This is a genomic window from Acinetobacter sp. ANC_7655, assembly GCF_056784015.1.
Window position 1 is genome coordinate 1 of sequence record NZ_JBWYJB010000007.1, and the last position, 57671, is coordinate 57671.

Below are 57671 nucleotides of genomic sequence, written 5' to 3' on the forward strand. Positions count from 1 at the left end.
ACAGACAAAGACGCATTGGATGCACGCTTAGATGATCTAGTCGACATCATCTTACCAACAGTAAATGATGAAAACGAAGATGGCGTAGCAGATGAGTACGAACAAGTATTGGCAGATGCCGAAGCAGCAGTAGAGGCAGCAGAAGCAGCATACGCTGCGGCAGAACAAGCGCTGATCGATGCAAATGCCAATGGCCTCATCACGCCAACAGAACTTACTGCATTGACTCAAGCACGTGATGATGCACTTGCTGCGAAAACAGAAGCACAAACAAAAGTGACAGCGTTACCTGAGGCAGTACAAGCAGAAAAAGATGTGCTACAAGGTCGTTTAAATGACCTGGTTGATATCACTTTACCAACAGTAAATGATCAAAATGAAAATGATATTTCTGATGATATTGATACTTTACTAGCGGGGGTCGAAGCTTTAATAGAAAGTGCTGAAGAAGCTTATACAACGGCTGAAGAGGATTTAGCTGACGCCTTGCAAGACGGTACTGTAACACAGGCAGAGGCTGATAAATTGCAAGAGTCCCTAGAAGCTGCTCAGGCAGCAAAAACTCTTGCACAACAAGCATTAGACAATATTGATCAAACTTCAGACGCGATTGAAGCTGCAAAAGCTCTATTGCAAGAAAGAATAGATGATCTCGTAGATATTGAGGTACCTGAGCCATTTGCAACAGCGAATAATGATGTGCAATTGGTATTGGATATCACACCGACTGTAGATGTTAATGAAACACCAACAGAGCTTAACTCAACAGGATTTACAGTGGGTTCTGTTGGCTTAGGTCCAGTGTTAAATGCAAGTGTGCTTGAAAGCGTATTTAGCTCCTCAGTTTCCCTTTCAGTCGAAGAAGGCACCGAAAGAGATATTAGTTTCTATGCTGATGCTGGTGGTCTTACAGCAGGGACGATGAACTTATTTATGTATAAGTTAAATGAGTCAACTGGTGAATATGAATTAAAAGAAAAAATTGATAATTGGTATCTCGTTGTATTAGGTGGTGTGTCAGAAACGATAAGTCGTTCTTTAGATGAAGGAGAGTGGCTCATTGTATTAGGTAACGGCCAAGGGTTGTCAGCTGCTACGGGGTATACATTAAGATTTGAATCAGATGCTGTACGTGATTTTAATAATCCAGAAGCTGTGACAGGAACAATAAATGGTAATGTGATTACGGATCAGGATTATCAAAATGGTACAGATGTCGTCCCAGAGGGTAGTAAAATCAGCGGAGTTATTCATGGTGAAGATACCATTAATCAATTTACAGATGGTATTGCAACAATTAAAGGGGAGTATGGCACTTTAACTATCTCTGAAAATGGACAATATACATATACAGTAGATCCATTATTTAGAGATTACGGTGAAGTTGATCGTTTTGTATATGAGGTAACGGCACCAAATGGTGAAAAACGCACAGCTGAATTGAATATTGAATTAGTGCGTGTTGCCACAGATGAAAATGCCATCATTGATAATACAGTATTACTTGATGTTACTCCTGATTTAACTGAAACCACAGGCGAAGAATTAGGTATTTCAAATGCAGTCGCATTGAATTTACTTGATCTAGGTATTGCTGGTGATGTGTTGTCTGCAAGTGTAATTGGTACGGAAGGTGTCATGGACTTCACTGTTGAAGACGGTACTTTCCAAGAAATGACCTTTACCGGTTCCGCGGGCGGGGTAACGATACTTTCAACATTTAGTTTGGTTATCTATCGTTTAGATGAGAATACTCAACAGTTGGTTCAAGTACACGAAATTCCAAATTTTGTTCAAGTGCTCATTGGCGGTGGTGTTTCAACCCCGGTAACATTGAGTTTTGGTGAGGGTACTTACGTTGGTATTATCAAGCAAACTAGTGGTGTAAACGTAATTGGAGGAGCTTCAGCTCAAGTTACAGATGTCAATATTTACGATTATGCAAACCCAGAAACGATAACTGGATCAGTTCAAGGTGATGTGACTCAGATTACGACAGATAAATTAATATTGGTAAATAACACTGATGTGGTTGAAGGTGAAGCTTTAGTTGTACAGGGTCAATATGGCTCACTCAATATTAATACTGACGGTACTTATACCTACAATGTTACAGTTCCACAAAGCACAGTGGGTTGGACTCCACCATATGGTGAGATTGATCGTTTTGAGGTTGTAGTGGAACGAGCAGATGGTACAACTTACATTGAAGTTCTCAATATTAAGATTGATACCAATACAGTAGCTAACGATGCAGAAGTTGTAGAAGTTCAAGCTGCAAACTATTCAACGCTCAATGAATCTGTAGAGTCTGGAATTATTGGATCTGCAAGTCGTACACTAGAATTTAAAGTTGAAGAAGGATCTTATATTAGTAGCTTAGATCTCCAAGGGAATATCACTCGTACTTTAACTAATGATAATCCTTCAATGAGTGTTGTGATTAATAAGGTGACTACTCAGCTTGTCAACGGCGTTGAACAACAAGTGCTTGAACAAGTTTATACCGGAAATGTTAGTATTACATGGCCAGCTGGAACAATATTGAATCCTTCGACATCAACGACTTATGCCTCAGAAATTATTTTAGATGATGGCAAAGTGCTCGATGCAGGTGATTATGTTATTTCAATTAACACAACGAGTGGTACATTTAATTCAGTGAATGTATCTAGTGCATCAATTACTGGAATAATGGTCAATAATATTACTCCAACTGATACACCATTGCTTGAGGGTGATTTATTTGAAAATGATACAGCTATCGACCAAATTGATATTCTGAAAATTGGATCTAAAGAGCTTTATGTAAATGATCCAGCTAAAGGTGGTCAAGAATTCACAGTTCAAGGTAAGCATGGTGTCCTTACTGTGTTCAAAGATGGCACCTATGAGTATCAACCATCAGGTTTAAGTGGAGGTCTTGAAACATTCACCTATACAACAGTTTCTAAAGCGGGAACATCACAATCTGCAACACTTGAAATTAATGTTTCGATGACGCTAACTGGAAGTGAGGAGGCAGATACCGTACAAGCATCTGCTTCAATCGATACTTTTACTCTTGGTGAAGGCGCAGATACAGTCCTTTATGATGTGCTCAATCAAGCTCAACATAACGAAAGTCCAGATATTTGGACTGACTTTAATCAAGCTGAAGGTGATCGAGTTGATATTTCTGCTTTATTAAAAGATCAGAATGTTACATCGTCTAACATTGGTGAATTTGTAACGATCAAACAAGATGGTGCAAATACGGTGATTAGTGTTGATACTGATGGGGCTAAAACGAAATATAACCCAACTGAGCTCATTGTTCTGCAAAATACAGATAGCAGTCTTTATGCGATCGATGATCTGTTAAAATATAATCAAATTTAATTAAACAAATGAAAAGAGGTCTTTCGAGACCTCTTTTTATTTTTAAAAAATGTGAAATCAAAAGTAATTGGTATGAAAAAAATAAAATACTAACAATTTGAATAAATTAATTTTTGAAGAACAAAAAATTGTATTTGTTATTTCGTCATTTGAAAAATATTCTAATAAAAAAATTCATTATGGAGACGCGATTGCAACAAAAAAATCATATCTAAGCACCATTTTATAGAGCTTTATGTGTTAGTCATCAGGGGTAGACTTAATCATAAAAAATGTTGTTTAGGGTTTATTGATAATAAAAAAATGGTAATGATTCAAAAAATTAAATTCCTACTCCAAAGAGATTTTCATCTCTATATTTAGACCTGTTTTTGAACGTTATTAAATAGAATATAGAAACAAACACTCGCTCCGTTAAAAAAAGTTAACCTTGCTCATTTTTATTTGTGTTTTCAGGTGGCTAGTATGGGGGGGAGTAGTAATGTCTAATTTTATAACTCGATATGTGTTGCAGAATTAGGTTATAGAGATCATTTTGCCTGAGTTTGAAGAATAATCCGCTCATTACTCATTATTCACATTGGATTTAAAGGAGTGCTTGCATAATTCGATATTCTTAAATTGGTTGAAAACTCAGTGCTTTAACTTTGATTGATTTTGATGCTTAAATAAACATGTGAATATGAAAATTTTAATCTGAAAATTTAACACTGCTATTTGTTTTTATTCTTGAACCATACTAAACCTGCTTGAGTATAAAAAATAAAAGAGCCATATAAGGCTCTTTTATTTTTAGATACAATAGCTTGATCGTCACGCGACACATAAGTTGTCATTTCTCTTTTAATAAATTCAAAAGCTTCGTAATATTTGCGACACATAATGACAATTTTAGCGACACAACCTATGTCATTTTTTGGGATATAGCGACACAACCTGTGTCATTTTACGAAAATAGTTCTTAGACTAAGAAAACTATAACAATTACTTTAATCTATTCATATATCAGGCATTAAGTTAACTACAAAGCTTCCTATAAATATTTTTTATTTCTCGATCATCTATAAAATATGAATTCGAGCATTAAGGAGATACATCTCGTGCATTATTCTCATGGTCAGCTTAGTTATCCAGTCTATGCTTATGCACAGTCGTATGCTCATGGTTATGTAGAAGGGACTCATCAACATGACAGAATCCAGTTACTACATACTCTTTCTGGAGTCATTCATGTTCGAACGTCAGAAGGAATATGGGTCATCCCTCCATCTAAAGGTATTTGGATACCTGAAAACAAAAAACATTCAATCAAGATATTTGGTAATGTGGAAGCCCGAGGAATATTTGTTGATCCCTTTGCCCGTGCTGATTTCAATACGCAATGTAGTGTTGTTGCTATTCCAAAACTTCTGTCAGAACTTATTAATCAGGCTGTACAGATAAAAGAAGAAATCTTACCTCATACTAGAAACGAACGGCTTTTGGAACTCATATTAGATGAGTTACGCTTTTTAGAAGAAATTCCATTTCAGTTGCCAGAAGCAAAGTCAGAGATACTCAAAGAAATTTGTGAAAATATCAAAGCAGATCTCTCTGGAACCAACCATTTAGAGATGGTTGCCGAACAGCATGCTTTTAGCTCTAAAACACTTTCAAGACTTTTCCAGAAAGAACTCAATATGAATTTTAGTGTATGGCTGAAGCAAGCAAAATTGCTGCAAGCCTTGACTGATTTGGAAATGAGAAAGCCAATACTCAATATCGCTTTAGATTTAGGCTATGAGAGTCCTAGTGCTTTCTCCTATATGTTTAAAAGACAAATGGGAATGACGCCTACAGAATATATAAAGAAAAAATCAGATTAGATTTTGTCTTTTTCTAGATGGTATTTGTCTTTAAATCGAAAGAAAGACAAAAAATGATGATTCATGATGATGTGATTAAAGTCATAGGAGCACATCATGTTAACTCATCCTCAAAATAAATATCGTCCATTCGATTTTTCCGATTTTACTGATAGAACATGGCCAAGTAAAAAAATTACTCACCCTCCTGTTTGGTGTTCAACCGATTTAAGAGACGGTAATCAGGCATTGGCCAATCCTATGGATCACGATAGGAAACTTAAATTTTTCCAAATGCTTGTTGAATGTGGATTCAAGCAAATTGAGGTTGCGTTCCCTGCGGCATCAGAAACTGATTTTAATTTTGTTCGTTACCTCATCGAACATGATCAGATTCCAAATGATGTTTGTATCCAGGTTATGACTCAAGCCCGACCAGACCTAATTGAAAGAACCTTTGAGTCTCTGATGGGAGCAAAGCAAGCGATTGTTCATGTTTACAATGCCACGGCAGAAGTATTCCGCAGAATTGTCTTTCAAAAGTCTAAACAGGAAATTATTGAACTAGCCGTTGCTTCAACACAACAGGTGAAATCTCTATGTAAGCAATATCCAGCAACTAAATGGACTTATGAATATTCTCCGGAGACTTTTTGCTTTACCGAAATTGAGTTTGCGCTAGAAATTTGTGAAGCCGTAGCTGAAGTTTGGGCTCCAAGTCCTAAAAATCCAATGATTATTAATTTGCCCACTACCGTTGAAGTCAGTACACCTAATATTTTCGCCGATCAGATTGAATTTTTTTGTAAAAATTTTACTAAACGAGAACAGGTTTGTATCAGTGTGCACCCTCATAATGATAGGGGAACAGGCGTTGCAACTGCTGAATTAGCATTACTTGCAGGTGCAGACCGTGTTGAGGGCTGTCTATTTGGTAATGGTGAACGTACAGGGAACGTTGATCTTGTGAATATTGCTTTGAATATGTACACACAAGGCATTTATCCTGAACTTGATTTTTCTGACATCAAGAAAGTGGCAGAGATCGTGAAAGAATGTAATGAACTTCCGATTCACCCAAGGCATCCTTATGTAGGTGAATTAGTATTTACAGCTTTTTCAGGTAGTCATCAGGATGCAATTAAAAAGGGTTTTAAAGCGAGAAATGTTCAAGATCATTCATTTTGGGAAGTTCCATATCTGCCTATAGATCCAGCTGATTTAGGGTGCAGTTATGAGGCTGTAATTCGTGTAAATAGTCAATCTGGTAAAAGTGGTGCCGCTTGGATATTGCAGCAAAATCATGGCATAGATTTACCACTAAAGTTACAAAAAGATTTTAGCCAAATCGTGCAAAAGATGACGGATAACAATAAGAAAGAGTTATCTCATGCTGAAATTTGGACAGTATTTAGAACGGAATATGGTATAAACGCTAATGAAGATAATTTTGAACTTGTAAGTTATCAATCGGATAAAAAAGATGATGTTTATGAAGTCAAACTATCTATTGAGTTACATGGTGAGATTATCAATCTAGTAGGTTGTGGAAATGGATTATTATCTGCCTCAGTCAATGCTTTAAATAAGAAATGGCCTTGTAAAATAACGATTGCTGAGTATTCAGAACATACTTTAGGGAAGCAGAGTAGTAGCCGGTCTATTAGTTATATTCGTTGTATAGACTACAGTGGAAATACGTATTGGGGAATTGCAATTGATACTGATATTGCTTCCGCATCTATCCAAGCACTATTGAATGCATTTTCTAGGTCGTATAAGTTGAATTATTTAGAAAAATTACAATTAATATGACTACAGTGATTAGGCAGGTGACTATATAGTGTTATTTTTTAAAACAGAGATTTATATTTCTAATCGGTATGTGGTACTAAGGAAAAAAAACATTCACAATAAAATTTTTGAATGATTAAGTTATTGGAAGGAAGTAAGATGATTTAGCATTTTGCTTCCGACCATCCAAAGTCAAAATTGCTTCATGAACTATACTCATCTTACCTAAGAAGAAAGATATCAGATTTATATATTATTACGTGAAGGTTTTTTTAAACATTATATCGCTTGGAGACTCAATCGGTCACCTTCAACTATTTCTAGAGAAATTAAACGTAATCGAGCGAGAAATGGTTACTTCCCTACACATGCTAATACACTCGCTCGAAGACGCCATTGTTCCAATTCTAAAATAATCCCTTGTGAAATATAGGCACAAGTTATCTCTTATCTTCTATGGAGTCCTGAACAGATCGCTTCTCGTGTTTCAGTCAGTTTGCATTCAATTTATCGCTTCATTCGGCAGGATAGAAATAAGGGTGGCACACTCTTTCACAACCTACGTTTCAGAAATCAAAGGAAACGAAAGTACGGCTTTCATGAAACCCGTAGATGCATTCATAATAGACCTATTGAGATTGAGCATCGGACTCGCTTTGGTGATCTGGAAATAAACACGATTGTAGGTAAGAACTATCAGCAATCCTTGGTCTCGATTGTAGATCGCAAGACAGGTTATCTATGGCTCAAAAAGTGTAGCTCACGAAAGGCAGAAGAAGTTTGCCAAACAACTATCTGTCTATTTGAGCCGATCAAAGATCATCTCAAAACAATCAACGCAAATAATGGTAAGGAGTTCAGCCTGCATGAGTATACTGCTCAAGAATTAGACATAGACTGGTGTTTTGCTGATCTTTATAATGCTTGGCAACGAGGCACAAATGAAAATACCAATGGTCTAATCAGGCAATACATTAAAAAAGGGAGTGATTTAAATATCTATACGGATGAATACATCTCAGAAATCACTCAACGTTTGAATCATCGGCTAAGAAAAGACTCGGCTTTAAAAGTCCGAGTCAAGTATCATGGCAACAACATGGTGTTGCCCTTCAAATGTTAATCTAAGAATCTTAAAACTTAACCCTGCTATTTATTTTTTTTATTCTTGAACATACTAAACCTGCTTGAGTATAAAGAATAAAAGAGCCATATAAGGCTCTTTTATTTTTAGATACAATAGCGTGATGCATTACCAGCTTAACGCACCACCAGTTTGATAGTCTGTTACGCGAGTTTCGAAGAAATTCTTCTCTTTACGTAAGTCCATCATTTCTGACATCCACTGGAATGGATTGTTCACACCAGCAAATTGCTCAGGTAAACCTAATTGAGCTAAACGACGGTTTGCGATGAACTTCAAGTATTCTTCCATCATTGCAGCATTCATACCCAATACACCGCGTGGCATTGTGTCACGTGCATATTCGATTTCAAGCATCGTACCTTCAAGAATCATTTGAATGATTTCTTCTTGGAACTCAGCAGTCCACAAATGTGGGTTCTCAATCTTGATTTGGTTAATCATATCGATACCAAAGTTCAAGTGCATTGACTCATCACGTAAGATGTACTGGAATTGCTCAGCAACACCATTCATCTTGTTACGACGACCCATTGACAAGATTTGAGAGAAACCACAGTAGAAGAAAATACCTTCAAGAACACAGTAGAATGCGATCAAGTTGCGAAGCAAGATTTGATCTGTTTCAGGTGTGCCTGTTTTGAATGTTGGATCACTTAATTCTTGAGTGTACTTCAAGCCCCATGCAGCTTTACGCGCAACTGATGGAACTTCGCGGTACATGTTGAAGACTTCGCCTTCATCCATACCTAAAGATTCGATGCAGTATTGGTAAGCATGCGTGTGAATCGCTTCTTCAAATGATTGACGCAAGATGTACTGACGGCATTCAGGGTTAGTAATGTGTCGGTAAATCGCAAGAACCAAATTATTTGCAACCAACGAATCGGCAGTAGAGAAAAAGCCTAAAGAACGCATCACGATGGTACGCTCATCTTCAGTTAAGCCATCTTCTGACTTCCAAAGTGCGATATCGTGGTTCATGTTAACTTCTTGTGGCATCCAGTGGTTTGCACAACCATCTAGATATTTTTGCCAAGCCCATTCGTATTTGAATGGTACAAGTTGGTTCAAGTCAGCGCGACAGTTGATCATTGCTTTATCATCAACTTGAACACGTTGAGCGCCCATTTCTAACTCTTCAAGACCTGGAGCAACGTCCAAATGTTCTAAGGCGTTAGATGCTCTTGCCAACGGATCGGCTGAATTTGTTGTTCCGTTTGAACTGGTTCGAGCGGGTTGTGCAGCTGCCACACGCGTCGGTTCGTTGCGTGCATCAGATACCACTTGTGGATTAGGCGCTTTTTGCGGTTCGATGGGCGCAGACTGCTGTGCTTGTGCAGTTTGTTTCGGTTCATCATCTTCGAAATCGTCCCAACTGAGGATAGACATATCAATTCTCTCTACGTTGCTTATATCTTTTTATTCAGACATCTCAACGTGAGACATCCTACTATACGCTTATATTGTGTAAGCAAAATTAAGTTTTGCCGATGAATGTACTCAATTTGTTCGTTTGAGTAGATTGAATTTCCGCACTACTTATTTTGCTTACGCTTCTGTTGTTTGCGAATGGCTAAAAATGCATAGACCATCGGCGTGTAAAAGAAAATAAAGGCAAAGACCAATACCGCAAGTCCTAACATATAGTTATGGGTCATATGGGGCATGGTGGTTTCCTTGATTTAAGTGAGAGGCGATAACGCCTCTCGATTTTTACCATAAGTTTAATTGAGCTTGGTTTGGAAAACTCCGACAATGAGCGCGAACATATTCAAGTCGATTAAATCGAACTCGAGTGTAATCGCATACACTGACAGGTTTATCCAATGAGCACATAACTCTCATTAGCATCTCCTTTTTGTAAAAGATGCTTTCAGAGGAGTGACTCATACCCTAAACTTTGCTAAAGTATTCAGCGTTAAGTCTCGACAATTTAACAACTGACTACTTTTAGCTATTCAGGGAATTATTTTCTCTGAAAGCTTGGGTTTCAAATGGCTTGTTTATAGTTTCTATAGACAGGCCATTTTTATTTCCGTCTATAAAACTCATATTTAATTTCCTCCTGTTTTGTTCATCAAGTTTAAGAAATCCCCCTAAATCCCCCTTTTGCAAAGGGGGACTTGCATCCCGCCATTTGCTTCGAGGAATCCCCCTCCTTTATTAACGGTGAGAAGAAAAGCTTCACAAGGGGGAGGATTTAAAACCTGTCAGATTATTGACAAGCCTCGCAATCAGGATTGTCAATTGAACATGCCATTGGCACTGGCGCTGCTTGTTCGAAGCCTTCTTCTGACGCTGCTGCTTCAGGTTTAGCTTCTTGAGCAACCGCTGCCACTGGCGCTGCAACTGTCGCAGGTTTAACTGCGTTTAATGCACCTGTGTTAATCGTAGATTTCTCAGCAGATGTCGCACCTAATGCACGAAGGTAATAAGTCGTCTTAAGACCACGTAACCATGCCATCTTATACGTGATGTCCAATTTCTTACCGTTTGCACCAGAGATGTAAAGGTTAAGGGATTGTGCTTGGTCGATCCATTTTTGACGACGTGATGCAGCATCAACAATCCAACGTGCTTCAACTTCAAATGCTGTCGCGAAAATTGCTTTTAACTCTTCAGGAATACGCGCAATTTTTTGTACTGAACCTTCGAAATGTTTCAGGTCATTGACCATCACAGAATCCCAAAGACCACGTTCTTTTAATGCACGAACGAGGTAAGGGTTGATGACAGTGAACTCGCCAGACAAGTTCGATTTCACATATAAGTTTTGGAATGTTGGCTCAATAGATTGAGATACACCACAAATATTTGAAATGGTTGCAGTCGGTGCAATTGCCATCACGTTCGAGTTACGCATACCATCTTTTTGAACCTTGGCACGTAACGTGTCCCAATCCAAACGTTGTGTGCGATCGACTTCAAACATACGTTCTGGGCGAGATTTCGCAACGAGCTCAAGAGAGTCAATTGGTAAAATACCTTGATCCCACAATGAACCTTTAAATGTTTCATACGTACCACGTTCAACCGCCAAATCGCTTGAAGTTTGAATCGCGTAGTAAGAAATCACTTCCATAGACTCATCTGCAAACTCAACCGCAGCATCAGAACCGTAAGCAATTTTCATTTCGTATAGTGCATCTTGGAAGCCCATGATACCCATACCCACTGGACGGTGTTTCAAGTTTGAATTACGCGCTTGTGGAACTGCATAGTAGTTAATGTCGATAACGTTATCGAGCATACGAACTGCAGTTTTAATCGTGCGAGCAAGTTTCTCACGGTCTAGTTGACCACCTTGAACGTGTTGAACAAGGTTGATTGAACCCAAGTTACATACCGCAATTTCATCCTTGCTTGTGTTCAACGTAATTTCAGTACATAAGTTAGAAGAGTGCACCACACCTACGTGTTGTTGCGGTGAACGTAAGTTACATACGTCTTTGAATGTGATCCACGGGTGACCTGTTTCAAATAACATTGATAACATTTTGCGCCATAAGTCTTTCGCACGGACTTTCTTATGCAGCATGTCTGTTTCTTTCGCAATGCTTTCGTAGTAAGCATAACGTTCTGCGAATTCAGCACCCGTTAAATCGTGAAGATCTGGTGTTTCAGACGGGGTGAAGAGTGTCCATTCAGCATCTTCAAATACACGTTGCATGAACAAATCTGGAACCCAGTTTGCAGTGTTCATATCGTGTGTACGACGGCGGTCATCACCCGTGTTTTTACGAAGCTCTAGGAATTCTTCGATATCCAAGTGCCAAGTTTCAAGATATGCACATACCGCACCTTTACGCTTACCACCTTGGTTAACTGCAACTGCTGTATCGTTCGCTACTTTAAGGAATGGAACAACACCTTGCGATTTACCGTTAGTACCTTTGATGTATGAGTTCAAGGCACGAACTGGTGTCCAGTCATTACCTAAACCGCCTGCCCATTTAGACAACATTGCGTTATCACGCATAGCGCCATAAATATCGAACAAGTCGTCATCAATCGTTGTTAAATAACAGCTTGATAACTGAGGACGTAATGTACCTGAGTTAAATAGAGTCGGCGTAGATGCCATGTAATCGAAGCTAGAAAGTAAGTTATAGAATTCGATTGCACGATCTTCACGGTTGTCTTCATTGAGCGACAAGCCCATAGAAACACGCATGAAGAATAATTGTGGTAATTCGAAACGTACGCCATCAGAGTGGATAAAGTAACGATCAAATAATGTTTGAAGACCTAAATATGTAAATTGATTAGAGCGTTCTGGTTTAATCGCAGCCGCTAATTTTACAAGATCAAAATTTAATAATTCTGGAGAAAGAAGCTCTAGCTCAACACCTTTTTTCAAGAAGGTTTCAAGCGCATCATTTTCAAGCGTGTCTTTAGATAGACCAAGAAACTCAAGACCGGTTGCGACTAAGTTGTCACGCAATAAACGTGCAGTGACATACGTATAGTTTGGTTCTTGTTCAATACGTGTACGTGTCGCCATCATCATCGTTGTAGAGATGTCTGATGCTTTAACACCGTTGTATAGGTTTTTTACAGTTTCATCGATGATCGCTTGAACATCAATGCCTTCTAAGCCTTCGCTAGCTTTTTCAATCTTCGCTTGTAAACGACTCAAATCTAATGGTTGGAGCTGACCATTTTGACCTGTGATCTGAAGAGTAGGGTGATGATGAGCACCTAACTCTTTACGCGCTTCAGCACGTTGTTCACGATAGATCACGTATGCACGCGCTACTTTTTGTTCACCTGTGCGCATTAAAGCTAATTCAACTTGATCTTGAATTTCTTCAATATGAATCGTGCCACCAGAAGGTAAACGACGCTTAAATGTATTCATCACCATCTCAGTCAGCTGAGTAATACGATCATGAATTCTGCTCGAATCTGCACTTGGTTGACCTTCAACAGCCAAAAATGCTTTACCAATTGCTACAGAGATTTTATCTGCATCAAAAGTGGCAACATCACCAGTGCGTTTAATCACTTGAAGTTGACCAGGGGTTGTATTAGCGCTCATTTCAGCGTCGCTCCATTCTCATCATTTTTATGCTTATGGACCATTTGAATCGGATACAAACTCAAAAAATGAGCTATCGCGATATTTGAGGGTAAACACAAGACTTAGTGGTTTAATGTAAATTATGACACAAGATACGGTAAATTTCAGGGTAGATCAATATTGACATTTTGATAATTTTTTTTCTGAGTTTAACACTCAAATTTCCCTATACTTTTTCCATGTTCCGCCATTTTTGTTATGTAGTCAGCGTCACAGGGTGCTAAGCATAACAGAGACTTTTTAGAGTGCTTATAGATAAGTTTGTGGATAACTCCGAAAGTGCAAATTGCTTCTCGAAAATAATTTTTTTGAAATATTTTGTTTAAAATATCATCAAATTGATTTGTGTTTGAAAGTTTAAAGTTGATTGAAAATATTGATCGACTTGGCAAAACTATCTATTTATCAATAGTTAATAAAAAGATAACAAAAGACTACGCTCGTGTATCAGTTTCGTGAACAGGCTCTTGTTTACAATGTAAACGTGTGTATATTGCAAAACATATCGATGTAAATCTGTGAATTTTAATCAGCAGATATCGTAACAATATAGGGGCATTCTATGAGCCAAGAAGAAAAGTTACCAAAGATTTTGATCGTTGAAGATGACGAGCGTCTTGCGCGTTTAACGCAAGAGTATTTAATTCGTAATGGATTAGAAGTTGGGGTAGAACCAGACGGTAATCGTGCAATCCGTCGTATTATCGCAGAGCAACCAGATATGGTGGTGCTGGATGTTATGCTTCCTGGTGCTGATGGTCTCACCGTATGTCGTGAGGTTCGGCCACATTATCATCAACCAATTTTAATGTTGACTGCACGTACTGAAGACATGGATCAAGTATTAGGTCTTGAAATGGGTGCAGATGATTATGTTGCGAAACCAGTTCAGCCACGTGTTCTATTAGCGCGTATTCGTGCTTTGCTTCGTCGTACAGACAAAACACCAGAGGATGAAGTTGCTCAACGTATCGAATTTGATGATTTAGTGATTGATAATGGTGGTCGTTCTGTAACCTTAAACGGTGAGCTTGTAGATTTCACAAGTGCAGAATATGACTTATTATGGTTGTTGGCATCTAATGCTGGTCGTATCCTTTCACGTGAAGACATTTTTGAGCGTCTACGCGGTATTGAATATGATGGTCAAGACCGCTCAATTGATGTTCGTATTTCTCGTATCCGTCCAAAAATTGGTGATGATCCTGAAAATCCTAAACGTATTAAAACAGTGCGTAGTAAAGGATATTTATTCGTTAAAGAAACCAACGGGATGTAATCACATCCCCGCGGTAATGCCCTCACTCCTCAGAAGGTCATACCTTAGTGTCTAAACACAGTATATTCCTGCGTATCTACGCAGGTCTCGTCATTTTGGTGGTGCTGGTTGCCATATTTGGTTATTTGCTTGTGCAAATCATCAACTATCAACGCGCGCAGGAATACCGTGAGTCATTGACTGATGGGATTTCGTACGTCATTAGCGAGGGTGTTTCAAGACAACAAACCATGCAACAAAGAATGGATTGGATATCAGATGCATCTGATTTGCTCGAACTTCCAATCTATTATCTAGAATCTGATAAAGTCGAACTTTCACGCACCGAAAAATATCGTTTAGAAAAGCGCAAAGCAGTGGTGCGGTATGATGCCAAAGAAAGTATTGCTTATGTTATTATTGGTTTAATAGATGACCCTGAGCATTTACTTTATGTAAAAGTGGATAATATCGGTGAGCGTCAAATGAAGGCCTTACCAATCTTTGTATGGGAATACTTGGTTTATTATCCAGGGCAGGAAAGGGAATATCTTGCAAAAATTAAGCAACACTTTTCTTATGATTTAAGCATTCAAAATCTGTCTGATCTCAATTTAGATTCCGAGCAAATTGGTCGTTTACGTGCGGATCAAGGGGTTATCCTGTATCAGGATAGCGCTAGCATTCGTGGTACTACGATTTCTGTTATTTCTCCAATGACGAATTCGTCTGGTGACGTATTGGTGATGGGACCAGTGCCAATGTTCAATTGGATGCCATTCCAATTGGCGGCAGGGATTACTTTGCTGAGTATGTTTATTTTGTCGCTTGGTGTGTATGGTCTGATTGTCCCAATGCAACGCAAGTTGAAGCAAGTTAACTCAGCCTTAAATGTTATGCAAAAAGGGGATATGTCCGTTCGCGTTCCTGTCGAAGGATATGATGAGTTAGCACATTTGGCAGCCAGCTATAACAGTATGTCAGATCATATACAGCGTTTGATCGAAGCTCAGCGAGAGTTAATGAGAGCTGTATCACATGAGCTGCGAACGCCAGTCGCACGTATTCGCTTTGGTATGGAAATGTTGGTTGATGAAGAGGATTATGAGTATCGTCAGCAACAAGTAGAAATGATTGATAAAGACATTGAGGCTTTAAATACCCTCATTGATGAAATCATGACCTATGCTAAGCTTGAGCAAGGCATGCCTTCTATTGATTTTGAGGAAATTCGACTATACGAAGTGCTTGAGCAAGTCGCTATTGAAACTAAAGCATTAAAAACCAATAAAAATATTCAATTACACTTGCCATCACAAGCTTTGGTGGTGGATGCGGAACGCCGTTATTTACATCGTGTAGTACAAAACTTAGTCGGAAATGCGATCCGATACTGCGATGATACAGTGCTGATCACTGGTGGAATTGATGCTCAGGGAATGGCGTATATTTCAGTTGAAGATGATGGTCCGGGGATTCCAGAAGAGGATCGTAAGCGCGTGTTCGAAGCTTTTGCTCGCTTGGATGATAGTCGTACACGTGCCTCAGGTGGATATGGTTTGGGCTTATCTATTGTAAGCCGAATCGCCTATTGGTTTGGTGGTACGATTCAAGTGGATCAAAGTCCTAAAATGGGCGGTGCACGATTTACTATGCAATGGCCAGCTAAAAGATTTAAAAAGAAGAAGATTGTTCAAACCAGTCAAACATCAGAGTAAAGCGAGAATTAAAAAAAAAGCGCGATTAAGCGCTTTTTTTATAATTTATATTGCCTTTTATTGGTAATTATTGGCATTCGGTTCAATGATGCGTTTTCCTTCCTTAAGTGCATTTAAGGCATCGGCATTGAAATCGATCAGTAAACTGTTATTGGTTGCATCAACATGATAATTGCTAATCAGCTTTTGATCGCCGTGAATGGTCTCAACTGTATATTCATCTGCGATGTTGAGAATAGCATCAAGATTAGTGGTTGTAGAGGCGAGGTCTTGGCGGAAAATTTGATAAATATCGCGTAAATCAAAAATAGCATTCGTTGCATCAGGATGTTTTTTGATATAGCTGTCTAAATGATGGACGATCAACTGAGCAAATAAAAAATAGTTAGGTTTGTGTGTGAATTCTAGACTCATAGATCTTCTCCTTATTATTTAATTGAGCATATAACGAAAATCAGCACGATTTGTATAAAGTTAATTAAAACATTGTAAGCAATTAAAATTTAAAACTTTTAAAATAGAATAAATCAAAAATAATTGAGCCATATTGGTGCAAAAAAAGCTGACCTAACACGAATGGTAAAACTAAAAAAGTGATAGTGTGTGGATTGACGCCTCTTGAATTTTTTGAATGATTATTCGGAAAAAATAATCAGTTGTATCACCTTGATAACTTTCTACGATTAAATAAGGTTTTATTGACTTTAATCACCATGAAATCTGGAAAAAGGGCAAAATTCATCCTAAAGACTTAGAGGGATTGGCTAGCAACAGAAATCATAAATCAGGTACAATTGGCGGGATTAATTTTGTGTTTGGTGTATTTGAAGGCCAATACATACATTCTTTGTTAATAAATAGGCCTGCCAGGAGTTATCCCCGCATGAGTGCCATTACTCCATACGATTGGGCAATAATTGCCTTCGTGATCGGCGTTACATTTTTATGCGTCTTTATGCTCACTGTCCCGCTACTCCTAGGGGGTAAATCGTGGGGACGTGCTAAGCAAGAGCAGTTCGAGTCAGGCGTAGTTAGTGCTGGTGGAGCACGAATTCGTCTATCTGCAAAATTCTATTTGGTTGCAATCTTCTTCGTTGTGTTTGACTTAGAAGCGCTCTATCTCTATGCATGGGCTGCGTCAGTTCGTGAAGTGGGTTGGATCGGTTTTGCAGCAGCAGCTGTATTTATTTTAGTTTTACTCGTTGGCTTGATTTATGAGTTGTCTACTGGTGCATTAAATTGGGCGCCATCTGATAAGCGTAAAGCAGCAGGGATTAAACCTAAAATTGGTTCGCCAAATATGGATCTCGCAGAAATTACTCGCTTCAACTCAATTGAGGAGTTGGTGGTTGACCCTACAGGTCAAATTCCAGCGCAATCATCTGGTCGTGTAAAAGCTTCGCCAACGACTACATCATCTGATAAGGAGTAATACGGGATGAAATATACATTAACCCGTGCGAATCCGGATGCTGATCAGTATCCACTTCAAGAGCGTATCGTTGTAGAAGATCCGCTTCTACAAGAAGAAGTGAATAAGAATGTGTTCATGACTCGTTTAGAGGATTTGGCGCATACAGCAGTAAACTGGGGTCGTAAAAACTCAGTTTGGCCGTTCAACTTTGGTACATCTTGCTGCTACGTAGAGTATGCAACGACTTTAACAGGCGTGCATGACTTGTCACGTTTTGGTGCCGAAGTAATTCGTGCTTCACCACGTCAAGCGGACTTGATGATTGTTGCGGGTACATGCTTCGTCAAGATGGCACCTGTAATTCAACGCCTTTATGAGCAAATGTTAGAACCTAAATGGGTGATCTCAATGGGTGCATGCGCAAACTCTGGCGGTATGTATGACATTTACTCGGTTGTGCAAGGTGTCGATAAAATCATTCCAGTGGATGTGTATATTCCAGGTTGCCCACCGCGTCCTGAAGCATTAATCCAAGCGTTGATGTTATTGCAAGACCAAATTCAATTAGAGCGTCGTCCGCTTTCTGCGGTGATCGGTGATGATCTTAAGCCAGTTTATAAGCCAAAGATGCAGCCTGAACGTGACCGTAAGAATGCTGAACGTATTGCAGTAAAACACTTACGCTCTATGGATGAAATTAAATAATCTTAACGGCAAATAATATTGATGCACCCGCTTGGGTGTAATTGTCGTTTTGGTTGAATGAATTTGTATTAAATAGGAAGCCAAGCCAATGGCTGAAACTGACATTGCTATGCCAGAATCAACTCCAGTTGATTCACGCCCAGCATTTGCAATTGTAGAAGAGCTCAAAACCAAGTTTGGTGAGAATTTCTACGTGCAAACGACTTTTGAAGACTTTCCAACAGTCTGGGTTGAGCGCTCACGTGTACAAGACGTATTAATGTTCTTGCGTACAGTGTCACGTCCTTACGTGATGTTGTTTGACTTGTCAGCGGTAGATGAGCGTTTACGTACTCACCGCGATGGGTTACCTGCGTCTGACTTCACTGTGTTCTATCACTTGTTGTCACTAGAGCGTAATACGGATATTCGTATTAAAGTTGCGTTGAATGAGTCTGATCTCAATATTCCAACAGCAACCAACATTTGGCCAAATGCCAACTGGTACGAACGTGAAGCTTACGATATGTTCGGCATTAACTTCGAAGGGCATCCAATGCTCCGTCGTATTTTATTGCCAACGTATTGGGAAGGTCATCCGTTGCGTAAAGAATATTCTGCACGTGCGACTGAATACACACCTTATCGTCAGAACCAAGCGAAACAAGATTTCGAACAAGAGCATTTACGTTTTGTACCTGAAGATTGGGGTCTAAAACGTGGTAATGCTGATGAAGACTTCATGTTCTTGAACTTGGGTCCTAACCATCCATCTGCGCATGGTGCATTCCGTGTGATCTTGCAGTTAGATGGCGAAGAAGTGAAAGACTGTGTGCCTGATATCGGTTATCACCACCGTGGTGTGGAAAAGATGGCTGAACGTCAAACTTGGCATTCATTCATTCCGTATACTGACCGTGTTGACTACTTAGGTGGTTGTGCGCAAAACATGCCTTATGTGATGGGTGTGGAGCAGATGGCAGGGATCACTGTGCCAGAACGTGCGCAATGTATTCGTGTCATGATGTCGGAACTATTCCGTATTAATAACCACTTGCTTTATATCGGTACAGCGATTCAGGATGCCGGCGGTATGACCCCAGTATTCTATATGTTCGCCGATCGTCAAAAGATCTATGACGCGATTGAAGCAATCACGGGTTACCGTATGCACCCAGCATGGTTCCGTATCGGTGGTACTGCACACGATCTTCCAAACAACTGGCAACATTTGATCCGTGAAATTTTGGATTGGATGCCTAAACGTTTGAAGGAATATCATACTGCAGCACTTAAAAACTCGGTATTTGAAGGTCGTACCCGTAATGTTGCGCAATACGATGCAAAATCTGCATTGGCATGGGGTGTAACAGGTACAGGTTTACGTGCAACAGGTATTGATTTTGACGTACGTAAATATCGTCCATATAGCGGTTATGAAAATTACGACTTCGAAGTGCCTGTAGAATACGAAGGCGATGCATATGCACGTGTGATCGTTCACTACCGTGAAATCGAACAATCTTTAAAAATCATCAAGCAGTGCTTGGATAACATGCCATCTGGTCCTTATAAAGCGGATCACCCATTGGCTGTTCCACCACCGAAAGATAAGACACTACAAGACATTGAAACTTTGATTACGCACTTCTTAAGCGTGTCATGGGGTCCTGTCATGCCAGCAGGTGAAGCATCTGTTATGGCGGAAGTGGTAAAAGGTGCATCGAACTACTACTTGACTTCAGACAAGTCAACGATGAGTTACCGTACCCGTATTCGTACACCAACCTTCACGCACTTACAGCAAATTCCTTCTGTAATTAACGGCAGTCTTGTATCTGACTTAATCATTTATTTAGCGACGATTGATGTCGTAATGGCTGACGTGGATCGCTAAGGGGTACGCATTATGATGATTTTGACTGATAAAAAGCCACGTGTGAATGTCGAAGGGATTTTAACTGCGGAAGAAATCCACGAAATCGAGCATCACATTGGTCATTACCCATACCCACGTGCGGCATGTTTAGATGCACTTAAATGTGTTCAACGTCGTAATGGTTGGGTGGATGATGCGCAAATGAATGCGATTGCGCAGATGTTGTCAATGAGCCTTGCTGATTTGGAAGGTGTGGCAACATTCTATAACCGTATTTACCGCCAGCCAGTAGGTCGCAACGTAATTTTGCTTTGTGATTCTATTGCTTGCTTCTTGATGGGTGCAGAAACTTTAGCAGAAGCATTCCAACGCGAACTCGGGATTTCATTTGGTCAAACGACTGCTGATGGTCGTTTTACTTTGCTCCCGATTTGCTGTTTAGGAAACTGTGATAAGGGTCCAACCTTGATGATTAATGAAGATACTCACGGCCTAGTAGAAGTTTCTTCAGTGAAACAGTTATTGGAGAAGTATGTATGAATACTGAACCAAAACCGATTTATGGCGACGGTAACCCAGAAACTCACCCATTAACATGGCGTTTGAGCAAGCAAGAATTTGTTCATAGTGTAGAAGACTATGAATCTCTTGAAGGGTATGAGGGTTTCAAGAAAGCACTCACAATGCCGCCTAAAGATGTATTGGAAATCATTAAAGCAGCGACTGTGAAAGGTCGTGGTGGTGCTGGTTTCCCTGCAGGGATTAAATGGTCGCTCATGGCGCCAAATGACAATTCAGGTCCTCGTTACTTGATTTGTAATGCCGATGAGATGGAACCAGGTACATTCAAAGACCGTTTGTTGATGGAAAAACTTCCTCATCAATTGATCGAAGGGATGTTAATTGCAGGTTATACACTTGAAGCAACCCATGGCTATATTTTTATCCGTGGTGAATACATCGAAGCTGCGAAATATTTGAACCAAGCTTTAGAGCAAATTCGTGCCAAAGGTTACTTGGGTGAAAACATCCTTGGTTCTGGCTGGAACTTTGAACTACATGTGCACACTGGTGCGGGTCGTTATATCTGTGGTGAAGAAACTGCATTGATCAACTCGCTTGAAGGTCGCCGTGCAAATCCACGTACAAAACCACCATTCCCGCAAGTTGCAGGTGCTTGGGGTCGTCCTACGATTGTAAACAACGTAGAGACTTACAATAACTTACCAGCAATTATGCTGCGTGGTCCTGAGTGGTATATCAATTTATCTGCAGGTAAGTCGAAAGATCCTGGCACAAAAATTTATGGTGCATCAGGTAAAGTGAAATTCCCTGGTCTTTGGGAGCTTCCATTTGGTACAACTGCACGTGAAGTGATTGAAGAACATGCGGGTGGTATGCGTGATGGCTTAAAGCTTAAAGCATGGTTACCAGGTGGTGCATCAACTGACTTTTTGGCAGCTGAACACATCGATCTTCCAATGGATGCGGAAAGCATCATGAAAGCAGGTTCGCGTTTAGGTACGTGTTTGCTCATGGTGGTTGATGAAACTCAATGTATGGTTTCAGCAACACGTAACTTAGAAGAATTCTTTGCGCGTGAATCATGTGGTTTCTGTACACCATGTCGTGATGGTTTACCTTGGGCGGTGAAAGCGCTTAAAGCACTTGAAGATGGTACAGGCAAGAAAGAAGACATCGATCATTTGCAAGAGCTTACACGTAAGCTTTGGATTGGTAAGACTTTCTGTGCTCACGCTCCTGGTGCTATGGAACCACTCATGGGTGCACTCAAATATTTCCGTGGCGAATTTGAAGCAAAAGTGGTGAATGCCGCTGCTCAAGTTAGCAACGTAGAACAAGCTTAAGGAATTCGACTATGGCTACAATTCATGTCGATGGCAAATCGTATGAAGTCAATGGCTCAGAGAACTTGCTACAAGCATGCTTGTCTTTGGGTATTGATATCCCGTACTTTTGTTGGCATCCATCCTTAGGTTCTGTCGGTTCTTGCCGTCAATGTGCTGTAACTCAATACGCGAATCCAGAAGATACTCGCGGTCGTTTAGTTATGTCATGTATGACACCTGCAGCTGACAATACCTACATCTCGATTGAAGACAAAGAAGCAAAAGATTTCCGTGCGTCTATTGTTGAATTCTTGATGACGAACCACCCACATGACTGTCCAGTATGTGAGGAAGGTGGTCATTGTCACCTTCAAGATATGACGGTGATGACACAACATGACCGTCGTCGTTACCGTTTCACGAAACGTACGCATTACAACCAAGAACTTGGTTCGTTTATTGCGCACGAGATGAACCGTTGTATCGCATGTTACCGTTGTGTTCGTTACTATAAAGACTACGCAGGTGGCACAGACTTCGGTGTGTATGCAAACGCTTCACGTGTTTATTTTGGTCGTCCAGAATCAGGTACTTTAGAGTCTGAGTTCTCGGGTAACTTAACTGAAGTATGTCCGACGGGAGTATTCACAGACAAAACACACTCTGCACGTTATAACCGTAAATGGGACATGCAGTATGCGCCAAGCGTCTGCCAAGGCTGTTCTTCAGGTTGTAACATCTCTCCGGGTGAGCGTTATGGTGAATTACGCCGTGTAGAAAACCGTTTTAACGGTGAAGTCAACCAATACTTCCTGTGCGATAAAGGCCGTTTCGGTACGGGTTATGTGAACCGTGAAGACCGTCCACGTCAACCGCAATTCCGTTCAGGTAGCAATGTAGAGACTGTTTCAGTTGATACAGCGTTAGACACCGTGATTGAGAAAATCCAAGGCAAAAAAGTATTGGGTATTGGTTCTCCACGTGCATCTCTTGAGTCTAACTTTGCGCTTCGTGAATTGGTTGGACAAGCAAACTATTCAACAGGTATGTCTCAAAAAGAGCAAAACTTGGTTGAACTTGCTGCATCCATTATGCAAACTGAGGGTGTATATAACCCAGGTATGCGTGAAATTGAAAGCTACGATGCTGTCTTAATTCTCGGTGAAGATTTAACACAAACTGCACCACGTATGGCATTGTCAGTACGTCAAGCTGCGAAGAACAAAGCCAAAGAAATGGCTGCTGAACGCCGTACACAAGAATGGTTGGCTGAGCCAGTACAACGTATTGCTCAAGACGAAAAATCACCAATTTATATCTTGGCTGCGACTCAAACACGTTTATCTGACGTAGCTACTGGTGAAGTCGTTGCTTCTCCAAATGATATCGCACGTTTAGGTTTTGCTGTTGCTGCGGCGGTGAAAGGTGAAAGTATTACCGGTTTAGAAGAAGATGCAAAAGCATTTGCTCAAACCATTGCTGACACTTTAAAAGCTGCAAAAAAACCATTGATTATCTCTGGTACAAGCTTGCAAGAAGCTGCAATTATGGAAGCTGCTGCACAAGTTGCACAGAATCTGGGTAATGCGGGTCTAACTTTGACTGTTCCTGAAGTGAACTCAATGGGCTTAGCAATCTTTGGCGGTAACAGCCTTGAGCAAGCATTTGCACAAGACTATGACACTGTCGTGATTGTAGAAAACGACCTTTATCGTCGTTTACCTGCAGTGCAAGTAGATGCTGCTTTGTCTGGTAAAGACGTGATCGTGCTTGACCATTCAGAAACTGAAACGGTGAAAAGAGCGAATATCGTTCTTTCTGCAGCGAGCTTTGCTGAAGGTGACGGTACTGTGGTATCTCAAGAAGGCCGTGCACAACGTTTCTATCAAGTATATGACCCAAGTTACTACAAACCAGAACTTGCGATCAAAGAATCTTGGCGTTGGTTACATGCCATTGAAACTGGCGTGAAAGGCAAAGCAATTTCTTGGACTGTGCTTGATGATGTCATCGAATCAGTTGCCAAGAATGTACCTGCGCTTGAAGCGATTCAAGATGTAGCACCAGATGCAGGATTCCGTGTCCATGGTCTTAAAGTGGCACGTGAACCACGTCGTTACTCTGGTCGTACTTCACTTCGTGCGCCGTTATCTGTCCATGAGCCTAAACAACCAACTGATCAAGACTCTGCATTAACATTCTCTATGGAAGGTTATGTCGGGAACCAAACGCCGTCAGCGTTAGTTCCATTTGCATGGTCAGCAGGTTGGAACTCGCCACAAGCTTGGAATAAGTTCCAAGAATCAGTGGGCGGTTCTTTAAAAGGTGGTGATTCAGGTATTCGTTTATTTGATCGCCTTGCGAAATTACCAGCACGCACATACGTTGCACCAGCACCAGTTCTTGTAAATGCTGAGAGTTTCCGCCTTGTTCCAATGCATCATATTTTTGGTTCTGGTGAATTCACAGTGAAAACACCTGCAATGGAGTCTCGTATTCCAGAAGCGGTATTTGCAGTGGGTGAGCAAGATGCAGCGCGCTTGAATGTGAAAGACGGCCAAAACATTACTGTGAAAGCAGGTGAGGCTTCGATCGTTCTTCCTGTTCAAGTCATTGAATATTTACCTACAGGTTATATTGGTTACCCAATTGGTCTCGCGCCAACGGTATCGTTAGCTGAGCCTGTATCAGTCGCGGTAGGAGCATAATTCATGGAACAAGAATTAATCCGTCAAACGCCGCTTTGGGCTGAGAACTGGCCAATTGCCTACTCTGTAGTTCAAGCGATTGTGATCTTGCTCGTTGTAGTTTTGATTGCTGCGTTGATGTCTTTCATTGAGCGTCGTTTACTTGGCTTGTGGCAAGACCGTTACGGTCCAAACCGTGTAGGTCCTGGGGGGATGTTCCAGATTGTTGCCGACATGCTGAAAATCATGTTCAAAGAAGACTGGACACCAAAGTTTGCAGATAAATTGACTTTCCGTTTAGCTCCAGCAGTTGCAATGGCAACTGCGGTGTTATCGTTCATGGTTATCCCTGTATCACCTTATTTAGGTGTTGCAGACATGAGTATCGGTCTATTGTTCTTTATGGCAATGGCGGGTATTGCAGTGTATGCAGTTTTATTTGGTGGTTGGTCATCAAACAATAAATATGCATTACTCGGTGGTCTTCGTTCAGCAGCGCAAACGATTTCTTATGAGGTCTTCTTAGGTATTTCCTTGATGGGTGTGGTTGCAATTGCAGGCTCATTCAACATGCGTGAAATCGTAGAAGCTCAAAAAGATGTATGGTTTGTCATTCCACAATTCTTAGGTTTCCTCATCTTCGTGGTTGCAGGTGTTGCGGTAACGCATCGTCACCCATTTGACCAACCAGAAGCGGAACAAGAATTGGCGGAAGGTTACCATGTCGAATATGGTGGTATGAAATGGGGGATGTTCTTCGTTGCGGAATACGTCAACGTTGTCCTGATCTCAGCTTTGATCGTAACCTTATTTTTCGGTGGTTGGTTAGCACCATTTGGTCTAGATTTCCTACCTCCAGCATTTTGGTTCATGATTAAAACAGCATTCTTTGTGATGATGTTTGTCTTGGCACGTGGTTCATTAATGCGTCCACGTTATGACCAAGTGATGAACTTTGGTTGGAAGATTTGTTTGCCTTTAGCGTTGGTCAACTTGTTGGTGACTGGTGCTGTGATTCTGATGAATCAGGCCTAGGACAGCAGGGAGAACATTATGTATAAAATTCTAGCTGGGTTTGGGTCAATTGTACGTTCGTTGTGGATGGTATTTAGCCACGCAACACGTAAACGTGACACTATTTTATACCCTGAAGTTAAAGCTGAAGAAATCGTTCCACCACGATTCCGTGGCCGTATCGTATTGACACGTGACCCAGATGGTGAAGAGCGTTGTGTAGCTTGTAACTTGTGTGCTGTAGCTTGCCCTGTTGGCTGTATTTCATTACAGAAAGCTGAAAAAGAAGATGGTCGTTGGTATCCGGAATTTTTCCGTATCAACTTCTCTCGTTGTATTTTCTGCGGTATGTGTGAAGAAGCATGTCCTACAACTGCTATTCAGATGACACCTGATTTCGAACTCAGTGAATACGTTCGTCAAGACTTAGTTTATGAGAAAGAAAACTTGCTCATTTCTGGTCCTGGTAAATATCCAGACTATAACTTCTACCGTGTAACGGGTATGGCTGTAGCTGGTAAAGACAAAGGTCAGGCTCAGCGTGAAAGCGCACCTGTCGATGTACGGAGCTTATTACCATGATGTGGCCATTTTATTTGATGGCACTTGTGGCCATCGTTTCTACGGTTCGTGTTGTGACTAATGCGAATCCAGTACACGCACTTTTAAGCTTAATCGTTTCGTTACTTGCAGTCGCTGGTATGTTCATGATCGTTGGTGCACCATTTGCAGGTGCACTTGAGATTATTGTTTACGCTGGTGCAATTATGGTTCTTTTCGTCTTCGTTGTGATGATGTTGAACCTTGGTTCTCAAACTGTTGAACAAGAACGTAAATGGTTAACATCTGATGCTTGGGCTTACCCTGCATTGATGAGCTTTTTAATGGGTCTGGTTTTAGTTTGGACAATGACTTCAGAGCACAGCATTTCTGGTCCTTTAATGGGTACAGAAGTTGTAGGCCCTAAAGAAGTTGGTCAAGCACTCTTTACACAATATTTATTATTGGTTGAAGTTGCCGCAATGTTATTGCTTGCTGCGTTAGTTGCTGCATTCCACTTAGGCAAACGTGAACCAAGTGCAGAAGAGGAAAAAGAATAATGGGTAATATCCCTTTAGAGCATGGTTTGATTGTTGCAACCATTCTTTTTGCACTCGGTTTCTACGGTGTAATGGTGCGACGCAACCTTTTATTTATGTTAATGAGCCTTGAGATCATGATGAATGCAGCAGCGCTTGCATTCGTCCTTGCTGGTAGTGCATGGGTGCAACCAGATGGTCAGATCATGTTTATCTTGATCTTAACGCTTGCTGCGGCAGAAGCGTGTATCGGGCTTGCGATCGTCCTTCAGTTCTATCATCGCTTCCATCATTTGGATGTAGATGCTGCTAGTGAGATGCGCGGATGAGTTTATTAGCATTAACCATATTATTTCCGCTCATTGGTTTTATCCTTTTAGCGGCAGGGCGTAATAAGCTTCCTGAAATTGTAGCTGCCATTATTGGTGTGGGTTCAGTTGGTCTTTCTGCACTATGTGCATTATTGGCTGGTATGAATTTCATCAACAGCGGTGAAACATCTCAAGTGACTCACCTTTGGACTTGGTTCAGTGTGGGTGGTTTTGAGCCAGGCATTAGCTTGCACTTAGATGGTTTATCTTTACTTATGCTTGGCATGATTACGGGTGTGGGTTTCTTAATTCATATCTTTGCATCATGGTATATGCGTGGTGAAGAAGACTTTGCACGTTTCTTCTCTTACTTCAACTTATTCGTAGCAAGCATGTTATTGCTTGTGTTGGGTGACAACCTTGCGTTGTTATTCTTAGGCTGGGAAGGTGTTGGTCTGTGCTCATACTTGCTGATTGGTTATTACTACCAAAATCCAGCAAATGGTGCTGCTGCAATTAAAGCATTCACCGTGACACGTATTGGTGACGTTTTCTTACTCATTGCATTATTCTTAATTTTCCAACAATTTGGAACATTGAATATTACTGAAATCGTTGCTGCTGCGCCTGTGGTAATGACACAAAGCTCATCGTTAACCATTTGGACTGCATTAATGTTGTTCTTGGGTGCTGCAGGTAAATCTGCGCAAATCCCATTACAAACATGGTTAGCAGACGCGATGGCGGGTCCTACACCAGTATCTGCATTAATCCATGCTGCAACAATGGTAACAGCAGGTGTTTACCTATGCTGCCGTATGTTCTCTGTATTTGAAATGGCACCAGAAGTCATGGTGTTTATCTCAATCACAGGAGCGGTGACATTATTAGTTGCAGGTTTTGCTGCACTGGTTCAAACAGACATCAAACGTATTCTTGCTTACTCAACCATGAGTCAGTTGGGTTATATGTTTATGGCTGTAGGTGCTGAAGCATACCAAGCTGGTCTATTCCACATGTTGACACACGCATTCTTCAAAGCGTTGTTGTTCTTGTCATCAGGTGCGGTGATTCTTGCATACCATCACGAACAAAACATTTTCAAAATGGGTGGTTTGTTCAAGCGTAATAAATTTTTATTTGCTTGTTTCGCGATCGGTGGCGGTGCCTTAGCAGCGATTCCATTCTTAACGATTGGTTTCTTCTCAAAAGATGCAATCTTGGCGGCTGTGTGGACACAAAGTCATATCGCAGGCTTACCTGTATTCAATACATTGTATTGGGTCGGTGTTGCTGGTGCATTCTTAACGTCAATCTACACGTTCCGTTTAATTTGGATTGTGTTCTTTGGCGAAGAGAAAACGCCATATCACGAAATCAAAGGTGCAACTTACTGGGCTCCTTTAGCGATTCTTGCTGTCCTTTCTACAGGTTTGGCAATCGTACTTAAAGCGCCAGTCATGAGTATTCTTGATGCAGCACAAATCCCTGCATTTGTTATTCCTGAAGCGCTAGAAGCTGGTGCGCATGGTGCAGAATATGTCGCTATTGCAATCGCACTTGCTGGTTTAGCGGTTGGTGTTGTCTTATTTGCTTTTGCTTATAAAGCAGTTCAAGGTTTTGCTCGCACTTCATTGGGTGCTGGACTTGCAAATATCTGTCGTAATGCGCTTGGTTTCGATGCGTTATATGACCTCGTGTTTGTAAAACCTTACTTATTTATTGCAAAAATGATTGGTCGTGACCCGATTGATGGCGTATGGCTTGTATTGCCAGCGATTGTTAAAGGTGGTCATAGCTTCACTAGTTCACGTCAAACAGGTTCTTTGCGTGAGTACGCATCGAGCATGGCGTTCGGTATCGTGGTGATTATCATGATTCTGATCGTGACTCAGATCGTGGGGAAATAAGATGGAAAACATCAATAACTGGTATTTACCCGCGCTGATCCTCATTCCGTTCATTGCTGGTTTTATTTGTTGGGTCGTTGATAAATTAGATCAACACCTACCACGTTATATCGCACTTGTGGGTATGCTCATTACTTTGGGCATGACCGTTGCTTTATGGCAATCAGGTACCTACAGCTACCAAATTGGTGAAACTGTACCGACTTGGTCTGCAGAGTTCTATGTACCTTGGATTCAAACCTTTGGCATTAACATCCACTTAGCGGTGGATGGTCTTTCACTTCTCATGGTCGGTTTAACTGCTTTACTAGGTGTATTGGCGGTTGGCTGTTCTTGGGGTGAAATTCAGAAGAACGTTGGTTTCTTCCACTTAAACCTTTTATGGTCTTTAGGTGGCGTGATCGGTGTATTCTTGGCTGTTGATTTGTTCTTGTTCTTCTTCTTCTGGGAGATGATGCTCGTTCCAATCTACTTCTTGATTGCACTCTGGGGCCACAAAGGTGCTTCTGGTAAATCTCGTGTTTACGCTGCGACTAAATTCTTTATTTACACGCAGGTGGCTGGTCTGATCATGTTGATTGGTATCTTAGGTCTTGTGATCTACGGTTTCATGATGACAGATACAATCAGCTTCAGTTATAACCATTTACTCGCTGTTGCGAATACATTGGATGCTAACCCACAAACGTCATCAATTGCCTTTGCATTTATGATTTGTTTGTTTATTGGTTTTGCAGTCAAACTTCCTGTTTTCCCATTGCATGGTTGGTTACCAGACGCGCACGCACAAGCACCTACAGCAGGTTCTGTAGACCTTGCGGGTATCTTAATTAAGACAGCGGCTTACGGTTTACTTCGTTTCGTCATTCCATTCTTCCCAGTTGCTTCAGCGCAGTTTGCTGATGTAGCAATCATTTTCGGTTTAATCGGTATCTTCTACGGTGCTTGGTGTGCTTTCCAGCAAACCGATATGAAACGTTTGTTGGCGTATACGTCGATTTCACACATGGGCTTTGTTTTACTTGCAATCTACGCAGGTAACATCCTGACCTTCCAAGGTCTGATGGTCATGATGTTGGCTCACGGTTTATCGTCAGCAGCATTATTCATTATGTGTGGTCAAGTGTATGAGCGTCTTCACACACGTGATTTACGCTTGATGGGTGGTATTCGTGGTCAATTCCAGTATTTACCATTCTTCTTGATGTTCTTTATTGCTGCGCTTGTAGGTATCCCTGGCTTAGGTAACTTCATTGGTGAGTTCCTCATCTTGATGGGTGCATTTGCTCAATTCCCTACATTCACGATTATTGCTGCGATCAGCTTAGTATTTGCGGGTCTATATGGTTTAATCCTGATTCATAAAGCGTTATTTGGTGTGCCAAACGAAGAGCAAAAACAACACTATGCGAACCCATTAAAAGATCTTAATGCGCGTGAGCTTGGTATTTTGTTAATTTGTGCGTTCGGTCTGTTATGGCTTGGTTTGTATCCACAAAGCTTCCTTGATATTTCAGAATCAAGTTTGGCTTGGATTGCGAATAGCTACATTCCAGTACAAGAAGTAGTTGAAGTGGTTGAACAAGCCACAACTCAACTCGAAAATGTGGAGATGCAATAAGTCATGAACTTCACACTATCATTTTCTGAGCTAATGCCATTAGCTCCTGTGATGATTGTTGCTTTAACAGCAATCATCGTAATGATTTTGACTGCAATCAAACGTAATCATAATTTGATTGCGACAGTATCTGTTATCGGTCTTAACCTTGCATTGTTGAATATTCTATTCACGTTGTTTACAGGTTCTCAGATCTCACCAAATGTCATGAACCTATTTATGGTTGATGCTTTTGGTCTGTTCTATCAAGTGATTATTTTGATTGCTGCATTGGCTTGTTGCACACTGTCACATGCATATATCGAAACCTATAAAGATAATCGTGAAGAACTTTATCTATTAATGTTGATCTCTGTTTCAGGGGCAATGTTAATGGTAACAAGTTCACACTTTGCATCATTCTTCATTAGCTTAGAGTTAATGTCGATTCCAGTGTACGGTCTGATTGCTTATACCTACCAACGCGGTAAGTCACTCGAAGCAGGTATTAAATATCTTGTACTTTCAGCAACTGCTTCTGCAATGTTGTTGATGGGTATGGCTTATGTTTACTCAGTTCTAGGTTCATTATCATTTGCGGGTCAAGTGGATGATATGTTCTGGGCGTTAACTAAGTCTCAAGATCCTCAATTAATGATGGCGCTGCAATCTTATATTCCTCAATTTGGTGAGAAACTTACCACTGTATTTGGAATCTTAGGTCTTGGTTTAATCATCGCAGCTGTTGCATTTAAATTGTCTTTAGCGCCATTCCATAAATGGACGCCAGATGTGTATGCAGGTGCTCCAGCACCAATTGCAACATTCCTTGCTACTGTAGCTAAAGTTGCAATGATTGGTTTATTCGTACGTTACTTACTGTCTTCAGGTGTAATTGGTATCGAATCGATCAAAACGATTTTGATCGTCATTGCAGTGTTATCAATCTTGATTGGTAACATGCTTGCAGTGAAACAAGTGAACTTAAAACGTATTTTGGCATACTCGTCAATTGCGCATTTTGGTTACTTATTCCTTGCTGTTGTTACGACATCTTTCTTAAGCTTAACGTCAGTAAGTTTATATGTATTAACGTATGTATTAACGACGATTGGTGCGTTTGGTGCTGTAGCGTTGATGTCTAGCCCATACAACAACAATGACGAAGCAGAATCACTTGCAGACTACCGTGGTCTATTCTGGCGTCGTCCAGTATTGACGGCAACACTGACTGTGATGATGCTATCTCTTGCAGGTATTCCGTTAACTGCAGGCTTCATCGGTAAATTCATGCTGATCATGACAGTTGTGTCTGAAGCACATTGGTTCTTCGCTGCGATGATCATTGTGGGTTCTGGTATTGGTCTATACTATTACCTACGTGTCATGATCGTCATGTATATGACGCCACCAGACACTCCACGTATTGATGCTGATAAACATTGGGGTCAAAAAGTGGGTGGTATTATGGTATTGCTTGCTGCGCTTGCAGTGCTTGTAATCGGTGTATATCCAGATCCAGTCATTGCGATGGCAAATCAAGCACAATTGATCGCGCCATTACATATCGTTCTTCAATAGTTGATCGATTAATCTAAAAAAACTATTGTTGTTAACAAAAAAAGCCCTCATTCATTGAGGGCTTTTCTTATTTCTTATATTAAAAACATTTATAATAGACAGAATTTACATTTATGCTTCAGGTGTTCTCCCGTGCCAATCCAAGAAATTCGTCATCCGCTCATTCGTCATAAATTAGGTTTATTACGCCGTGCAGATATCAGCACGAAGAACTTCCGTGAGTTAGCGCAAGAAGTCACAATGTTACTGACTTACGAAGCAACCAAAGATTTACCTGTTGTAGATCACGAAATTAATGGCTGGAATGGCCCGGTGACAACACAGCGTATTGCAGGTAAAAAAATTACTGTTGTACCAATTTTACGTGCTGGCATTGGTATGCTTGATGGTTTCTTAAATCTTATTCCAAGTGCAAAAGTTTCTGTTCTTGGTTTAGAGCGTGATGAGGAAACATTAGAAGCACGTACATACTATAAGAAATTGGTACCTGACGTACAAAACCGTATAGCGATGATTATTGATCCAATGCTTGCGACTGGATCATCATTGGTTGCTGCTATTGATGTCCTTAAAGCGAGTGGTTGTAAAGATATCCGAGTGATGGTTTTGGTTGCAGCACCAGAAGGTATTAAACGTGTGGAAGAAGCACATCCTGATGTTGTCATTTTTACCGCAGCTGTAGACAACGGTTTAAACGAGAATGGTTATATCGTTCCGGGTCTTGGGGATGCTGGCGATAAAATTTTTGGTTCTGTACAAAAAGATTAAAATTTGATTAAATTATAGAGGAGGCTAAGGCCTCCTTTTTTATTAAGATTTTGATTCAACGATAAATTTAAAAAACTAATTACTAAGAATCAATCTTTTTTATGCTGGGGAAATAACATGTTTTACAGGGGTGTTTTACATTCGTACGACCCTGCATTGAAAGCAGGAATTATCAAAATCAATGATCATGATTTTGATGTACATTTCGTATTGAATGACATGGCAAATTCCAGTATCGCGCCTCAAATTGGTGAGCGTGTGAAATGTATCGTGGTCGATAAAGACGACCAACGTCATGCAAAATTTATCGTGCGGTTGGACAATAAACATGCACGCGTCGAACAACCCTTGAATCAACTTTTTTATCGTGCGCACGAAGATTTAGAAGGTGAGTCTAAGAAGTTTGAACAAGAGCTAGATGAGCTGATCGAAAAGCGTCTTGCAGATCAGGAAAGTACGCTTGACTCACAAACACAAATCCAAGATTTTGAACTAAATTTTAATACACTGAGTAAAGAATCAATCGTGTTGGATGGTTCTGGTGCTGAACATCATGCAGATCAAGTTTCAGATCCAGTATCTAAAATTTCCTTAGGTGAACCTCTTGAGGAAGAGCAAATTAAAGAAATGCTCGAATCAAAGCCAAGTCGCCGTGTGCCAGTCTTAGATGAGTCAGCTGTCGTACCACTTACGAAAGTTCAACCATTGAATGAGAGTACGCCTGAAGAGAACGTAGATGATCATCTACCCGAGCCAACCCATGCAAAAGGGCGCCCACCAAAAGTTGTACGTAAAGAACTCCCTGATGTTAAAACGCATTTTCAATTAAAATTTAATGCGCAAAAATTCATTACGAGTTCGCGTGTTGATGAATTCGGAGCTGATAAAAAATCAAAGAAAAAAGCCAAGAAGATAAAAGATCCAAACAAGCAATTTAATCCATGGATATTTGCAAGTATTGTCCCTATTTTAGTGTTCATTAATCTGGGTGTTTGGGGATTTCAAAAATATGAGCAATACAGAGAAGAGCAAGACGCAAAAGCAAAAATTTATGCGGTAGAACAAGAACACATTATCAAAGAACAAAAGAAAGAAGCTGAGAAATAAAAAAAGCTCCAATGAGGAGCTTTTTTTATTAAGCATCACAGAATTTCATAAAGGCTTTTAAACCAGGTCCCTGATATTTTTGACGGTGTACTAACATAAATAAAGGGCGTGTGAGTTGCCAGAACGGCGTTTCTAAAATCACCAGTTGCTGTTTCTCTCTTAATGGTTCAATGGCTAATTTTGAAATACATGACATGCCTAAACCACCAGCAACAATTTTCAAAATAGCTTCATTATGACCCAAAGTTAAACGAATATTGGCATTCGGTAAGTCTTGCAGGATTGCGTTGTCAAAGACTTCACGAGTCCCTGAACCTTCTTCACGTAAAATCCATTCAGCCTGTTTAAAGTCTTCAATGGTCAGAGGGCGGTCTAATTTCGCTAGGGGATGATCTGGTGAGCAACACACAGCAAGCTCATCATCACGCCAGTGGATCGATTGTAATTGAGGTAAGTGACATGAACCTTCAATAAGGGCTAAATCAAGTTGGAATTGATTAACAGCTTCAATCATTTGACGCGTATTGCCCACTTGAAGTTGCAAATGTGCTTGTGGTTGTAATTGAAGAAAATCAGCCATTAAATCAGGCATCAAATAATCACTAATGGTCAAAGTCGCCCCAATACGGAGATCAATACTTTGAAGCTCGCCTTTTGCCGCTTGTTCAAATGATTCACATCGACCTAAAATTTCAAGCGCCTGTGGGAGTAAAAAACGACCCAAGTCATTCAGTTGAAGTCGTTTTCCTAAGCGATCAAATAATGGTGCACCGAGACCATCTTCAAGATCTGCTAACGCCATACTTGCAGCACTTTGTGTGAGTCGTACAGCATCACTTGCTTTAGTTACTGTACCCTCTTGAGCGACAGCTACGAAAACAGCCAGTTGGCGTAATGTCATGCGCATGAATGAAGCCTTAATGTGAAAAAATATTAATAAATTATATTGTCATGCTACCATGAGCGCAGTCTGTCATGCCACGTAGAAATTATGTCAATTGAAAAATTTAGCGTAGAAAAAGTCCTTTCTGTACATCGTTGGACCAACACTTTATTTAGCTTTACCATGACGCGTCCCGCACATTTTAAATTTACCGCAGGGCAGTTCGCGCGTATTGGTTTGAAAGTTGGCGATGATTTAGTGGTACGTGCGTATTCTGTCGTTTCATCGCCTTTTGATGAAACCTTAGAATTCTTTTCAATTGTTGTACCAGATGGTGCTTTTACATCAAATTTACAACATCTCAAAGTTGGTGATGAACTTTATTTGGAAAAGATTCCTTATGGATTTTTGACGTTAGCACGTTACCAGTTACCTATGCCAAATGACCTGTGGTTATTGGCGACAGGCACGGGGCTCGCACCATTTATTTCTATGTTGCAAGACTTTGAAGTATGGCAAAAATATAAAAATATTCATTTGGTTTACAGTGTGAGAACAGCAAGTGAATTGGCTTACGTAGACCGAATTCAGGAAGTCGCGGATACCTTTGGTGAAGGTCATACAGGATTTAAATTTGTGCCAATTATTACACGTGATCCAAATGCACCATTGCATGATCGATTGCCAGTATTGATCGAAAATAGAGCGTTAGAGAAAACCGTAGGTGTCGATTTTAATCCGCAAACGTCACATATCATGCTGTGTGGGAATCCCCAAATGGTTGAAGATACAAAAGAGGCACTGAAAGCCCGTGGTCTAACCATGAATCGCCGTGGTGAAGGAAATATTGCAGTAGAGAACTATTGGTAAGTCCTAATCACCCTCTCCCTTTGGGAGAGTGAATTACGGCACAAAAAAAACCTCCATCTCGGAGGTTTTTTTCTAATTACATAGGAATACTATGCGACATACTTAATGGACAAACATATCCATAAATTGACGAATCTCTTGAATCGCAGTATCGACATCACTCGTGAGCCAAGTCGGTTCAAATAAACCTGCATAATGTTCCAAACGATCGTGTGGAACCACTAAACGAATTGGGCATTCTTCCTCGAGTAAACGCCAAGGAATAATGGGCACTTCATTATCTAAGAAGCAAGCGATGTTACGAATGTCGATGATCATGCCGTTGACACATTCAGGAAAGGGCATCACTGAAAATTCTTCAGTGCGACGGCGGAAATACTCTAAGTCACCCCACTTCAGCACATAGCTTGGTTTCGTAAACTCAATAATTCCAATCAAATGCCCATCACGGGTATGATGCAAAGAACAGGCATGAGTGACATCTGTGTCTAAATCTAAAGAGACACTTTGTCGGCGATAGGTCATACAGATCGACAATAAAAATGAGGAGGGTGCATATTATACTCTATTTTGCATCACAGCTCATGTGCTTTGATCGGTACGAATTGATAATGTTTTTTCACACAAAACAACATGATAGATTGCTAGTATAAAAAATCATCAAAATACATAAGAGGGGCATCATGGTAGATCAATCCAATCATCCGACCCATAATGATCAAAAGAAGAAAAGTAAGATCCCAGTGTATATTCTGATTATCGTTGGTATTTTTTTAGCAGCCTTCATTTTCTATATGCTCGCTGATCGTGAACCAACACCAGGTCAAATTCCTGCTGATACGACTATTCCTGCAACTCAAGATAATGCAGATACAGCAACGGCAACAGATTCAGCAGTGGATAATACCGTTACTGCGGTCGCAAACGATCAATAAACCACTACACTTTTCATGTTTAAACCCAGCTTAGGCTGGGTTTTTTCTTGATTTGCAACAATGTGTTGTATTTATGATGCTTTGAGTTGATTAAAAAATATTCGAAATTTATGGTGTGATGACGCGATCGAAAAATGATCTAGGGAAAAGAATTAAATCAATCGTAATTCAGAACACTTAACATAAGAAGAGGCGTAACCAATGAATGATGAATATAACGGCTTCACTCGAAATGGGGGCTTTGATGCAATGTATTATTGGGAGCAATTCCAACCAATTATTGCTGCAGTGGCCATTTTACTCATAGGATGGATCATCGCTTTAATCGTTGCCGCAGGGGTTAAGAAGGTACTTGCAAAATTAAATACCAATCAAAAATTGAGTAGCGCGACAGGACATCGCTCAAATATAGAAAATATCATCTCCAGAGTCGTTTTCTGGCTGATCCTCATTATTGCTGTTATCGGTTCACTCAACGTTTTAAACCTGACCAGTGTGAGTGGTCCGTTTAGTAATATGGTTCAACAATTCTTACTATTTATCCCACAATTATTGGCTGCGGTAGCAGTTGGTTTTATTGGATGGATCGTAGCAAATTTAGTCAAAGTTGGATTAACTCGACTACTCAGTCGTACACAATTGGATGAAAAGCTCAGTCAAGACGTTGGTGTGAGCTCATTTAGTCAAAATATCAGTGAAATTGTTTACTGGCTCATTTTATTGCTGTTCTTACCGATCGTGCTGTCTATTTTGGGCTTAAATGGTTTGTTATATCCAGTTCAGAATATGGTGACTGAAGCCGTTGCATACTTGCCGAATATCTTTATGGCAGGTGTGATTTTATTTGTTGGTTACATTTTGGCAAAAATTGTACGCGGTATTGTCGAAGGGCTACTTTCAAGTTTGAATGTCCAACAGCAAGCTGAAAAAGTCGGAGTTTTTAAAAATTCTAATCTGCCTAAGCTATTAGGATCATTTGTATTTGCCTTAGTCATCATTACTTCACTGATTATTGCGTTTGAGGCTTTGGGTGTAGACGCGATTTCACAACCAGCAACGGCTATGTTGTATGAAATCATGAATGCAATTCCACATATCATCGCAGCAGGTTTAATCCTGATCATTGCTTATGTGGTCTCACGTTTCGTATCTAATCTTGTGGTTGAAGTGATCGCTGGGACAGGTGTTGATAACATTCCTCAAAAGCTCGATATGCAACGATTTTTGGGTCAAACCAAAATATCAAAAGTTGTCGGTCATTTGATTGTATTCTTCACCATGCTCTTTGCGGTGTCTGAAGCTGCGAATCGTTTGGGCTTCGATCAAATTAGTGATTTGATTGCGATGTTCATTTATTTCGGAGCGAATGTACTTTTAGGTGCAGTTATCCTCGTCATTGGTTTCTGGTTAGCAAATCTTGTTGCCAATGTGGTGAAGCGTGGTGAGACCAATAGCGCACATTGGTTAGCGAATCTTGTCCGAGTACTGATCATTGGTTTAGTCGTGGCAATGGGCTTGCGTGCAATGGGAATCGCTGACTCAATCGTAAACTTAGCCTTTGGATTAACACTTGGAGCGGTTGCTGTCGCTTTTGCGCTTGCTTTTGGTCTAGGTGGTCGCCAACCTGCAGAGCGATTGTTGACTGACTTAATCGATAAAGCGAAATCTGACGCGAATAAGCCAAGACCAAATCAGCCTGAACAAGTCACTCCACCACTTACTGAGCAAATGGATGCTTCAACTGTTGCGGAAGAATATCAAGACGAAGACATTCCACCCACGCAAATTGATGTAGAGGCACCAACTCAACCATTGAATAATCCTTATGGATCTACAGGAGAGTCGGATCAAAATACACCATCAAAAAATGACCCTGAATAACATGTAAATTTGTGTCGGGATCAGTCAGCATGGTTTGGCTGATCCTCATGAAAAAGAGTAAAAGTTATGAGTAAGAAATTTAATAAATTATTCGCCCCAATAGTGATTGCGGGTATCACCGTGGGTTTTTTAGCAAGCGCTTACCGCTTTATTTTTGCAAATTCAAAAGCTACTGAAAACAACAGACTCAATACACCATCTATTGATGATGCAGTAACAGATCCAACCACACAAATGATTGATTCAACTGATACCAACGCCCAAAGACCCTCATAAATTACTTCCTTTAGAAAAGATAAATCAATAATGAAGCATTCGATTGATCAATAGGGACGATATTCAAAGAGGGCAAAGGATGCCCCCTTTAATGAAAAAATGAACAATACTCGTTGTTAATTAGACATACTCAGATGCGGCATGTGCAGATGACCAAGCCCATTGAAAGTTAAATCCACCTAAATGGCCAGTTACATCGAGTATTTCACCGACGAAGAAAAGTCCTTTTTGCTTTTTACTTTCCATTGTTTTTGAGGAAACTTCAGTGGTATCAACTCCACCTAAAGTCACCTCAGCCGTACGGTATCCTTCAGTCCCAGAAGGTTTAACTTCAAATGCATGAAGGCGCTGGGCAATCATCTCTAACTTCTCATCACTGATATTACCGATTGATATTTCAGCTTGATCCATCCAAATCAACTGTTGCAATTCAACTACGACACTCTTGGGTAAGTGTTCAGCGAGTAAGGTGCGGAGTAACACTTTAGGTTGATTTTGTTTTCTAGTTTTAAAAAAATCCAAGAGATCAAGACTCGGTAAAAAGTCGACTTTAAAACTTTGACCCACATCCCAATAGTTTGAGAGCTGTAAAGAACTTGGACCACTTAAACCACGGTGCGTAAACAAGAGTGCTTCAGTAAAGCTATTGAGATGATTGCTTAATGTCGCTTCAACAGCATTGCCACTGAGTCGTGTCGTCACTTCTTTGAAACCATCAGAAAAAGTAAAGGGGACTAGACCTGCACGAGTCGGATAAACATAGTGTCCAAATTGTTTAGCAATCTCATAGCCAATGCCTGAGCCTCCAAGCGTCGGAATTGAGAGACCACCAGATGCGACCACGACAGATTCAACTTCAAAATAACCTAAATTGGTTGCTACTTGAAAACCGTGCTCCTCAAGGGCATTGACGGCTTTCACCTCGCAACTGGTTTTGATGTCGACTAGACCAGTTTTGTCACATTCAGCAAGTAACATGGCTAAGATTTCTTTCGCGCCGTTGAGGGTAAAGAGCTGACCGTGTTTACGTTCTTCGTATTCAATGCCATATTCGCAGACCAAGCCAATGAAATCCCAATTGGTATAACGAGTGAGTGCTGAGATAACAAAATGCGGGTTATGTGAAATATAGTTGTCAGGCTCAACATACAGATTGGTAAAGTTACATTTACCGCCACCTGACATGAGAATTTTTTTCCCTACTTTATTGGCTTTTTCAACCACCACGACACGACGCCCACGTTGAGCAGCCATATATGCGGTCATTAAACCAGATGCACCCGCACCTATTACTAAAACATCGTATTGCTTGGAAGACATGAAAATAATCAAAAAACGAAACAGCGCAATTATAACGGTAAATTAAGATGAACTGAGCATTATCGGATTAATTCAAGCGAACAGAAGCAGAAGCAAGATCAACTAAATCGTTCGACCTTGAAGCCCGCCCGAATGAATGACTAAAACTTTAGCGTTTTTGGGGAAATAGTTTTGTTGTATAAGATCATGAATGCCAAACATCATTTTTCCTGTATAGACTTGTTCAAGTGGAATACGGTATTCATATTCAAACTTTTCAATAAATTGAATCAGTTCAGGTCGGGTTTTGGCATAGCCTCCGAAGCAATAATCATCAGTGATATGCCAGTTGTTTTTACCCGTCAGTAGTTTTACTTCATCATTCAGAAAATTGCCTTTTAATGCAGAAAATCCAATAATTCTTTGACGGTTTAAACTGCGCTCAATCAATCCTGAAATCGTACCGCCTGTTCCGACAGCACAACAAATGAAGTCAAAGGTCTGATCAGCATCTTTTAAAATTTCTTGAGTGCCCTGAATGGCAAGCGAGTTGGTGCCACCTTCTGGAATTAAATAACTTTCAGGAAAGCGTTGCGCTAAGTGAGCTAAAAACTCAGGATCATTTTTGTGTCGATATGCTTCTCGTGAGATAAAATGCAGCGCCATACCAAAACGTTCTGCGGTGGCGAGGGTGTGATTGCGGGCTGAGTTTTTGAGTTCTTCACCACGAATGATCCCAATAGACTGAAAGCCAAATTGATGCGCAGCAAACGCTGTGGCGGCAATATGATTTGAATAAGCCCCACCAAAGGTCATTACTTTTTGAAAGCCTTGACGTTTTGCCTCAATAAAATTGTATTTCAGTTTATAAAACTTATTTCCAGAGATATGTGGATGAATTTGGTCTAAACGGCGTACGGTGATGTTTAAACCATTTAAAGAAATTTCCTGATCTTGAACCTGTTGGGCAATCGTATCAAACATAGTGCGAGCATTTGGTTTTTTAACAGTATAGCGGATTTCGAATCTTAGCTCTTACTTGGAGAAATTGAAAAACAGTGAAAAAATATGTTTAAAAAATAATCAGAAGTGCTAATCTGAAAGAAAACGGAATTTTGGGAGGGTGGCATGAAGCAATCTCTATCCATTTTATTATTGGGTTTGTTTGTTTTAACGGCCTTAGGCTGTGAGCAGGATTTTCTAAACAAACCAAAAACTGAAGCACGAAGTATGATTATTGCTGGCGTACCTGTACAGGAAAGGGACTATCGTCTGTCTCCGCACGAAACTGCATATAATGAAGCACTGTCAGATGATGATTAGCATGACTTGGCTATTTTTATAAAATCAATTGTATTTAATTTATACAGTAAACTAATTCGCTAAAAATAATAAAATAAATAGTGAATAATTTTAATATTTAAAAAAATCACTCAAATAATTAGGGAAATATTCATAAGGTTTCCAAGTAGAATAACGCGATAAATCAATCATCTACTATGGAATTAATGTGGAATCAATTTGGATTTTAGGTTCGATTGCAGCAGCACTTTTACTGGGCGCAATGAGTCCGGGGCCGACTTCAATCTATGTCGCTAAAAATTCAATCGCTATTTCGCGTAAACATGGTTTATTTACTGCACTGGGAACTGGTCTCGGTGCTGCGATTTTTGGTTTATTGGCAGTATTAGGTTTACAGGCATTCTTACTTGCAGTGCCTTCAGCATATTTGGCTTTGAAAATCTGCGGTGGATTATATTTATTGTTTTTGGCTTATAAAATTATCAAACATGCCAAAGATCCAATCGAAGCTGATCATTCTGCATCGCATCCGATGAGTTTACGACGTGCATTTACCACAGGCTTAATTACTCAATTGTCGAATCCTAAAATTGCCATTGTACTTGCCAGTATTTTCACAGCTTTATTACCCAAAGAGATTCCGTTGTATTTTTACTTTGTGTTACCAATGCTGTGCTTTTTTATCGATGCTGGTTGGTGCTCGTTGGTGGCGGTTGCTTTATCAGCAGAAAAGCCACGTGCGGTGTATTTAAAATTTAAGAAAGTATTTGATCGTGGTGCGGGCATTGTGATGTCTGTACTCGGATTGAAGTTGATTTTTGGTGTGAGGTAGATCACATTTTTAATATTGTCTAACAATTTTTATGATCTGACCTGAATTCACATTTGCCAGTCCTGATCAGCTATAAAGAACTGAGGAGAGGTTGTTTAGGGTGTAAACATCTCTCATTGTTTGTGAGTTTGTTATGTATTCTCTCCTCAGTAGTCATTCCAAAAATAAAAGTCTACAACAAAAGTTCTACTATCAATTGGGTCAAATGGCCAAAAACCTTTTGGGTGCAGTAGAGCCAGAAGAACAAGCACTTTTACCGCGCGAATATAATTTAGACGCGCATGTTTTTCATCGTCAATTCGCGAGTACGCATTATGGAATCATGATTCCAGATTTGCCTGAGCCTTTTCGATATCTGTCCTATGCTTCTGTCATTGGTGATGTCGGTGCGAAGATAACGCATTTACCCAAGTCGATTTCGGGTCTTAGTCCTGAAAATACCGCTACTTTGGTCCATGGAACAGCCTTATCGACAGATGAAGAAGCCTTTCGCATTTATAACATTCAAGAGGAAATTGTATTTCATCAAAAGCCATTTAAGGTTGAGTTTGGTCGAGAATCTTTCCTTGCTGAAATTGAAGGGAGTTATCATCTAGTATCTGAACGTGATGATCTGCAAGTTGATCTTTGGTTAACCCCAACGCCTGCCATTACGTGGTTTGCACATAGCATGTTATATCAGCACTTTAGTGTATTGATGCAATATGAAGGTCATGTCACCCAACATGGAAAACGTGTTGAAGTTAAAGGACTATGTACACTAGAACATTGGAAAGCAGTCTCAAGCTCAATGTTGCCGAGTCCCATTAAACCGACCACAGGATTGGTGCCTTTAGACAGTTTTAGTTATCAAGTTATCAACATAGATGAAGAGTCACAATTGGTCTTGGCCTATATCGGTTTTGCAGGTGAACCTACCTATACCGCTGTGTCTTATCGCCATATTGATGGTACCTCCATCCAGTATGATGGTGAGGTTGCTTTTCAAGTCATCGCATTAAAGCCTGATCCGAAAATAACACCTGACGGTTTTGAGATGGAGGTGCCTCAGTCTTTTAGATGGATTGCACATCATCAAGGTGAGAAAGTGTTAGATATTCTTGCGGTGGCAGATACGGAATATTGTTATGGTTTAGCCGCAGGTTATGTGAGTTCTTATCAGTGGAGTGGTTTGCTGAATGGAACTGAACGTAAGGGGCGAGGTTATGTTGAATATATCGACCGAAGACAGAACGTAAATTTAGACACCTAATTTTTGAATTAAATACGCCCTTAAAAAAAAGCCTCTAAACGTATTAGAGGCTTTTAAAAATCTTATTTCTTACATTCAGGCTGTGAACGGTCAATTACTTGTGTACCTTCTACACGATAACCAATTTGACCGACAATGAATGCTTGATTCAATTGAGTGATCACCACATCAGAAAGAGCCACAGCGCAACGGTTTTTTTCAATAGCACGATCTACAGCAGTTTTAAAGTTTGGAACCCCTAAAGGGAACAAGACAACTGGGACCTTATCTTCACCTGTTACACGTTCACCTTTCACAAACTGATTTGAGTTGAGATTGTAGTTTTTAGTTGAAGCAACTGTCATATCAGCCATACGAACTGAACAGCCTGTCGCCAATACTGAAGTTGCTGCGATAATTGAAATTAATAATTTTTTCATTAGTTTACCCCCGTTTTTAAGCGAGGGAACTTTAAATAAAAATACTTGAAATTTCAACCATTACGTGACTTTAGTTTAATCTTTAAAGTGAACTGGCACCCACTGATAGCTTTGTCCATCTTTGGAATAAATGTGCCCAAGCCCTGGGAATGGTAAATGCGGTGCTGCAATCAACTGTCCATCTTTGGCATATTCAGCAAAATGTTTTAAACGTGTTTGAATTGCTGTTTGTGGATCGATATCGAACTCAATCGCGGTTTCAGGTCTGTCGAACTGCAAGGTATGTGAATGTACGATGTCACCAATAAACACCACTTCTTGTTCATCAGCTTTCAGTTTAAAGCTGTAATGTCCTGGTGTATGACCAAAGGATGGTTTAAATTCGACATCGCCGAAGCGTAAAGATTTGTCTGAAAAGACTTTAATCTGTTTGGCTTTTTCATATGGCGCAAGTGCAGCTTTGATTTTTTCAACTGTTCCTAAAAAGCCTGCTTGCTTATCTTTTGGCAGTTTTTTTACGGTGTTTGGACTCAGCCAATAGTCATATTCGGTTTTTGAAATATGTAGTGTCGCATTTGGATAATTGGCTACACCGTTGTTTGAAATACCACACACATGGTCAGGGTGTAAGTGAGTGAGGAAGATACCATTCACTTGCGTAGGCTGATAGCCCGATGCTTTGAGGTTGTTATAGATTGAACCTAAGTGTGTGCCAAAGCAGCTTGCAGCACCGCTGTCGACCATTAAAAGCTGATTACCTGTATTAATGAGAAAGGCGTTGACTGAGGTTTGGATACCTTTATCGTTCACCGCTGCGTATTTTTTTAAGATTTCAGTTTTTTCACTATCACTTAAGCCTTTAAACATGGATGGGTTTAAGTAGTTTGTACCATCGAGTAGGGCAGTGATTTGGGTATTGCCGATTTGGTGATGGTAGTAGCCAGCGACTTGTTTTTGCGTTGGGATGGTGGTGGGTTCAACTGCTTGTGTTGTGATGGCTGTGGTGCTTAGGGCGAGAGTGAGGAATAGGGGTTTTAAAGTTTTCATAGGCTTCTTTTAGATTTTAAAGGATTACTTCTTTTTTATCATATTTATAGTTGTTTTATAAAATGACCTCTCCTTAACCCTCTCCTAAAAGGAGAGGGAACTGCACGAAATTATTATAGTAATGCGTTCTCCCTCTCCCTATGGGAGGAGAGGGTCGGGGTGAGGGCTTTTAATATTTAGGAAATTTAGCCTTACTTTTGTCGGGGCAAAAGTAACAAAACCCCTTTGTTCGTTAGAGGGCACGTCCGTGTGCCCCTAACGAACGGGCGACATCCATCTCGCAAAATCTTAATTAATACTAATAAAAATTAGTAAAGAAAATAGTTGATTGAGTAATATGGAAAATAAAAATATAATATTTAAAATTAATTATTTAGAACACTTAAGTCGATGAGTGAAAACATTGCTTCTAAACTAAAAGCACTACAACGAGTATATGAAATAAGTGTCGAAACACGAAACTTTGAAATAACACAGTTAACTAATCGAAATAATTATTACATGTTGTTTCAAGGTGTTTTACTTGCGGCTGTATTTAGTAATCAAGCAAGTAAACCTATGGTGGAGTTTATAATTACAACTATAGGTATTTTTATATCCTATTTTCAATTTAAAGTGGCTTGCGGAGCGAAATTTTGGCAAGAATATTGGGAGTTTCAGGCAAGCGAAGCTGAAAAGCAGTTAAAAGAATTTACCCAAACTTACTATAGCAAATACCAATTTACAGACTTATTCAATTTAGATTCCAACCATATGAAGTCTAGACTTGAAGAAAGAATGCGGTTGGAAAGAAATAAAGAAAGTTTTCTTCAAAAGTTAATCACTGATAAAATTTTGACAAAGAGTTCTGTGAGTAGAACACCTATTTATACAGCTATCGCATTATGCCTATGTTGGACTCTATTGTTGATACATACACTTGAATGCGCAATGATTTTTGATTTTTTAAATCAATTAATTGTAGGTCATTATTTTACACCAAATAATAACAACTAAATTTTAGATGTATTTACATTTAGAAGCTTGTAATTGAAAAAGCCCCTACATCAGTAGGGGCTTTCTTTCATCTTAATTTAACAATTAAGACACTTTATCACCCGGTTTAGCACCAGTTTCAGGTGAAATCACCCAAACACCTTCGCCATTACCCGCAGCTAACACCATACCGTTAGAAATACCAAAACGCATCTTACGTGGTGCAAGGTTAGCTACCATCACAACCAATTTGCCTTTTAAATCTTCAGGTTGATAAAACTCACGGATACCGCTAAACACGTTACGTGGTTCAGCTTCACCGACATTTAAAGTGAGTTGTAAAAGCTTGTCCGAACCTTCAACCGTAGCAGCATCTAAAACTTCTGCTACACGTAGGTCAATTTTTACAAAGTCTTCGATGCCGATAATTTCAGCTTCACCGACTTTAGGCTCAGGCTTTTTCTCAGCAGCTTTCTTCTCTTTTTTCTTTTCAGCTTTTGGTGCTTCCGCAGGTGCAGCTAAAGAATCTTTAGATGCATCGACCATTGCAGCAACTGCTTTCGGGTCTACACGTTGCATCAATGGTTGGAACAATGCAATTTCATGTGCAACCAAGATTTGCTTACGAGATTCAAAGTTGAAGCTGTCGAGCTGTAAGAACGCTTGAACTTGTTCTGCCAATGTTGGCAATACAGGCGCAAGGTAAACCGCCAATTGCCGGAACAGGTTAATACCTACAGAACATACGTCATGAACTTGTTGTTCTTCGCCTTCAACTTTGGCTAAAGCCCAAGGCTTTTTCTCATCGATATATTGGTTGGCTTTATCAGCAAGCGCCATGATTTCACGAATCGCTGTTGAGAACTCACGTGCTTCATATGCTTGCGCAATTGAATCACCCGCATCAATAAAGCTTTGAACGAGTTCAGGCTCTGCACAAGTCGCAGAAAGTTTGTTGTCAAACTTGGTGTTAATGAATTTCGCACAACGACTTGCGATGTTCACGACTTTACCCACCAAGTCAGAATTCACTTTTTGAACGAAATCATCAAGGTTCAAGTCAGAATCTTCAACTTTGTCAGAAAGTTTAGATGCGAAGTAGTAACGTAAATATTCAGGGTTTAAATGCTCTAAATACGTTTCCGCTTTAATGAACGTACCACGAGATTTAGACATCTTCTGACCGTTGACAGTCAAGAAACCATTGACGAATAAGCTTGTTGGGGTACGGTAGTTGGCACCTTCAAGCATTGCAGGCCAGAACAGTGCGTGGAAGTAAACAATGTCTTTACCAATGAAGTGATACACCTCATTTTTAGAATCTTTTTTCCAGTAATCGTCAAAGCTTAGATCAGGACGTTTAGTTTTGATGTAATTTTCAAAGCTCGACATATAGCCGATTGGCGCATCCACCCAAACGTAGAAATATTTGTTCGGTGCATCAGGGATTTCAAAACCAAAGTAAGGCGCATCACGCGAGATATCCCAATCTGACAAACCTGCTTCAAACCATTCATCAAGTTTGTTGGCAATCGATACAGGTAAACGACCTTCGTCACGTGTCCATTTTTGTAGGTATTCACCAAAGTTAGGCAGTTTAAAGAAGTAGTGATCTGAAGATTTCTCGACAGGTGTCGCACCGCTCAAAGTTGATTTTGGATTGAGTAATTCAGTTGCGTTGTAGGTTGTACCACATACTTCACATGAGTCGCCGTATTGATCTTCCGCTTTACATTTCGGGCATGTGCCTTTAATAAAACGGTCAGACAAGAACATGCCTTTTTCAGGGTCGAATAACTGGGTTACAGGACGAACTGCAATATTTCCTGCTTCACGGTTCTTAATATAAATCTCAGAAGCACGTGCTTGGTTTTCAGCGCTGTTGGTTGAGTCGTAGTGATCGAAATCAACCTTGAAGCCGGCAAAGTCACGCTCATGTTCTTTTTGCACATTGGCAATTTGCTGTTCTGGAGTAATGCCGTTGGCTTCGGCACGTAGCATAATTGCTGTGCCGTGAGCATCGTCCGCGCAGACATAAGTCACGTTATGACCCATTGCACGCATCGCACGTACCCAAATATCTGCTTGGATATAACCGAGTAAGTGACCCATATGGATCGGGCCATTGGCGTATGGAAGGGCGTTAGTGACTAAGATATTACGCACGGATCTGACTCTCTCATTCGTATTTTATGCAATGGGCGATAATTTTACATGAGATAGGCGAGACTTGCATGAGCCTTTTGATGAATTCTTATTTATTAACAAAGTTAGAGCACGTGGAAAGGCTACTTTGTTACAGACTTATCAGGGATAATAGATATCCTGCTATTCACCTGAGTGTTTGACCATGTATGACGATTTTGATGATTATGAAGATGAGCAACCTGTAAAACGCATCAAATCGAATGTGCAGGGCTTACCAACTCTGGGTAAGCAAATTCTTAATCAGGCACAGGATTATCTTGATCAAATCTCGCAAGGCGAACATACACTTTTAGTCAATCATTTACGTGAACTTGCCCAGCAAGATGAATATTTTAATGTGCTTGCCGATCAGTTGGATCAACCTGTCGGTTCGAAAGTTGCCAATGATGCGTTAAACCTGATGCACTTTTGGCAACAAATTCATGCTTATGAAGATGTGCAAAGTTTTAACTTACTTGATGTTATTAAGACTGAAGCTTTTCAAAAAGATGTGTTGACCGCTTTCGATGCTATGCAGATCGATGAGCAGAATAAAGCCTTGCGTCGTCCTGTGATTATCGAAGCTTTTAAAATGTATAAACTCGGCTGTTATGCAGGTTGTGTGCCTTTACTCTATGCACAGTTGGAAGGGCTGTTGACAGATGTGCTGATTCAACAAGCATTCTTAAAACAAAACGGCACCAAGTTTGTCGATGTTTATAAAATTGTACCGGGTTTGAAAGGCAATGAAATTAAGAGCCTTTGGCATAAATCTAAGATAGCCATTGAGCTTAATCCATACTTTGCAGAACTCGCGACTTATAAAATGGATTCAAGCTCGAATGTGACCGCGACACGTCATAATATTTTGCATGGCACGGATGTCGAGCATTTCACACAAGCACGAAGCTTTATTTTATTTATTTGGTTGTTTTCTGCATTGAACTTTATGTCGAGTATTCACTCCTAAATTCATCATTTTCAACTCAAAAGTTACAGCGTAGTGTTGTTCTACATCATCATGTGAGAAATTGTAGTGATTCTAAACATTTACGATGAGCACTGCAAATCTTCGATATAACTTAGATTCACTATCAAAGCGATAAAGAGGATTGAAGATGTCGAATAATAAAATTGATGACTTAAAAAACAAAGCTTCAGAACTCGGCGATGATCTGAAATTGAAGGCGAAAGAAGCTGAGCTGAAAGGCGAGAAAGCATTGGATCAAGTGAAGCATGGTGCAGCAGAAGCCAAGCTTGAAGGTGAAAAAAAACTGAATGAACTTAAACATGATACGCAGCAAAATTCTTCTGAAGCGCATTCAACTTTAGATGATTTAAAAAATAAAGCGGTAGATTTAAAAGAGCAAGCAGCAGATAAATTGCATGACCTGAAAGATCAAGCGAGTGAAAAATTTGCTGATCTTAAAGCAAAAGCATCAGAGAAAATTGATCAACTGAAAAAGTAAATTGATCACAAAAAAGCTCATCATAAGATGAGCTTTTTTTTTTTTTAATTTTTTCTAATCCATTCGATTTTTCTAATTTCATTATTCACCACAGTAAAGGTGTAAATCAGATCATGAAATTCGTAGGTATAGCTATAAGCCATAAAACGATTTTTTCCTTCTTTCCATTCATAATTTTGTGTTGAAGTCGGCGTCTGCTTCATGTGTGAGCTTAATTTTGCATAAGAGTCACCTAAGCTGATGATTTGTCCAGAAGGAGTACGAAAACTTCGGGATTCATTGGCGGCATAGCCTAAAATTGGTAGAAGCAGCATTGTGCTCATTAAGGCAGTTATTGAGCGTGTTTTTAGTCTAAGTTTCAGATTTCTTTGTTTTAAAGACATATCGAAGTGTTATCTTGGTTTTATATTCTTTTCAATTTTAATTTGAAAAATTCTCTATTGTGTTGCTATTTGTTGAAAGCATGAATCACTTGCAACATGAATCAAGGCGTTTAACAGTGAAATCAAGTTTATAGCCTGTATCAATGACAACATTCGCAATACGCCAATAAAAATAATAAAAAAGCTGACTAATTTAGTTGGAATTCGACTAACATATTTCTAGTCAAACGGGGATCAATATATTGTTGCTTAACCTTGTTGATATTTCTCGTTAAACTATTCCTTTATCAGTTTCTGTCCAGACTTGGAGTACGGTATGTCGTGGCTTTCTTCACTCAAATCTGTTTTTTCACCCTCAAAGGAGGTGAATGAAGAGGCTGTACAACACGTATTACAACACTACGTTTTGCCGAATTCTGACAATTTTTTGAAAGATCGAATCACACAGGTCAATGTTGAAGGTGATGTACTGCAAATTACCATTAATACCGTGCCAAGTGAAAAAGATCAGTTACAGCAAATTCACGATGAACTTGCTGATGCTTTGGAAAAGTGTGGGATTAAAGAGCTGAATATGCATGTCATTCAGCAAAAAACAGGCAGTCATGCTCAACAACAAGGTGGTTGTGGGCACAACCATGCAGCAGGTGAAAGCTGTTCAAGCAAAAAAGCCGAAGCCCCAAAATCCAATCTGCCTCCTGTTGTAGATGCATCTGCAAGCCAAGATGCGGTAAAACAAGCGAATGCGAATTACCAACCTCAACAAGAAGAAGCACCGATTCAAAAAGCTGCACCACAGCAACGTGATGTACCTAAGCATCCACGTATCCAGAACGTGATTTTAGTTTCGTCAGGTAAGGGTGGTGTAGGCAAATCAACCACTACGGTCAATTTAGCTTTGGCACTACAAAAGCTCGGGCTGAAAGTAGGAGTATTGGATGCAGATATCTATGGTCCAAGTATCCCAACGATGCTTGGTAATGCCGGTAAAACCCCAATGATCGAGGCAGAACATTTTGTACCGTTGGATGCTTTTGGTATGGCGGTGTTGTCAATTGGTCATCTGACAGGAGATCACAATACTCCTGTGGCTTGGCGTGGCCCGAAAGCAACAGGCGCGTTGATGCAACTGTTCAACCAAACCCTTTGGCCTGATCTTGATGTATTGATGATCGACATGCCACCAGGAACAGGAGATATTCAATTAACTCTGGCACAACGTATTCCAGTGACTGGTGCAGTGATCGTGACGACACCGCAAAACGTGGCACTGATGGATGCGACCAAAGGTATTGAATTGTTTAACCGTGTTCAAATTCCTGTGATGGGCGTGGTGGAAAATATGTCGACACATATTTGTTCAAACTGTGGCCATGAAGAGCAAATCTTTGGTACTGGTGGTGGCGATAAGTTATCGGAACAATACGATATTCCATTACTTGGACGTTTACCATTGAATGCGAAAATCCGAGAGCATGCCGATGAAGGTAAACCATCTGTATTGATTGGTGATGATGCAGCAGATAGTTATATTGAAATTGCACAGAAGATTGCAGCTGCATTGCCTAAAGCTGAAAGAGATCAAAGTCGGATTTTCTAAGTATTTGAAAAGACTCAATGTTAAACCTGTCTAAGTCTGACTTAGGCAGGTTTTTTTGTTGACCGTTCGTCGTTTTAGGATTATTTACTCTAATTTTTCTACCTAAAATATTTTGTGAAATTTCACGTTATATGGGTATAGAAATGCGTTCAATCACTGCAATGAAGATGGTTATGACTTCTCTCATTCTGTCAACGACAGCTTCTGCTGCCATTATTCCTTATGTGGATTATCCTGAAGAATTCCAAAAGAAATCTTTAAATATTCAGGTTCAAGAAGCTGAACAACAGTCAAATTAATGCTTGAACTCAGCATCACAGCGTGAATGGACTGTGATGCTGAATTTCATCGATGAAGAACGTGCTATAAGCATTTTTGCAAGAGTGCATCATGTTTTTCGTTTCGATTACATCGTGTGACTTCAGAGTTATAATTTAAATGAAAAACTAACCTGATGAAAAATATTACAAAAAAAATTGTGTTTCATTCTTGAGAAATTTTCACACAAATAATATTTTGCCAATTGAAATAATCCTGATTAATCTGAGCGCATTATCAGCGAGGTCATCCTATGATTTCATGGCTCTTTATTGCGTTGGTTACCACGATTTTATTCACACCCGGACCAACCAATACTTTACTTGCATCTTCAGGCATACAGGTAGGTATTAAAAAGTCATTTCGCTTAATACCCGCGGAAGCATTAGGCTATCTTATTGCCATCACTGCATGGGGATTTTTAATTGGTCGTGTCACCACTCATTTGCCAATTTTGCCAGTGATATTAAAATTATTTAGTTCATTCTATATTATCTATCTGGCCATCAAATTATGGCGCACTGCCAACGTAGAACATCAGTTGAATCAGCCCACCATCAAAGCTTCTGAATTATTCTGTGCAACTTTACTAAATCCTAAAGCTTTGCTTTTTGCCTCGGCTATTTTCCCTGCAATTGTTTGGGTGAGTGTAGATTATTATATTGCGCACATGTTGATGTTTATTTTATTGATCCTACCCATCGCTTTTATTTGGACACTCATTGGGTCGCTGTTAGCCAATAATAAAATTAAATGGGTAAACCAGTCCAATATGCAAAAAACAGCATCCTTAGTCCTGATGAGTTTCTCAATTCCAATGAGTTATTCTGCATTGTTAAGTCTTTAAGATGATTCACCGCAGCAGACTGAACAGGAATACAAATCGTGGGTTATTTCCATTGACGGGGTTTTCAGTTAAAGTACAGCGCAGTAATTGAATATGTATTCTGGGAATAAATAAATGGCTATTAAGTCTGATCGTTGGATTCGCGAAATGAGCGAAAAACACGGCATGATTGAACCGTATGCAGAAAACCAAGTTCGTTTAGATGAAAATGGTCAAAAACTCATTTCATATGGCGTTTCAAGCTATGGTTATGATGTTCGTTGTGCGCGTGAGTTCAAAGTGTTCACAAACGTTCACTCTGCTATTGTTGACCCAAAAAATTTCGATGATAAAAGTTTTATCGATATCGAAGCTGACGTGTGTATTATTCCACCTAACTCATTTGCGCTTGCTCGTACAGTAGAATACTTCCGTATCCCACGTAATGTCTTGACGGTGTGTTTAGGTAAATCAACCTATGCGCGTTGCGGTATTATTGTAAACGTGACGCCACTTGAGCCTGAGTGGGAAGGTCATGTGACCTTGGAATTTTCAAATACAACCAATTTACCTGCACGTATTTATGCTGGTGAAGGTGTTGCTCAAATGTTGTTCTTTGAGTCTGATGAAGTGTGCGAAACATCTTATAAAGATCGTGGTGGAAAATATCAAGGTCAAACAGGTGTAACTTTACCTAAAACCTAAGTATTGAATTGTAAGACTTCATGCAAAAAGCAAACTCAATGAGTTTGCTTTTTTTATAAGTATTTGAAAAATTGAATTTATTCATTTATCGGAAAAAATGCCAACCCAATCGCAATTTTTTGCAAATTCTACTTCATTTATATACTATAAACTGTGATGTAATCTTAATATTAAAAGAGAAGCATGGAATTCTTCTCTGAACAATTAAAAATATAAATATGGTGCAAGGCATCGTATACGGGAAGGTCGAGATGGCACTTAATTATACGAACATATTTAATCAGACTTTACTTGCAAGTTTAATGACGCTTACTACGGTTTCGGTCTATGCATTGCAGCCTCTTTCGGATGAAAATTTAAGTGCGACGACTGGTGAGGGTGTCGCCATGATTCCTCAAGATGCTTATTTTGTTTTTCAAGGGGAAAATTCAACTGCGGCAGATTTAATGAATCGCCAAAAAGATACCGGATATATTCATCTCATTCCAGTGGGTCCTTTAACGGATGCGGCATTGGATACCAATAAAAATGGAACAGTAGGGTCAGAAGATCATTCCGTGGGTAAGGCTGATTTGTTCGTGTATGGTCTCGCATTATCTAAATCTGATAATAATCACAATACGCGCTTAGCTGCGACAGATAAAGATGCACGTATAGGATCATGGGGAACAGCAACCAATCCATGGCTACTTCGAGTCGGTACTGAAACTCAGGTTCCAAATTTTGATTTAAATAAAACATGTATAAGTAATGATCCTAGCTGTCAGGTTCCATTCTTGACGCTTGAAGCTCCATTAATGGACACAGTTCGTCCTACGGATGCAGCCAATGGTCTTGATGCTTACAGATTGAAGATGGCCATGTGGGCGGATGCTTTTGTGCTTGATCCTTCTCGTAAAGAAGGGGATCCACTACTTTACCAATTGGGTGAAAAAGCAGGAACGAGTAATGCGGATCGTGCTAATCGACTACGTTTACAGGCCATTTGGAATAATTTTTCCATTAATGGAAGTAATATAAAAATCTTTCAAACTTTAAATGGTGCAAGTAACCAAGCAGGCATGAGTGCATTTTATAACAACACCTTGGGTGTTGCTGGACTTGTGCGTTTGAACTCAGGTGATGGTCAAAATCTGACGACGGGGAATAAAACAGCCAATATTCTTAGACTGAGTACGCGTGAAACATCAGACACTCCTAATTTACAATCCCCTGCCATCAACAATACTCTGGCACCAGTATTTGATGCCAATGAGGGTATCTTTATTCATAATTTGAATGCCAATATCGTATTGGGTTCACTCTATCAGCCTTTGATTCTAGGATCTGATGGTAAAAACTTTAGTTTGGAACTCACGCGTATTCCAAATAAACCTGAAATTTATAAAAAAATATACACAGATTATAGCAATCCAAACTCGACAGAATATGCGGGCTCAACCTGTAACTTTTATAAATGTGGTAACAATGGTTTGAATGGCTATCAAGGGACGAATGCAACACATAGCAGTATCACTATTGGAAGTACTTCTTATAACGCTGCGAATAATACTTTAAGTGCTTATAAAGGATCAGACGCAGTAGGTATAAGTTTTGGTGCAGTCAATCCAATTCCCCAAACGCCTAATGCCGCATTGCCACCGTCAAATTTTAAAAATATGGGTTCTGCGGTCATTGATGGTGTTCTTATTCAGCATATGAAAATCACCACAAAAGGATTATAGGAGAGCATTCATGAAAAATTCATTAGTCGCTGTCCTATTCAGTGTTATAGCATCAATGACTTATGCACTTGAGCCCATGTCAGATGAAGCTTTAAAAAATGTTGAAGGACAAGCTGGAGCTGATCTCTCTTTAAAACTTTCTTTAAACCAAAAGTTAGTGACTGAGAATAATGTTCAACGTTATGTGTTTGATGATGCACTGTGTAAGGATGTGGAATATTGTCGTCTCGCGCTTGCTGTCAATAATCGCTATATCAAAGATGGTCAAGCAAGTAGTACAGATGGTTTTAAATTATGGCTTGTTTTTAAAGGGATTCAGGGCACTCTAAATATTCAAAAGATTGGCTTGGATGGTGTGGATCTCAGCTATAAAAATGATTCTGGTACTGATCAGCTTAAAGCAGCGATGCAACTGAGCTTTGATGCATCTAAACCAATTCAAATTCGTAATTTTGGTTTTGATGCTTTGGCTTTTGGTCAGGATAAATTTACCAGCAATGCCACCACTGAGGGTGTAGGAACAAGTCCTGCTGACTATGGTTACCTGCAAGTGACACGTTATGATTCATCTAATGCTCCTCGTTCTGCATATGACCATGGGCGAGAAACTGGTTTTATGGGTTTAAAAATGAATGGTAATTTAGCTGTTCAGGGTAAAGTCATGATGTTTGGTTGTGACGGCAGTCACCAGCGTTGTTGAAATTAGACATGCATAAGGAAATGTGATGAACAATAAAAAATATAATCACAGCTCATTGCTGGTTATGAATGCATTAAGCCTGAGTATCTTGCTTGCAAGCGGTCATGCCATGGCTTTAGAAGTGATGCATGACGAAGCTTTGCGAAATGTCAATGGTCAAGATGGTGTGCATATCTCGACAACATTGACTGAAGCCAACATGGATCAGGTCTATTGGCAAGATCAAGCAGGTCGTGGCAGTAGTGGAGCAACCAATAATACATTACAGGCAACAGCAGATAATGTCTCAATTCGAAAAAGTAATGTCTCTAATCAAACATTAGGGGCAGACATTAGAATTAATGCTGGAAGCAATGCGAACCAAGCAGGGTTAGACTTCAATGCCAGTGTGACACCTGCTTTAGTGACCATGAATAATCTCAGAATTTGTGATAACGAGAGTTCAAGCCGTTGTAGTTTTTCAATGGGTCAATTGGCTTTACAAACTACTTCGAATACTGATTTATCGCTTAGAACGATTCACGGATTATTCAGCAAAGAGAATCTTAGCGAAATCGCACTAGGGATTAAAAATGCCAATATCTATTTAGGGCAGACTGACGCACGAAACCAACTCAACCAACTTGTTTTAAACAACTTCAATTTCAACTTCAAAGCACGTGGTGCCATGTTTGTGGATGAAGTTGAGGGATTGAGAATGCAGTCGAATACACGTACAGGGTCGACAGATAATGTTGCCGGTATGAGTAGTACGCCTAATGATAATTTGGGTTATGTGGATTTAAACCGTGTTGCAAATTCGGCTTCAAAAAAAGCAGGATTTATTAACACAGGAACCTATGGCAATGGTAAGTCAGGTGCTGAGGGTGAAACAACAAACTCAGGTCTAAATATCGAAGTAATGTTGAATAAGAACGTGAGTTCAAATGACCCATATGCTTTAAATAGCAATACGAATAATCCTCAAGGAGCTAAAGGTCTCATCCGTGTAGGTGCCAGCGGGCGAATGGTCAATTCATCGTTGCAATTTCGTGGTACAAAAGGCAATGAAAGTGTTCTAGGAAATGCCAATAGTCCAACGGCTTCATCTAGTAATAGTGTAATTGGTGATTCTGGAATCGGATTCCGTATGAAAGCTGACTTTACCAAAGACAATGATTCAATGCTCGGAAGTGATGGACAAGCAACGACTTTAGAAATTGGTGGGGCAGGTCTAAATGCATACGGTTTTGAGTTTAGTAACTTAACAGGGTTAAGACCAAATACTCGAGCATCTTTTGATAGCGGTAACGTGTATCTCAATTTAGCCGATACAAAAACACTGCGCTTACCTGAAAACGAAGTGTTCCAAAAAAGTCGTTTTGGTAATGGAAGTTATTTAACCTTAGCAACTGATTATCAGCACCAAATTCATAATGCAGTAACTGGTGATAATCCATACAGCTTGATTGCTGCGATTCGTGGTGCTGAATTTCAGTCTATTTCCCGCCGTGGACGTTTTACCAATAGTGCAGGAACACCAGCAGCTAACTTGTTTGCGAATACAAATGTTAAAAATGAGTGGGGTTTGGCACTGCCTTTTTATAATCTGAATGCCAATCTTGCTCTATATGGAACATCAGTTCGTGCAGATCAAGCTTTTTATTACACTTTAGCAGGATCCGATGTTGTTAAAAACA

At 40.0% G+C, this 57671-nt stretch carries 50 protein-coding genes and 1 pseudogene (1 of these 51 running past the window's edge); 39 read left to right on the forward strand and 12 right to left on the reverse strand.

Features of this window, described 5'->3' with window-relative positions; translation table 11 throughout:
• From AC1M9N_RS08720 to AC1M9N_RS08740, 5 genes are all read left to right on the forward strand, one after another.
• Window positions 1–3381: type I secretion C-terminal target domain-containing protein (locus tag AC1M9N_RS08720; protein ID WP_481954602.1), on the forward strand; the 3381-nt coding region annotated here is incomplete at its 5' end.
• A 1100-nt stretch (window positions 3382–4481) separates the two neighbouring features.
• Entirely contained in the window at window positions 4482–5246 is a 765-nt protein-coding gene (locus AC1M9N_RS08725) for an AraC family transcriptional regulator (protein WP_481596346.1), read from the forward strand.
• A 96-nt stretch (window positions 5247–5342) separates the two neighbouring features.
• Window positions 5343–7040 (forward strand): 2-isopropylmalate synthase, encoded by a 1698-nt coding sequence (gene leuA, locus AC1M9N_RS08730; RefSeq protein ID WP_481596345.1) that lies wholly within the window; start codon window positions 5343–5345, stop codon window positions 7038–7040.
• A 229-nt stretch (window positions 7041–7269) separates the two neighbouring features.
• Window positions 7270–7452 (forward strand): helix-turn-helix domain-containing protein, encoded by a 183-nt coding sequence (locus tag AC1M9N_RS08735; RefSeq protein ID WP_481609038.1) that lies wholly within the window; start codon window positions 7270–7272, stop codon window positions 7450–7452.
• A 63-nt stretch (window positions 7453–7515) separates the two neighbouring features.
• Window positions 7516–8142 (forward strand): IS30 family transposase, encoded by a 627-nt coding sequence (locus AC1M9N_RS08740; protein WP_481954603.1) that lies wholly within the window; start codon window positions 7516–7518, stop codon window positions 8140–8142.
• Between the two features lie 129 nt (window positions 8143–8271).
• Here the strand turns inward: AC1M9N_RS08740 and AC1M9N_RS08745 are convergent, their stop codons facing one another.
• The 3 genes from AC1M9N_RS08745 to AC1M9N_RS08755 all read right to left on the reverse strand — a co-directional run bounded on the left by AC1M9N_RS08745 (window position 8272) and on the right by AC1M9N_RS08755 (window position 13207).
• The gene (locus AC1M9N_RS08745; RefSeq protein WP_035267248.1) at window positions 8272–9555 is read right to left on the reverse strand and encodes a ribonucleotide-diphosphate reductase subunit beta; all 1284 of its coding nucleotides are present in this window, start codon (window positions 9553–9555) and stop codon (window positions 8272–8274) included.
• A 146-nt stretch (window positions 9556–9701) separates the two neighbouring features.
• Window positions 9702–9833 carry a YhgE/Pip domain-containing protein gene (locus AC1M9N_RS08750; protein ID WP_179999438.1) on the reverse strand — a complete coding sequence of 44 codons (132 nt, stop codon included), beginning with the start codon at window positions 9831–9833 and terminating at the stop codon, window positions 9702–9704.
• A 548-nt stretch (window positions 9834–10381) separates the two neighbouring features.
• A complete protein-coding gene (locus AC1M9N_RS08755) occupies window positions 10382–13207 on the reverse strand; it encodes a ribonucleoside-diphosphate reductase subunit alpha (protein ID WP_481589064.1) in 2826 nt (941 codons plus the stop codon).
• Between the two features lie 604 nt (window positions 13208–13811).
• On the opposite strand from AC1M9N_RS08755, the gene bfmR reads away from it, so the two are divergent.
• Window positions 13812–14528 (forward strand): response regulator transcription factor BfmR, encoded by a 717-nt coding sequence (bfmR, locus tag AC1M9N_RS08760; RefSeq protein WP_035267251.1) that lies wholly within the window; start codon window positions 13812–13814, stop codon window positions 14526–14528.
• Between the two features lie 47 nt (window positions 14529–14575).
• Window positions 14576–16225 (forward strand): sensor histidine kinase BfmS, encoded by a 1650-nt coding sequence (gene bfmS / locus AC1M9N_RS08765; RefSeq protein ID WP_481593635.1) that lies wholly within the window; start codon window positions 14576–14578, stop codon window positions 16223–16225.
• Window positions 16226–16282: 57 nt separating this feature from the next.
• Here the strand turns inward: bfmS and AC1M9N_RS08770 are convergent, their stop codons facing one another.
• Window positions 16283–16639 carry a hypothetical protein gene (locus AC1M9N_RS08770; RefSeq protein WP_035267254.1) on the reverse strand — a complete coding sequence of 119 codons (357 nt, stop codon included), beginning with the start codon at window positions 16637–16639 and terminating at the stop codon, window positions 16283–16285.
• A gap of 469 nt (window positions 16640–17108) precedes the next feature.
• Between AC1M9N_RS08770 and ndhC the strand changes: the two genes are divergently transcribed.
• The 15 genes from ndhC to AC1M9N_RS08845 all read left to right on the forward strand — a co-directional run bounded on the left by ndhC (window position 17109) and on the right by AC1M9N_RS08845 (window position 34109).
• Window positions 17109–17657: an NADH-quinone oxidoreductase subunit A gene (ndhC, locus tag AC1M9N_RS08775; RefSeq protein ID WP_035267255.1), complete on the forward strand. Its 549-nt coding sequence runs from the start codon at window positions 17109–17111 to the stop codon at window positions 17655–17657.
• Between the two features lie 6 nt (window positions 17658–17663).
• Window positions 17664–18344, forward strand: a complete 681-nt coding sequence (locus AC1M9N_RS08780) for a NuoB/complex I 20 kDa subunit family protein (protein WP_035267257.1) — start codon at window positions 17664–17666, stop codon at window positions 18342–18344.
• An 88-nt stretch (window positions 18345–18432) separates the two neighbouring features.
• Window positions 18433–20220, forward strand: coding sequence for an NADH-quinone oxidoreductase subunit C/D (nuoC, locus tag AC1M9N_RS08785; RefSeq protein ID WP_035267259.1), 1788 nt, complete (start codon window positions 18433–18435; stop codon window positions 20218–20220).
• 12 nt (window positions 20221–20232) lie between these two features.
• Entirely contained in the window at window positions 20233–20742 is a 510-nt protein-coding gene (nuoE, locus tag AC1M9N_RS08790) for an NADH-quinone oxidoreductase subunit NuoE (RefSeq protein ID WP_035267260.1), read from the forward strand.
• A complete protein-coding gene (gene nuoF / locus AC1M9N_RS08795; protein WP_035267262.1) occupies window positions 20739–22070 on the forward strand; it encodes an NADH-quinone oxidoreductase subunit NuoF in 1332 nt (443 codons plus the stop codon). The genes nuoE and nuoF overlap by 4 nt, the downstream gene beginning before the upstream one ends.
• Window positions 22071–22081: 11 nt before the next feature.
• Entirely contained in the window at window positions 22082–24760 is a 2679-nt protein-coding gene (gene nuoG / locus AC1M9N_RS08800; protein WP_035267264.1) for an NADH-quinone oxidoreductase subunit NuoG, read from the forward strand.
• Window positions 24761–24763: 3 nt separating this feature from the next.
• Entirely contained in the window at window positions 24764–25774 is a 1011-nt protein-coding gene (gene nuoH, locus AC1M9N_RS08805; protein WP_035267266.1) for an NADH-quinone oxidoreductase subunit NuoH, read from the forward strand.
• 18 nt (window positions 25775–25792) lie between these two features.
• Window positions 25793–26335, forward strand: coding sequence for an NADH-quinone oxidoreductase subunit NuoI (gene nuoI / locus AC1M9N_RS08810; protein WP_035267267.1), 543 nt, complete (start codon window positions 25793–25795; stop codon window positions 26333–26335).
• The gene (gene nuoJ / locus AC1M9N_RS08815) at window positions 26335–26853 is read left to right on the forward strand and encodes an NADH-quinone oxidoreductase subunit J (RefSeq protein WP_171076777.1); all 519 of its coding nucleotides are present in this window, start codon (window positions 26335–26337) and stop codon (window positions 26851–26853) included. The genes nuoI and nuoJ overlap by 1 nt, the downstream gene beginning before the upstream one ends.
• On the forward strand, window positions 26853–27161 hold the full coding sequence (gene nuoK / locus AC1M9N_RS08820) for an NADH-quinone oxidoreductase subunit NuoK (RefSeq protein WP_004695395.1): 309 nt from the start codon (window positions 26853–26855) through the stop codon (window positions 27159–27161). Before nuoJ ends, nuoK begins: the two co-directional genes overlap by 1 nt.
• Window positions 27158–29053 carry an NADH-quinone oxidoreductase subunit L gene (gene nuoL / locus AC1M9N_RS08825; RefSeq protein WP_481589067.1) on the forward strand — a complete coding sequence of 632 codons (1896 nt, stop codon included), beginning with the start codon at window positions 27158–27160 and terminating at the stop codon, window positions 29051–29053. The genes nuoK and nuoL overlap by 4 nt, the downstream gene beginning before the upstream one ends.
• Before the next feature lies 1 nt (window position 29054).
• The gene (nuoM, locus tag AC1M9N_RS08830; RefSeq protein WP_481954604.1) at window positions 29055–30674 is read left to right on the forward strand and encodes an NADH-quinone oxidoreductase subunit M; all 1620 of its coding nucleotides are present in this window, start codon (window positions 29055–29057) and stop codon (window positions 30672–30674) included.
• 3 nt (window positions 30675–30677) lie between these two features.
• On the forward strand, window positions 30678–32234 hold the full coding sequence (gene nuoN / locus AC1M9N_RS08835; protein WP_481589068.1) for an NADH-quinone oxidoreductase subunit NuoN: 1557 nt from the start codon (window positions 30678–30680) through the stop codon (window positions 32232–32234).
• Window positions 32235–32366: 132 nt separating this feature from the next.
• A complete protein-coding gene (upp, locus tag AC1M9N_RS08840) occupies window positions 32367–33002 on the forward strand; it encodes a uracil phosphoribosyltransferase (protein ID WP_035267277.1) in 636 nt (211 codons plus the stop codon).
• A gap of 117 nt (window positions 33003–33119) precedes the next feature.
• The gene (locus AC1M9N_RS08845; RefSeq protein WP_481589069.1) at window positions 33120–34109 is read left to right on the forward strand and encodes a hypothetical protein; all 990 of its coding nucleotides are present in this window, start codon (window positions 33120–33122) and stop codon (window positions 34107–34109) included.
• A 28-nt stretch (window positions 34110–34137) separates the two neighbouring features.
• Here the strand turns inward: AC1M9N_RS08845 and gigC are convergent, their stop codons facing one another.
• Window positions 34138–35016 carry a LysR family transcriptional regulator GigC gene (gene gigC / locus AC1M9N_RS08850; RefSeq protein WP_481587293.1) on the reverse strand — a complete coding sequence of 293 codons (879 nt, stop codon included), beginning with the start codon at window positions 35014–35016 and terminating at the stop codon, window positions 34138–34140.
• A gap of 84 nt (window positions 35017–35100) precedes the next feature.
• Here gigC and AC1M9N_RS08855 point away from each other — a divergent pair, with 84 nt between their 5' ends.
• Entirely contained in the window at window positions 35101–35862 is a 762-nt protein-coding gene (locus tag AC1M9N_RS08855) for a ferredoxin--NADP reductase (RefSeq protein WP_035267285.1), read from the forward strand.
• A gap of 102 nt (window positions 35863–35964) precedes the next feature.
• On the opposite strand, the gene AC1M9N_RS08860 is transcribed toward AC1M9N_RS08855, so the two are convergent.
• The gene (locus AC1M9N_RS08860; RefSeq protein ID WP_035267287.1) at window positions 35965–36387 is read right to left on the reverse strand and encodes a hypothetical protein; all 423 of its coding nucleotides are present in this window, start codon (window positions 36385–36387) and stop codon (window positions 35965–35967) included.
• 158 nt (window positions 36388–36545) lie between these two features.
• Here AC1M9N_RS08860 and AC1M9N_RS08865 point away from each other — a divergent pair, with 158 nt between their 5' ends.
• From AC1M9N_RS08865 to AC1M9N_RS08875, 3 genes are all read left to right on the forward strand, one after another.
• Window positions 36546–36797: a hypothetical protein gene (locus tag AC1M9N_RS08865; protein ID WP_035267289.1), complete on the forward strand. Its 252-nt coding sequence runs from the start codon at window positions 36546–36548 to the stop codon at window positions 36795–36797.
• A gap of 201 nt (window positions 36798–36998) precedes the next feature.
• On the forward strand, window positions 36999–38678 hold the full coding sequence (locus AC1M9N_RS08870) for a mechanosensitive ion channel (protein ID WP_481589070.1): 1680 nt from the start codon (window positions 36999–37001) through the stop codon (window positions 38676–38678).
• 66 nt (window positions 38679–38744) lie between these two features.
• Window positions 38745–38954: a hypothetical protein gene (locus AC1M9N_RS08875; protein ID WP_481589071.1), complete on the forward strand. Its 210-nt coding sequence runs from the start codon at window positions 38745–38747 to the stop codon at window positions 38952–38954.
• A gap of 120 nt (window positions 38955–39074) precedes the next feature.
• On the opposite strand, the gene AC1M9N_RS08880 is transcribed toward AC1M9N_RS08875, so the two are convergent.
• Both AC1M9N_RS08880 and AC1M9N_RS08885 read right to left on the reverse strand, forming a co-directional pair.
• Window positions 39075–40274, reverse strand: a complete 1200-nt coding sequence (locus tag AC1M9N_RS08880) for a BaiN/RdsA family NAD(P)/FAD-dependent oxidoreductase (RefSeq protein ID WP_481954605.1) — start codon at window positions 40272–40274, stop codon at window positions 39075–39077.
• A gap of 102 nt (window positions 40275–40376) precedes the next feature.
• Window positions 40377–41237 (reverse strand): 1-aminocyclopropane-1-carboxylate deaminase/D-cysteine desulfhydrase, encoded by an 861-nt coding sequence (locus AC1M9N_RS08885; RefSeq protein ID WP_481952252.1) that lies wholly within the window; start codon window positions 41235–41237, stop codon window positions 40377–40379.
• 144 nt (window positions 41238–41381) lie between these two features.
• Between AC1M9N_RS08885 and AC1M9N_RS08890 the strand changes: the two genes are divergently transcribed.
• From AC1M9N_RS08890 to AC1M9N_RS08900, 3 genes are all read left to right on the forward strand, one after another.
• Entirely contained in the window at window positions 41382–41576 is a 195-nt protein-coding gene (locus tag AC1M9N_RS08890; protein ID WP_035267295.1) for an NF038215 family lipoprotein, read from the forward strand.
• Window positions 41577–41763: 187 nt separating this feature from the next.
• Window positions 41764–42387, forward strand: a complete 624-nt coding sequence (locus AC1M9N_RS08895; RefSeq protein ID WP_481596336.1) for a LysE family translocator — start codon at window positions 41764–41766, stop codon at window positions 42385–42387.
• 133 nt (window positions 42388–42520) lie between these two features.
• Entirely contained in the window at window positions 42521–43639 is a 1119-nt protein-coding gene (locus tag AC1M9N_RS08900; RefSeq protein ID WP_481610115.1) for a DUF6670 family protein, read from the forward strand.
• A 62-nt stretch (window positions 43640–43701) separates the two neighbouring features.
• Here AC1M9N_RS08900 and AC1M9N_RS08905 read toward each other — a convergent pair whose 3' ends face one another.
• Both AC1M9N_RS08905 and AC1M9N_RS08910 read right to left on the reverse strand, forming a co-directional pair.
• Window positions 43702–44058 carry a hypothetical protein gene (locus AC1M9N_RS08905; RefSeq protein ID WP_035267298.1) on the reverse strand — a complete coding sequence of 119 codons (357 nt, stop codon included), beginning with the start codon at window positions 44056–44058 and terminating at the stop codon, window positions 43702–43704.
• Between the two features lie 75 nt (window positions 44059–44133).
• Entirely contained in the window at window positions 44134–45105 is a 972-nt protein-coding gene (locus AC1M9N_RS08910) for an MBL fold metallo-hydrolase (protein WP_481954606.1), read from the reverse strand.
• A 390-nt stretch (window positions 45106–45495) separates the two neighbouring features.
• Between AC1M9N_RS08910 and AC1M9N_RS08915 the strand changes: the two genes are divergently transcribed.
• Entirely contained in the window at window positions 45496–46101 is a 606-nt protein-coding gene (locus AC1M9N_RS08915) for a RipA family octameric membrane protein (RefSeq protein WP_481954607.1), read from the forward strand.
• 84 nt (window positions 46102–46185) lie between these two features.
• Here AC1M9N_RS08915 and metG read toward each other — a convergent pair whose 3' ends face one another.
• A complete protein-coding gene (gene metG / locus AC1M9N_RS08920; protein ID WP_481954608.1) occupies window positions 46186–48246 on the reverse strand; it encodes a methionine--tRNA ligase in 2061 nt (686 codons plus the stop codon).
• A 184-nt stretch (window positions 48247–48430) separates the two neighbouring features.
• Between metG and AC1M9N_RS08925 the strand changes: the two genes are divergently transcribed.
• Both AC1M9N_RS08925 and AC1M9N_RS08930 read left to right on the forward strand, forming a co-directional pair.
• Window positions 48431–49237: a hypothetical protein gene (locus AC1M9N_RS08925; RefSeq protein WP_481954609.1), complete on the forward strand. Its 807-nt coding sequence runs from the start codon at window positions 48431–48433 to the stop codon at window positions 49235–49237.
• 148 nt (window positions 49238–49385) lie between these two features.
• On the forward strand, window positions 49386–49736 hold the full coding sequence (locus AC1M9N_RS08930) for a hypothetical protein (RefSeq protein WP_481954610.1): 351 nt from the start codon (window positions 49386–49388) through the stop codon (window positions 49734–49736).
• A 44-nt stretch (window positions 49737–49780) separates the two neighbouring features.
• Here AC1M9N_RS08930 and AC1M9N_RS08935 read toward each other — a convergent pair whose 3' ends face one another.
• The gene (locus AC1M9N_RS08935) at window positions 49781–50050 is read right to left on the reverse strand and encodes a hypothetical protein (protein ID WP_481596329.1); all 270 of its coding nucleotides are present in this window, start codon (window positions 50048–50050) and stop codon (window positions 49781–49783) included.
• A 385-nt stretch (window positions 50051–50435) separates the two neighbouring features.
• On the opposite strand from AC1M9N_RS08935, the gene apbC reads away from it, so the two are divergent.
• From apbC to AC1M9N_RS08970, 7 genes and pseudogenes are all read left to right on the forward strand, one after another.
• Window positions 50436–51719, forward strand: a complete 1284-nt coding sequence (gene apbC / locus AC1M9N_RS08940; RefSeq protein ID WP_481587283.1) for an iron-sulfur cluster carrier protein ApbC — start codon at window positions 50436–50438, stop codon at window positions 51717–51719.
• Window positions 51720–51862: 143 nt separating this feature from the next.
• Entirely contained in the window at window positions 51863–52018 is a 156-nt protein-coding gene (locus tag AC1M9N_RS08945; protein WP_481954611.1) for a hypothetical protein, read from the forward strand.
• Window positions 52019–52290: 272 nt separating this feature from the next.
• A complete protein-coding gene (locus AC1M9N_RS08950) occupies window positions 52291–52884 on the forward strand; it encodes a LysE family translocator (RefSeq protein ID WP_180028060.1) in 594 nt (197 codons plus the stop codon).
• A 114-nt stretch (window positions 52885–52998) separates the two neighbouring features.
• On the forward strand, window positions 52999–53568 hold the full coding sequence (gene dcd, locus AC1M9N_RS08955; RefSeq protein ID WP_004694514.1) for a dCTP deaminase: 570 nt from the start codon (window positions 52999–53001) through the stop codon (window positions 53566–53568).
• 251 nt (window positions 53569–53819) lie between these two features.
• A pseudogene (locus AC1M9N_RS08960) lies at window positions 53820–55175 on the forward strand (hypothetical protein); the annotation flags it as partial.
• A gap of 127 nt (window positions 55176–55302) precedes the next feature.
• Complete coding sequence (locus AC1M9N_RS08965; protein WP_179999378.1) at window positions 55303–55992, forward strand: hypothetical protein; 690 nt, start codon at window positions 55303–55305, stop codon at window positions 55990–55992.
• A gap of 25 nt (window positions 55993–56017) precedes the next feature.
• Window positions 56018–57671, forward strand: the 5' portion of a protein-coding gene (locus AC1M9N_RS08970; protein WP_481954612.1) for a DUF6160 family protein. It continues 815 nt past the right edge of the window; the window shows 1654 of its 2469 coding nt (coding positions 1–1654); its start codon is at window positions 56018–56020; its stop codon lies off the right edge, out of view.

Coding starts and splice junctions, on each gene's coding strand:
- leuA (WP_481596345.1), top strand. CDS start 5,343: ATGTTAACTCATCCTCAAAATAAATATCGTCCATTCGATTTTTCCGAT.
- AC1M9N_RS08745 (WP_035267248.1), bottom strand. CDS start 9,555: ATGTCTATCCTCAGTTGGGACGATTTCGAAGATGATGAACCGAAACAA.
- AC1M9N_RS08750 (WP_179999438.1), bottom strand. CDS start 9,833: ATGCCCCATATGACCCATAACTATATGTTAGGACTTGCGGTATTGGTC.
- AC1M9N_RS08755 (WP_481589064.1), bottom strand. CDS start 13,207: ATGAGCGCTAATACAACCCCTGGTCAACTTCAAGTGATTAAACGCACT.
- bfmR (WP_035267251.1), top strand. CDS start 13,812: ATGAGCCAAGAAGAAAAGTTACCAAAGATTTTGATCGTTGAAGATGAC.
- AC1M9N_RS08770 (WP_035267254.1), bottom strand. CDS start 16,639: ATGAGTCTAGAATTCACACACAAACCTAACTATTTTTTATTTGCTCAG.
- ndhC (WP_035267255.1), top strand. CDS start 17,109: ATGAGTGCCATTACTCCATACGATTGGGCAATAATTGCCTTCGTGATC.
- AC1M9N_RS08780 (WP_035267257.1), top strand. CDS start 17,664: ATGAAATATACATTAACCCGTGCGAATCCGGATGCTGATCAGTATCCA.
- nuoC (WP_035267259.1), top strand. CDS start 18,433: ATGGCTGAAACTGACATTGCTATGCCAGAATCAACTCCAGTTGATTCA.
- nuoE (WP_035267260.1), top strand. CDS start 20,233: ATGATGATTTTGACTGATAAAAAGCCACGTGTGAATGTCGAAGGGATT.
- nuoF (WP_035267262.1), top strand. CDS start 20,739: ATGAATACTGAACCAAAACCGATTTATGGCGACGGTAACCCAGAAACT.
- nuoG (WP_035267264.1), top strand. CDS start 22,082: ATGGCTACAATTCATGTCGATGGCAAATCGTATGAAGTCAATGGCTCA.
- nuoH (WP_035267266.1), top strand. CDS start 24,764: ATGGAACAAGAATTAATCCGTCAAACGCCGCTTTGGGCTGAGAACTGG.
- nuoI (WP_035267267.1), top strand. CDS start 25,793: ATGTATAAAATTCTAGCTGGGTTTGGGTCAATTGTACGTTCGTTGTGG.
- nuoJ (WP_171076777.1), top strand. CDS start 26,335: ATGTGGCCATTTTATTTGATGGCACTTGTGGCCATCGTTTCTACGGTT.
- nuoK (WP_004695395.1), top strand. CDS start 26,853: ATGGGTAATATCCCTTTAGAGCATGGTTTGATTGTTGCAACCATTCTT.
- nuoL (WP_481589067.1), top strand. CDS start 27,158: ATGAGTTTATTAGCATTAACCATATTATTTCCGCTCATTGGTTTTATC.
- nuoM (WP_481954604.1), top strand. CDS start 29,055: ATGGAAAACATCAATAACTGGTATTTACCCGCGCTGATCCTCATTCCG.
- nuoN (WP_481589068.1), top strand. CDS start 30,678: ATGAACTTCACACTATCATTTTCTGAGCTAATGCCATTAGCTCCTGTG.
- AC1M9N_RS08845 (WP_481589069.1), top strand. CDS start 33,120: ATGTTTTACAGGGGTGTTTTACATTCGTACGACCCTGCATTGAAAGCA.
- gigC (WP_481587293.1), bottom strand. CDS start 35,016: ATGCGCATGACATTACGCCAACTGGCTGTTTTCGTAGCTGTCGCTCAA.
- AC1M9N_RS08855 (WP_035267285.1), top strand. CDS start 35,101: ATGTCAATTGAAAAATTTAGCGTAGAAAAAGTCCTTTCTGTACATCGT.
- AC1M9N_RS08860 (WP_035267287.1), bottom strand. CDS start 36,387: ATGACCTATCGCCGACAAAGTGTCTCTTTAGATTTAGACACAGATGTC.
- AC1M9N_RS08865 (WP_035267289.1), top strand. CDS start 36,546: ATGGTAGATCAATCCAATCATCCGACCCATAATGATCAAAAGAAGAAA.
- AC1M9N_RS08870 (WP_481589070.1), top strand. CDS start 36,999: ATGAATGATGAATATAACGGCTTCACTCGAAATGGGGGCTTTGATGCA.
- AC1M9N_RS08875 (WP_481589071.1), top strand. CDS start 38,745: ATGAGTAAGAAATTTAATAAATTATTCGCCCCAATAGTGATTGCGGGT.
- AC1M9N_RS08880 (WP_481954605.1), bottom strand. CDS start 40,274: ATGTCTTCCAAGCAATACGATGTTTTAGTAATAGGTGCGGGTGCATCT.
- AC1M9N_RS08885 (WP_481952252.1), bottom strand. CDS start 41,237: ATGTTTGATACGATTGCCCAACAGGTTCAAGATCAGGAAATTTCTTTA.
- AC1M9N_RS08890 (WP_035267295.1), top strand. CDS start 41,382: ATGAAGCAATCTCTATCCATTTTATTATTGGGTTTGTTTGTTTTAACG.
- AC1M9N_RS08900 (WP_481610115.1), top strand. CDS start 42,521: ATGTATTCTCTCCTCAGTAGTCATTCCAAAAATAAAAGTCTACAACAA.
- AC1M9N_RS08905 (WP_035267298.1), bottom strand. CDS start 44,058: ATGAAAAAATTATTAATTTCAATTATCGCAGCAACTTCAGTATTGGCG.
- AC1M9N_RS08910 (WP_481954606.1), bottom strand. CDS start 45,105: ATGAAAACTTTAAAACCCCTATTCCTCACTCTCGCCCTAAGCACCACA.
- AC1M9N_RS08915 (WP_481954607.1), top strand. CDS start 45,496: ATGAGTGAAAACATTGCTTCTAAACTAAAAGCACTACAACGAGTATAT.
- AC1M9N_RS08925 (WP_481954609.1), top strand. CDS start 48,431: ATGTATGACGATTTTGATGATTATGAAGATGAGCAACCTGTAAAACGC.
- AC1M9N_RS08930 (WP_481954610.1), top strand. CDS start 49,386: ATGTCGAATAATAAAATTGATGACTTAAAAAACAAAGCTTCAGAACTC.
- AC1M9N_RS08935 (WP_481596329.1), bottom strand. CDS start 50,050: ATGCTGCTTCTACCAATTTTAGGCTATGCCGCCAATGAATCCCGAAGT.
- apbC (WP_481587283.1), top strand. CDS start 50,436: ATGTCGTGGCTTTCTTCACTCAAATCTGTTTTTTCACCCTCAAAGGAG.
- AC1M9N_RS08945 (WP_481954611.1), top strand. CDS start 51,863: ATGCGTTCAATCACTGCAATGAAGATGGTTATGACTTCTCTCATTCTG.
- AC1M9N_RS08950 (WP_180028060.1), top strand. CDS start 52,291: ATGATTTCATGGCTCTTTATTGCGTTGGTTACCACGATTTTATTCACA.
- dcd (WP_004694514.1), top strand. CDS start 52,999: ATGGCTATTAAGTCTGATCGTTGGATTCGCGAAATGAGCGAAAAACAC.
- AC1M9N_RS08965 (WP_179999378.1), top strand. CDS start 55,303: ATGAAAAATTCATTAGTCGCTGTCCTATTCAGTGTTATAGCATCAATG.